Genomic DNA, 56,917 nt, shown 5'->3' on the forward strand with positions numbered 1-56,917 from the left:
CGCCCAGGTCACCACCGCCGTCGCCCGCGGCGACCTGACGCAGAAGATCGACGTCGACGCGCGCGGCGAGATCCTCGAACTCAAGAACACCCTCAACACCATGGTCGACCAGCTCTCCGCCTTCGCCGACGAGGTGACGCGGGTGGCGCGCGAGGTCGGCACCGAGGGCATCCTCGGTGGTCAGGCCCGCGTTCCCGGCGTGGCGGGCACGTGGCGCGATCTCACCGACTCGGTGAACTTCATGGCGGGCAACCTGACCAGCCAGGTCCGCAACATCGCCTCCGTGGCGACCGCGGTGGCCAAGGGCGACCTCAGCCAGAAGATCGACGTTGACGCGCGCGGCGAGATCCTCGAACTCAAGAACACCCTCAACACCATGGTCGATCAGCTGTCGGCGTTCGCGGACGAGGTCACCCGCGTCGCCCGCGAGGTCGGCTCGGACGGCAGGCTGGGCGGCCAGGCGACGGTGCCGGGCGTCGCGGGCACGTGGCGCGACCTCACCGACTCGGTGAACTTCATGGCGGGCAACCTGACCAGCCAGGTCCGCAACATCGCCCAGGTCACCACCGCCGTGGCCCGCGGCGACCTGACGCAGAAGATCAACGTCGACGCGCGCGGCGAGATCCTGGAGCTGAAGAACACCATCAACACGATGGTCGACCAGCTCTCCGCCTTCGCCGACGAGGTCACCCGCGTCGCGCGCGAGGTCGGCACCGACGGCAAGCTCGGCGGCCAGGCGCAGGTCCGCGGCGTGGCGGGCACCTGGAAGGACCTCACCGACAACGTCAACGTGATGGCGGAGAACCTGACCAACCAGGTCCGCGGCATCGCGACGGTGGCCGGGTCGGTGGCCGGTGGCGACCTCAGCAAGAAGATCGTGGTCGACGCCAGCGGCGAGGTCGCGGCGCTGGCCGAGACGCTCAACGGCATGGTGGACACGCTGCGCGCCTTCGCCAACGAGGTCACCCGCGTGGCCCGCGAGGTCGGTACCGAGGGCCAGCTCGGCGGCCAGGCGAGGGTGCCGGGCGTCGCGGGCACCTGGAAGGACCTCACCGACAACGTCAACTTCATGGCGCAGAACCTGACCAGCCAGGTGCGCAACATCGCCCTGGTCACCACGGCGGTGGCCCAGGGCGACCTGAGCAAGAAGATCGACGTCGACGCGCAGGGCGAGATCCTGGAGCTGAAGACGACGATCAACACGATGGTCGACCAGCTCTCCGCCTTCGCCTCCGAGGTCACCCGCGTCGCCCGCGAGGTCGGCACCGAGGGCATCCTCGGCGGTCAGGCCGAGGTCATCGGCGTCTCCGGCACGTGGCAGCGGCTGACCGAGAACGTCAACAACCTGGCGGGCAACCTGACCACCCAGATCCGGGCGATCGCGGCGGTGGCGACCGCGGTCACCGCGGGCGATCTGACCAGGCAGATCGACGTCGCGGCCTCCGGCGAGGTGGCCGAGCTGAACGAGAACATCAACCTGATGATCGCCAACCTGGAGGAGACCACCAAGGCCAACCAGGAGCAGGACTGGCTCAAGACGAACCTGGCCCGCATCTCCGGGCTGATGCAGGGCCACCGCGACCTGGGCGCCGTCGCCTCGCTGATCATGAGCGAGCTGACCCCGCTGGTCTCGGCGCAGCGCGGCGCGTTCTTCCTGGCCCGCACCTCCAGCGGCGGGCGGACCACCCTGGAGCTGACCGCCAGCTACGGCGGGCGCAGCGCCGAGGACGTGATCACCTCGGTGGCGCTCGGCGAGACGCTGATCGGCCAGGCCGCCCAGGACAAGAAGACGATCCTGGTCACCGACGTGCCCGCGGGCTACGCGCGGATCTCCTCCGGGCTGGGCTCGGCGACGCCGACCAACGTGATCGTGCTGCCGCTGCTGTTCGAGAGCCAGACGCTGGGCGTGCTGGAGCTGGCCGCGCTCGGCGAGTTCACCACCGTGCACCTGGACCTGCTGGAGCAGTTGAAGGAGACCATCGCGGTCAACGTCAACACGATCCTGGCGAACTCCCGCACCGAGGAGGCGCGGCAGGAGCTGGAGGACCGGGCCCGGCAGCTGGCCACGGCGTCGAAGTACAAGTCGGAGTTCATGGCGAACATGTCGCACGAGCTGCGGACGCCGCTGAACAGCGCGCTGATCCTGGCCAAGCTGCTCGCCGACAACCTGGAGGGCAACCTCACCCCCAAGCAGACCGAGTTCGCCAAGACGATCTACTCGGCGGGCAGCGACCTGCTCCAGCTGATCGACGACATCCTCGACCTGTCCAAGGTGGAGGCGGGCAAGATGGAGGCCGAGCGGACCACGGTGCAGCTGCGCGAGCTGCTGGGCTACGTGGAGTCGCTGTGCCGCCCGCTGACCGTGGAGAAGGGGCTGGAGTTCTCCGTCGTCGTCGCGCCCTCGGTACCGGAGACCCTGCTCAGCGACGAGCACCGGCTCCAGCAGATCCTGCGCAACCTGCTCTCCAACGCGGTGAAGTTCACCCACAGCGGCGGGGTCGAGCTGCGCATCCGGCACGCCGAGTCCGCCGAGGTCAGCGCCCCGGAGCTGCGCACGGCGCCCGGCCTGCTCGCGTTCGTGGTCTCCGACACCGGCATCGGCATCCCGCCGGAGAAGCTCGCGGTGATCTTCGAGGCGTTCCGCCAGGCCGACGGCACCACCAGCCGCAAGTACGGCGGCACCGGGCTCGGCCTGTCGATCACCCGGGAGCTGACCCAGCTGCTCGGCGGCGAGCTCCAGGTGCACAGCGAACCCGGCCGGGGCAGCTCGTTCACCCTCTACCTGCCGCTGGACTCGGCGGTGCCCGACCCCAACGGGGTGCCGACGCTCGCCCCGGCTTCTGCTGCTGAGGCGCGCGCCGAACTGCCGCCCGCGCCCCGGCCGCAGCCGATGGTGATCGAGCCGAGCGCGCTCGCGTCGATGCAGACCTCCGCCCGCTTCCACGGGGAGAAGGTGCTCATCGTCGACGACGACCTGCGCAACGTCTTCGCGCTGAGCGCGGTGCTGGAGATGCACGGGCTGCACGTGGTGTTCGCCGACAACGGCGTCGCCGGGGTGCGCGCGCTGGAGCAGTACGACGACATCGCGCTCGTGCTGATGGACGTGATGATGCCGGAGCTGGACGGCAACGCCACGATCGGCGCGATCCGGGAGATGGCCTCCCACGAGGACCTGCCGATCATCGCGGTGACCGCCAAGGCGATGCCCGACGACCGCAAGCGGACCCTGGCCGCGGGCGCGACCGACTACGTGACCAAGCCCGTGGACACCGAACTGCTGCTCCAGCTCATCGCGACCCACCTCGAACCGGAGAACGCGCAGAGCCCCTGAACGTGCTGTGGTTCGGGGGTCAGGAGGCGGCGAGGGTGGCGACCTGGTCCAGGCCGGTGATCGACAGGACCCGGTGCGGCAGCGAGCCCTCCAGCGTGAGCACCGTGAGCTTGCCGCCCGCGGCCGTCGCCTGAAGGGCCAGCTCGAAGAGCACGCGCACCCCCGTGCTGTCCACCAGGCGTACCCCGGACAGGTCCACGGTCAGCGGGGCGGACCCCGCGCGGCTGAGTTGTTGCAGCCTGCGGTGCACCTCCTCGGCGTCCACCGCGTCGAGGATTCCGCCCAGCCGCACCAGGATCGCGTCGTGGCTGGTGTGCACCTCGAAGGTCACGGTGTCGGCGTCGGCCTCCTCGGCGGTGGGCGGGTCCACCGGGCCGGGCTCCTCGGCGAGGCGGGCGCGGCCGAGGTGCCGGGACATCCGGACGACCGTCCCGGCGTTGCCGCGCCGCACGTCCAGCTCGTCCATCGAGCTGCGGATGAGGTGCATCCCCCGGCCCCGGTGCTGGTTCTCGCCCGGGTCGGTGGTGCGCCACTCCCCCTCGTCGGCGATCTCCACCACCAGGTCGCCGTCCCCGCGCACCTCGGCGGTGAGGCGCACCGGGCCCGGCTCCCGGTCGCGGTAGGCGTGCTCTATCGCGTTGGTGGCCGCCTCGCCGACCGCCAGCTGGAGGCCGAGCACCTCCTCGGCGTCCAGGCCGATCCGCGCGGTCCACTCGCGCAGCGCCCGGCGGATCGTGGCCAGCTGCTCGGGCGCCGCGGTCACCGAGACCGACAGCGGCGGCGTGCGGGCGGGGTCCGTGCGCACCACGAGCAGTGCCGCGTCGTCCAGCGACGGACCGCCGTTGAGCACCGAGCCGATCAGGTGCGAGCACACGCGGTCCACGTCGCGGGGCACGTCGCCGAGCGAGTCGGCCAGCGCTCCCGCGTTGAGCAAACCGTTGGAGTACAAGACGAAGACGTCGCCCGCGGTGATGCTGACGGTGTGCGCGGGCGGGCGCTCGCTTGCCAGCGCGAGCGGTGGGCCGATCCGCCACGTCAGCTCGCCCGCGTCGTGTTCGGTCAGCAGCAGGGGCCTGGGGTGGCCCGCGCTGCCGACGCTCAGCTCACCGCGCGCGGGGTCGATCACCGCGATGCACACCGTGCTGCCCGCCGCCCCGGGGATGTGCGCGGCGAGCCGGTCCAGGCGGGCGATCACCGCGTCCACGTCGTCGCCGTCCAGCAGCGCGGAGATCGCGGCGCCCCGCAGCTGCGCGGTGACCGCGGTGGCGGCCAGCCCGGCTCCGACCACGTCACCGAGCAGCACCGCGAGCCTGCCGCCGCCCGTCGCGAGCGCGTCGTAGAAGTCCCCGCCCGCCCGGCCGGGCTGCGCCGCGGCGACGTAGTGGGCCGCCAGGTGGTAGCCGGGCACCACGGGCAACATCGCGGGAAGCAGCCGGTTCTGCGCGGCGGCGACCGCCCAGCGCGCCGCGACCTCGTCCACGTCGACGACCTGGACCAGGCAGCCCGTGACCGCTCCGGCGGCGTCGCGGTGCGGGCCGACCAGCGCGACGCGGGTCGGGGCGCCGGTGAGGCCGACCCGGGTGGGGCGCCCCGTCTCCAGCACCGCGGCCAGCGCGGCCAGCAGCTCGGGATCGGTCAGCGGCGCCGGGTGCGCGGCCGCCCTGGAGTTCGCCGCGATCACCTCGGTGCCCGGCCCCGCCAGCAGCCACACCGCGCCCGGGAGGTCCTCGATCGGGAACGGCGTGGCGAGACCGGGACGGTCGGGCACGGTGCCTCCATGATCACGCTCGGCGATGAGCCTGGACGGGCGCGGGATCGGGTGCGGTGACCGCGCCACGGGCATGGTCCGCTATGGCACCCCAGGTGGGAAAGCGCCGTGGGGAGGTGGACCGCCCAAGCAGGTTCGGACCAGCCTATAGACTCTGGCGACGTTGGTTTCACGCGGCACGCGGCTGGTTCGTGCCGCGGGTCCGCGCGGCGACGAGGAGCGCAGATGACCTGGCACGCGGATCGGCAGGCCCGGGGCGAGGGTGGGGACAGCCCCGACGCCGGCGATCTGATCCAGCTCTCGGTGCGACGGCTGCCGGGCGGCGCGGTGGTGCACGTCCGCGGCGAGATCGACATGCTCAGCGCGGCACCGCTGCGCCAGGAGTGCGCGGGCAGGCTGGACGGCGCCGAGGCGCTGCTCGTACTGGACCTGTCCGAGGTGACCTTCCTCGGCTCCTCCGGCCTTTCGGTGCTCGCCGAAACCGCGGAACTGGCCAGGGCGCGCAACAAGCGGCTCCGCCTCGTCTACCAGGGCCCCATCGTCGGCAACCCGCTCGCGGTCACCGGCATGGACACCGAGTTCGACTCCTACGAGACCCTCGACCGAGCCCTCGCCGACCAGTCCTAGCCGCACTCCGCCTCCCAGAGACCTGCCCGTTTCGTACTCTTAGCGGGAAAGAGAGCGCTCCCATTCGCGGCTAAGAGTACGAAACGGGCAAAAGCGGCGGCTGGGGTCAGTCGGTTTCGAGGTCGGGGAGGACTTGGCCGGTCTCGGCGTCGACGTCGAGGTCGCGGCGTTCGTTGCGGTCGTTGACCAGGTCCACGTCCCAGGTGCGGCGGCCTTCGTCGGTGTCGAGGTCGATGGCGGTGACCCGGAAGCCCGGGGCGGCCTGCTCGGCGAGGCGGCGCGCCTGCTCGCGGTCGATCTTCGGCGCTGCGGGGGCGGGTGGCGGCGCCTGGGTGGCGGGCAGGGGGACGGTCGGCGCGGTGTCCGGCGGCGGCGCGGGCACGCAACCGGCCAGGACGGCGAGCGCGGCCAGGGCGCATACTCCCCTGAAGATCATCTTTCATCACACTTTCGGGTAGAGCGCGGAGGGACCCGTCGCCGCTGAACTACCCGGCAACACGCCGGTTCACCGCGTTTTCCACCTGATCAGGGCACACCTGGCCGTTCCGGCAGGCCCGGCGAGGGCTGCTCCGGGTGACCGCTACGGTACCCGGCGTGATCAGCACGAAGACTCGCCGGCGGCAAGGCTCCGCCGGGCAGCGACCGGTGGCGTCCTCGGTCTGGATCCGTCCCGCCCGCGTGGGCGAGGGCAGGCAGGTCGCGGCCCTGCTGCCGAACGACCCGTCGACCGCGGAGCTGCTGCGCTCCTCGATCGAGGCCGACCGCGCCGACGGCACCAACGGCACCGAGCTGCTCGTGCTGGTCGCCATCGACCGCAAGTCCGAGCGCATGGTGGGCATGGGCGCCGCCGGTGTGCCGAGGCAGTGGATCGCCGCGCTGAAGCTGCCGCAGCAGGCCGCGCGCCTGGTCGCCAGGACCATGGTCGCGGTCGGCGCGCTGTCGGTGGTGCCGGAGGCCCTGCCGCAGAAGCTGATCCCCCGCGTCCTGAACCGGCTGGCCGACCACTACCGCGACGCGGGCTTCCAGTGGATGGCCGGGCACTGCGCCACGGGCGCGCCCGGCTGGCTGGATCACCTGGTCGAGTCCGGGTTCACCGTGGGCGACAAGGGCGTCGGCATGCGGTTGCAGTCCGCGCTCTGGCCGATCCCGGCGAACCTGGCCACGCAGCAGACGCAGCACGCGTTCTTCCGGCAGCTGGCCGAGGAGCCGACCGTGCTGATGACGCTGCAGGGCGTTCCGCTGCAGCTGCGCGACGGCGCCGCCCCGACCGTTCCCGCCCCCGCCGCACCCGCGCCGGTCGAGCAGCCCCCCGCCGCCGCACCCGAGGCGACCCCCGAGCCCGCCGCCAAGGCAGCACCGAAGGCCGCGCCGAAACCCGCGGCAAAGTCCGCGGCGAAGCCGAAGGCCGCCCCCGCGGAGCAGACCGAGGAGCAGGCGGACACGATCCGCACGGTCCGCCGCCGCGTCTCCGCCGCCAAGGGGCGGTTGACCCGCGCGCTCGACAGCGGTGACGAGGACCGCATCGCCGCCGCGCGCGCCCACCTGGCCACCTTGGAGAAGCAGGCCGCTTCCCTGGGCATCACCAACTAGCGCCTCAGCCGGGTTCGGGCGTCTTCAAGTCCCCCCAACCCCCACCCCAGAGGTCTCAAACGGCCCCCAACCCCTCGCCCGGGTTGGGGGCCGTTCGCACTGAACGGATCGTTAGGGGCGTTGGATTCCCTGAACGGGTCGTTCGGGGCGTTGAGTTCCCTGAACGACCCGTTCAGGGAACTGAGCGCCCCAAACGCGGCATTGGCGATGGCGCGCGAGTGCCGCTGAGCGGAGAGGCGGTGGGTGGGGTGTGGCGGGAAGTGGGTGCGGGAGGGGGTTGGGGGTGGTTTGAGGTGGTGGGGAGGGGGGTTGGGGGGTCTTGAAGACGGCCCTACTCGCGGGCTGTGTCCAATGTGGACTGAGGGGTGGTGGGGGGCGGGTGGAGGTGGGGGGCTGACGCTTTCGGCGGTTGCGGTGGTGATCTCCGGCGCTACGGTCTTTGGTGATCATGACGAGGGGGTTCCATGTCGACGAGTTCGATCGGTGCCGTCGCGGCGCGCCTTGACGACGTCCGCAGCACGCTCGGCGCGAGCCTGACGACGTTAGGCCAGGTCGAAGAGCAGCTGGAGGAGTACGCGGGCACGCTGGCGGCACTGGGCGAGGGCAGCACCGCCGACGACCTGCGCGAGGCCACCGCGCTGGCGGTGATCGCGCGGGAGGACCTGCTGCGGGTCTTCCAGCTGGGCAGCAACGCGGACAAGTCCTTGGAGCGCTACAGAACACGCTTGGTCGGCGCCGGAAGCGGCACGACGGCAACGCCGAGAACGACGGCCAAGACAACACCGGCCAAGGACCAGGAGGTCGCGGCGGCAGTGGAGCGGGCGCGCAGGGGCGACCAGACCCCGGTCCTCCCCGCCACCGCCAAGCCCGAGGACCAGCGCCGCTACGTGCAGATCGACGTGGACCACGAACGCAGGATCGGCGCGCTGCGCTACGTCGGGCCCCTCGACGACAAGGGCACCGACGACGAAGGCACAGGTGACAAGGGCACCGAGGTCGGCACGTGGGTGACCAAGGGTGCGACACGCGCGAAGGACGAACCGCCGCTGTACGTGGACCGCGCGACCAAGCGCGAGTTCCCGCGCGACGCGGCGGTGCCCTTGGACAAGCTGCGCGAGGCGCTGGCGGAGTTCCGCGCCACCGGTCGCCGCCCCCGCTGCGTGTCGTGGCAGGACGGCTGACCCACCGGCCGAACCGCTGCACGGGCCGGACATGAAGACCTCTAAAGTTGTTCGACTTCACGAAACTTTGGGGAGCGGTGCGTGCAGGGAGTCTCGACCAGGCAGGCGGAGATCGCGGCGGAACAGCAGTACGTCGACAAGGTCTACGCGCGCCTGCTGGTGATGCGCGAAGAGGCGAAGGCGATGATCGCCGCCGCGCACGAACGCGGGCTGGAGCGGCTGCCCGCCGCGCTGGTCGAGCGGGACGCGATGGTCCACCACGCCACACGCCAGCTGAAGTCGCTGGAAGCGGAGTACGAGGGCCTGGTCTTCGGCAGGCTGGACCAGGCCAGCGGGGAGATCTTCTACATCGGCAGGCTCGGCGTGCGCGACGCCGACTTCGACACGATGGTGATCGACTGGCGCGCCCCGGTGGCTGGCGCGTTCTACCAGGCGACCGCCGAGCAGCCGATGGACGTGGTGCGCAGGCGGGTGATCCGCTGCTCCGGCGGCAAGGTGCTGCACGTCGACGACGAGCTGCTGACCCCGGAGGCGGTGCCGGAGGGGCTGACCGTGGTCGGCGACGGCGCGCTGATGGCGACGCTGGCCAGGGCGCGCGGGCCGGTGATGCGCGACATCGTCGGCACGATCCAGCGCGAGCAGGACGACGCGATCCGCGCCCCCGCCGAGGGAATCACGGAGATCACCGGCGGTCCCGGCACCGGCAAGACCGCGGTCGCGCTGCACCGCGCCGCGTACCTGATGTACCGCAACCGCCGCAGGTTCAACAGCGGTGTGCTCGTGGTCGGCCCGTCGCCGGTGTTCATGAACTACATCTCCCGCGTGCTGCCGTCGCTCGGCGAGGACACGGTGGAGCTGCGCGCGCTCGGCGAGGTGCTGGACGGGGTCAAGGCCACGCGCACCGACTCCGCCGACGTCGCGGTGGCGAAGGGTTCGCTGCGGATGCGCAGGGTGCTGGTCAACATCATGAAGGAGGCACCGCCCGGGGCTCCCACCGAGCTGCGGATCGTCTACTCCGGACAGGTGCTGAAGCTGGAGGCGCACGAGCTGGTCAAGGTCCGAAAGTCCGTGCACAGCCGCAGGGTGCAGCCCAACCAGGCGCGCAAGGTGGCGGCGGACGCGCTGCTGGAAGCCTTGTGGCAGAAGGCTTCCTCATATTCGGACAACCGGTTCAACCGCAAGAACTTCGTGGTGGACATCGCCGACCGCAACGAGTTCGTGGACTTCGTCGCGGCGTGGTGGCCGCCCGTGCTGCCCACGCAGGTGCTGGGCTGGCTCGGCGACCGGGAGCGGCTGCGCAGGGCGGCCAAGCGCAACCTCTCCCCCGCGGAGGTCGAGGGCGTCGCGGCGTCGTGGGCCGAGCCGGACGCGGGCTGGTCGGTCGCGGACGTGGCCGTGCTCGACGAGCTGCGGGTGCTGCTCGGTGACCCGCCGAGGCAGCGCAGGGCGGCCGACGAGCTGGACGAGTTCGACATGATCGCGCACGAGGTGACCAGCTGGCACCAGCGCGAGCACGGGCAGCAGCAGCTGGGCCGCGCCGACCACTACGACCACTACTCGCACGTGATCGTCGACGAGGCGCAGGACCTCTCGCCGATGCAGTGGCGGATGCTGGGCCGCCGAGGCAAGTACGCGAGCTGGACCATCGTCGGCGACCCGGTGCAGAGCTCGTGGCCGGACGCGGCGGAGGCGGCCGACGCCAAGGAACGCGCGCTGGGCAAGGTGAAGCGGCGGCGCCGGTTCCTGTTGCGCACCAACTACCGCAACAGCTCGGAGATCTTCGAGCTGGCCGCGGACGTGGTGCGCGACGTGGTCGACCCGGACGACCTGCCGACCGCCGTGCGGTCCACCGGGCTGGAGCCGGACCTGCGGACCGTGTCCGATGTGCCCAACCAGACGGTGGCGGCGGCGAAGGAGCTGCTGGACCAGGTGGACGGCACGGTCGGGGTGATCGGCACGATGGCGAGGCGCGCGGAGCTGGCGTCCTGGGTGGCCGAGCTCGGGGACCGGGTGCAGGCGGTGGGCAGCCTGGAGGCCAAGGGCATGGAGTACGACGCGGTCGTGCTCGTCGAGCCGACCGAGTTGATCACCGAGTCGCTGACCGGGTTGCGCGCGCTGTACGTGGCGCTGACCCGGGCGACGCAGCGATTGACAGTGGTGGCCTCGGACACGTCCTGGCGCGAGTAGTCCTTCATCTCTTTCGGGCGTCCGCGCACGCGTGGACGCGGCGACTCCTTCGGAGTTGTGTCGGTTCGAAGCTCCACACTTCGGTTCTCCCCGCACAACTCGACAGGGTGCGTCAGTGTCTTGTCCGACGTGAGCACGCTTGAAGGACTTCTCCGACGACCGTTCGTCGCGGTGGCGGGCACCGGGATCGCACTCGCCCTCGCGCTGTGGCAGGTCTCGTTCGCGCCCACCGTCGACCTCGACGTCTACCGCGCGGGCGGGGAGGCGTGGCTGGCCGGGAGCGGCCTGTTCGACGCCGAGTTCCCGCCGCGGCCGCTCGCCTTCCCGCTGCCCTTCATCTACCCGCCGATCTCGGCGGTGCTGTTCAGCGGTTTGACCGTGCTGCCGCTGAAGGCACTGGGTTACCTGATGGCCACGGTGACGGTGCTCGCGCTCCTGGCGGCCTGTGTCGTCACGGCGCGCCGCTGCGGCCTGGACCGCGCGGCCGGGCTGGGCCTCGGCGCCGTCGGGTGCGCGGTGATGATCTACGCCGAGCCGGTGCGCGGCACGCTCGACCTCGGGCAGGTCAACGTGCTGCTGATGACGCTGGTGGTGCTGGACTGCCTGCTGCCGCGCACGCCGTGGCCGCGGGGCCTGCTGATCGGCATCGCCGCCGGGATCAAGCTCACCCCGCTGATCTTCGTGCTGTACTTCGTCGCCTCCGGCCGCGCGCGGGTCGCGGTCACCGTGGTCACCACGTTCGTGGGCAGCGTGGTGCTCGGCTTCCTGCTCGACGTGGAGAACTCCTTGCGGTACTGGAGTTCCACGGTCTTCAAGCTCGACGCCATGGTCGGCACGGGGTTCGTGACCAACCAGTCCCTCCGCGGCGTGCTGGCGCGGTTCGGGCTCGACAAGGCGGCGAGCTTCCCGTTCTGGGCGATCGGGGTCGCGCTCGTGCTCGCGGTGACTTGGTCCGTGGTGCGGCGCCTGCTTTCGGATGGGGCCGAACTCCAGGCGATGCTCGTGATCGCCGCCGCGGGCCTGTTGTGCTCGCCGATCTCGTGGAGCAACCACTGGGTGTGGGTGGCCGTCGCGGGGACCGGTCTCGCGACCGCGTCGGTGCGCGCGCCGAGGTGGTCCCTGCTCGCTCCGGCCCTGGTGGTGGCCGTGTTCTTCGTGGGTCCGCACGCGTTCGTCCCCGGTGGTGGCGGAATTGACGAGAGGTGGACGATCGGCGAGTGGTTCCTCGGCAACGCGTTCTTCCTGACGGCGGTCGTCACGCTCGGCGTACTGGCCGCGCGGAGACGGACGACAGAGGTGGTCCCGGACGCTCCCCGGTACGCTGAGCTGTCCAGTTGACCGGGGCAGTGGGGTGGATCGGGACTTCGTGAGTGCTAGCCCGTTGGGGGCCGTCGCGCCGAGCCGCAGGACCCTGATCTCCATCGCCGCGCTGGCCACGCTCACCTTCGCGCTGGCCCTCCTGGTCACCTCGTGGGTGTCCTTCATCGACCTCCGGGTGTACCGCGAGGGCGGGGACGCCATGCTGCGCGGGCTGAACCTCTACTCCGGCGACTTCCCCTACTCCGACACGAAGTTCCGGCTCCCGTTCACCTACCCGCCGTTCGCCGCGGTGCTGTTCGGGCCGCTGGCCACGCTGTCCTGGTCGGCCGCGGTGGTGGCGACGCTGCTGATCGGCAGCGCGGCGCTGATCGCGACGGCCTCGATCACCGCGCGCGGCTTCCACTCGAACTGGGCGCGCGCCGTGCAGGTGGGCGCCGGGTTCGCCACGATCTGCGTGCTGGCGGAGCCGATCCGCGCCACCCTCGGCTACGGCCAGATCAACCTGGTGCTGATGCTGCTCGTGGTCGCCGACTGCCTGCTCCCCCGCACGCCGTGGCCGCGCGGCCTGCTGATCGGCATCGCCGCGGCGATCAAGCTGACCCCGGCTTCGTTCCTGCTGTTCTTCCTGGTGCGCCTGGAGTGGAAGCCGATCCTGGCGGCGCTGGGCGGATTCGCCGCGGCGGGCGGGATCGGTTGGCTGGTCGCGCCCGAGGACTCGCTGAAGTACTGGACGACGTTGCTGCTGGAGCCCGGCCGGATCGGCAGCGCGGCCTTCGCCGACAACCAGTCGCTGCGCGGCGCGCTGACGCGGTTCGGGCTGACCGAGGCGGACGCGTCGCGGTGGTGGGTGGTGATCGTCCCCGCCGTGGTGGTCGCCGCGGGCTTCGCGTGCTGGCGACTGCGCGCGGCCGGGCGCGACCTGCCCGCGCTGCTCGTGGTCGCGGCGGCCGGGTTGATCTGCTCGCCGGTGTCGTGGACCCACCACTGGGTGTGGATCGCCCCCGCCGCGATGGGGACGGTGATCGCGATCCGGCGCTCGGCGCGGCCCGGCCCGTTGACCGCGCTGGCCGCGGTGCCGCTGACGCTGTTCTTCGTCGGCGCTCATCTGTTGTTGCGGCGCGGCGGCAGCCTGGAACTCCAGTGGACCTGGCCGGAGCACCTGCTCGGCAACACGTATTTGATCACCGCGTTCGCCGTGGTGATCGCGGGCGTGGTCTTCGGGACCCGCCGCCGCTCCCCGCGACCGGACCCCCACCGTGCCTGACGCTCCCCGCGCCGGTGATTCCCTGAACGACCCGTTCAGGGAATCTAACGCCCCCAACGACCCGTTCAGGGAATCCAACGCCCCAAATGCGGCGTTGGCGTGTGCGGGCGCGGCGGGGGTGCGGACGAAGGCCGTGGTGTGGGCGGGGGTGGGGGTCGGGCTCGCGGTGCTCGCGGCGTTGGTGGTGATGGCGGGGGACGGGCTGGTCGATCTTCAGGTGTACCGCGCGGGCGGCGACGCGGTGTTGCGCGGGCTCCCCCTGTACGGCCCGGATTTTCCTTACACCACACCGGCGCTGGCCGATCTGCCGTTCACCTACCCGCCGTTCGCGGCGCTGCTGTTCGCCCCGTTCGGCCTGCTGTCGTGGCCGGTCTCGATGGTGGTGATGACCGTCATCGGCGCGCTCGCGCTGTGCGCGGCGTGCGTGATCACGGCGAGGGTGTACCTGCCGCTCGCGTCGGCGTTGCCCGTGGGCGCGGGGCTCGCGGTGGTGTGCGTGTTCCTGGAACCGATGCGCGCCAACATCACCTTCGGCCAGATCAACCTCGTGCTGATGCTGCTCGTGGTGGCCGACTGCCTGCTCCCGCGCACCCCGTGGCCGCGGGGGCTGCTCATCGGCATCGCGGCGGCGATCAAGCTCACCCCGGCGGCTTTCGTGCTGTTCTTCTTGGTGCGCAAGCAATGGAAGCCGATCCTGATGGCGCTGGGCGGCTTCTTCGGCGCGACGGCGGCGGCGTTCCTGGTGTTGCCCAGCACGTCGGTGCAGTATTGGACCTTCACCGTGTTCAGCACCGAACGGATCGGGTCGGTGATCTACGGGGACAACCAGTCGCTGCGCGGACTGCACGCGCGCATGCAGCTGGACTGGTACTGGTTGCCGATCGCCGCGGTCCTCGTCATCGCCGCGACGTGGTTCGTCGCTTACAAGCTGCGAGATCGCGCCTTGCCGTCGTTGTTGATCGTCGCGACGGGCGCGCTGCTGGCGTCTCCGGTGTCGTGGGAGCACCACTGGTCCTGGGTCGCGCCCGCGCTGGTCGGTGTGGCGATCGTCGGGTGGCAGCGCCGGAACTGGTGGGGAGCCTTGGTGCTGCTGCCGTTCGCGCTCGGCCTGTACCGCTTCGCCAGGCGGGGCGGCGGGGTCGAGGTGCACTGGACCATCACCGAGCGAGTGATCGGTGAGGCGTACGTCTACACCGGGCTGGCCGTGCTGATCGCGTTCGTGGTGTCGAGGAGACTGCGTGCTTAGGTGGATCGGCCTCACGGCGTTGGTGGCGATCGCGGTGACCTGGGGCCGGACCGCCATCGATCTGGAGGTCTACCGCGCCGCCGGAGTCGTGCCGGTGCTGATGACCGTGATCAGCGCGTCCGCTCTGGTCACGACGTGCGTGATCGTGGCGCGGCGCTACCAGGTTCCCGAGGTCGTGGGCGGCGCGGTCGCGGCGGCCAGCGTGCTGCTCGAACCGCTGATGACGAACTTCCTGTTCGGCCAGATCAACCTGGTGCTGATGCTGCTCGTGGTCGCGGACTGCTTGCTGCCCAAGACGTTCTGGCCGCGCGGGCTGCTCATCGGGATCGCGGCGGCGATCAAGCCCACCCCGGCCGCGTTCCTGCTGTTCTTCCTGGTGCGCAAGCAGTGGAAGCCGATCCTGGTGGCACTGGGCGGTTTCGTGGCGGCGGGCCTGGTGACGTTGGCGGTGACATCCGGCAACTCCACCGGTTACTGGACCGACGTGCTGTTCCGGCCGGATCGGACCACCGTGCCGTCGTGGGGCGACAACCAGTCCCTCCGCGGCATGCTTGCCCGCCTCGGCGCCCCCGACTGGTCGTGGCTGCTCATGGTGGCGCCCGTGCTCGCGGTGGCGTGGCTGAGCGTGCACCGTCTGCGCGCCCAGGGCGAAGACGTCTCGGCGGTGCTGGTGATCGCGGTGGCGGGCCTGCTCGTCTCACCGGTGTCGTGGGGGCACCACTGGTCGTGGATCGCCTCAGCCCTGGTCGCCGCGGTGATCACCTTGTGGCGCTTGCGAAATCGTTGGCTGTGGGCGTTGTTCGGGATCGCGCTCGTCCCGTTCGCGATCGGGCCGCACCGCTTCCTGCCCCGCGCCGCGGCCGAACAGCTCGGCTGGACGCCGTTGGACCACCTCGTCGGCAACTGCTACGTGGTGATCGGCCTCGTGTTACGCCGCCGAGCGCTCATGCGGCGGCGCGGCGGCTGGTCTCGCCGAGGACGGTGACCACGAACAGCGCGATGGTCAGGATGTGCACGACGGTGCACCACTCGCAGATCACGTGCAGCACCAACAGTTCCACCGCGACCAGGTACGCGACGAACACGATGCCGATCCCGACGCTGGCGAAGCGCGCCAGGCGGATCCGCTGGTCCGGGGAGCGCCACAGGGCGGGCAGGTTCAGCACGCACATCGCCACGAAGAAGGCCACGCCGAGCACGGCGACGGGGATGCCGAAGACCATTGACTGCGGGCTGGAGGTGACGCGCGCGCAGTCGATCAGCGCGTTCGCCGAGCACACGAGGACCTTCTGGTCGGTGTAGTGCGACAGCGTCATGTACGCCGACACCACCAGGCCGAGCACGGAGAGCACCAGCGCGGTCACCGGGACCCAGCGCCGCCCCAGCCCGCCCGGCGCCGTCGTCTCGATCTCTCCGGTCATGTCGTTCCCCTCTCGTTACCTTGGCGACAAAGATACCGTCCCCCTTCGAGGGCGACCGAAAAGCATTGACCGAAACTGAACGGGCCGTTCGGAGGAATTACTTTCCCGTATTCGGTCTGTTCACCCACGTGGAACAGGAAGTTGCGGCGGCAATCAGTTCCCCATTGGTTGCCAACCTGGTTCGGCCAACCGCAGCACACGGCGGGCTACATCGTCGAGCCTGTCACTCTCCTGGACTATTTTCCCCGCACAGTCGGCACTTGTACCGTTCCCCTCGCTTCGCCCTGCGGGTGTACGCGCCAGTCAAGCTGCTCATCGCCGAGCGAACTCGCGCTGCCGGATATCGGGGGATGTTCGTCCGCAGCTCACACGGATTGCCTATGTCGGCGATCCGCCACCACGGACACACATCCAATTCAGTCGTGCCCGAAAAAGGACGCATCCGCGAAATGGGGAGATTCGTGACCGCACGCCGATCGATTCGGCACGCCGTGGGCGCCGCCCTCGGTGCCGCCATGGTGCTGGCCGCCGTTCCGGGCAGCGCCGTCGCCACCACCGCTCCCCGGGTGGACCTGCGGGTCCTGGTCGTCACCGACGGGCAGGGGCCGGTCGCCGCGATCAAGGACCGGCTGGACCGCGAGGGGCTGCCCGCCACCGTGCTGAACCTCGCCGACCCGGCCCGGCCGGTGATCACCCCGCAGTTCCTCGCCGACCCGAACGGCCAGCACGCGCGGTTCCAGGGCGTCGTGCTGCCCAACGAGGCGCCGCGCGGGCTCGCCGCCGCCGAGCTGACCGCGCTGGCCGACTACGAGCGGCGCTACTCCGTTCGCCAGCTCAACGCCTTCGTCTACCCGACCGCGGCGACCGGGTTCGCCGCCCCGGGCTACGCGGGCCCGCTCGACGGCACGGTGGCGCAGCTGACGCAGCCCGCGCTGTCCGACGCGTTCAAGCAGCTGCGCGGTCCCGTGGCCTTCGACAACAACAGCCCGGTCGTCGACGAGTCCTACGGCTACCTGGCCGCGCCGCTCCCCGGCGTCTCGGTCACGCCGATCCTGACCGGCAAGTCCCCGAACGGGGCCGCACAAGGCGTGCTCGCGGCGGTGTTGGAGGACAACAAGCGCGAGCAGCTGAGCCTCAACTTCGCTTACTACGCCGAGCAAATCCAGTTCCGGCTGCTGGCGCACGGGCTGGTGACGTGGCTGACGAAGGGCGTGCACCTCGGCCTGCACCGCAACTACCTGAGCATGCACGTGGACGACGTGTTCCTGCCGGACGAGCGGTGGAACAGCACCGCGAACTGCACTTCCGGCGAGCTGAACTGCCCGGTGCTGCCCAGCATCCGGATGACGCAGGCCGACGCGGAGCAGGCGAAGCGGTGGCAGGGCACGAACGGCTTCGAGTTCGACATGTACTACAACGGCGCAGGCGCGGACCGGGCGGTCGCCGAGCATGGGTCCGACCCGTTGAGCGCGTGGATGGTGCGCAACCGCAACGACTTCCGGTGGGCGAACCACACGTACTCGCACGAGTACTTCGGTTGCGTCAGGGACTTCTCGGTGTCGCCGTGGCGGTGCAAGACCGACCAGAACGGGCAGATCCAGTGGGTCGCCGAGCAGGTGATCCACGACGAGATCGTCCGCAACCGCGACTGGGGCACGACGCGCGGGCTCAAGAGCAACCGTGCTGAGCTGGTCTCCGGCGAACACGGTGGAACCCGTGCCCTGCCACAGATCCCTTCGGACAACCCGAACTTCGTCGCCGCGCTGCGCCGCGCCGGGATGGAATGGGTGGGGCTGGACGCCTCGCGGGACCGCGACATCCGCGCGGTCGGGCAGGCGCGCGGTGTGCCGAGGTACCCGATGCACCTGTTCTTCAACACCGGCACCAAAACCGAAGCGGCCGACGAGTACAACTGGATCTACACATCGCGCGCCGACGGTGGCAGCGGTGCCTGTGAGGCGGCGAGCACGTGCGTCCCGCCGGTGCACCCGGTGACCGGCTTCCAGGACCGGATCATCCCCGCACAGGTCGCTTTCAGCATGCGGACGCTGACCGGCAACGACCCGCGTCCGTACTACCTCCACCAGTCGAACCTGGCCGAGGAACGGATCGTCTACCCGATGATGGACGCGATCCTCGGCGCGTACCGGTCGGCGTTCTCGCCCAACACACCGCTGGTCAACCCCCGGATGTCCGAGGCGGGCCAGGTCCTGGCCGACCAGGCGGCGTGGCGCTCCGCCTCCGTCACCGCGTATGTGCGGGGTTCCGAGCTGGTCATCCAGTCCCCCAAGGGAACTCCGGTTCCGATCACCGCTCCTGAGGGCACCGACCACGCGGGCCTGCTGGCCCCGGAGTTCGGAGTGCGGTACTCGGGTGAGCGGTCGGCAGTCCACCGCGCCGGAGGGACGCTGCGCCTGGACCTGCCGCGGTCCTGGGTTTCCCCCTGAGCGCCATGGACATCTCACTGATGACCGAGGGCACCTACCCGCACGGCTACGGCGGCGTGAGCGTCTGGTGCGACCAACTCGTCCGCGGCCTCTCCCGGCACCGCTTCCACGTCGTCGCACTGGTCGCGTCCGGCACTGAGCCGCTGGCCTGGGAGTTACCGGACAACGTCGCGTCGCTGACCCTGGTGCCGCTGTGGGGAACCGGCCGTCCCGGTCGACGTGTCGGCAGGACAGCGCGGCGGCGCTTCACGGTGCTCTTCGCGGAACTGGTGGAAACCCTTCTGGGCGAGGGACATCAGCAGCGCTTCGCCGAGGTGATGCGGGAGCTCCACGACTTCGGCGAGCTGACTTCTGTGATGCGCCGGGAAAGCACCGTCAGGACGTTGACCTCGCTCTGGTCCCGCCGCCCCGCCGCCGTCCGGCCTACCATCGCTGACGCCGTCACAGCCGTTGAGCTGCTTGAACATTCACTGCGGCCGTTAAGTTCCCCGATTCCGCACTCGGCGGTGTCGCACTCGGTGGCCAACGGGCTGGCCGTGTTACCCGCACTCGCCGCGAAGTGGCGCTACGGCACGCCGTTGTTGTTGACAGAACACGGGATCTACTTGCGCGAGCGCTATCTCGGCTACCGCGGTTCGCCGTACCGGTGGCCGGTGAAGGCGCTGCACCTGGCTTTCCTGCGGCGGTTGTGCTCGTTGGCGTACACCGGCGCGGGCCTCATCGCTCCGGGCAACGTGTACAACAAGCGGTGGGAGGAACGGCTCGGCGCCGATCCCGCTCTGATCCGCACTGTCTACAACGGCGTTGACCCCGCGGATTTCCCCGCGGCTTCGAGTGAACCGGAGATCCCTACGATCTCGTGGGCCGGGCGTCTCGATCCGATCAAGGACCTTGAGACTCTGATCAGGTCTTTCGCGTTGGTGCACAAGGAGATCCCTGCGGCAGTGCTGCGAATCTTCGGCGGAGTGCCGAAGGGTGGTGAGTCCTATGTGGACAGATGCAAGGCGCTCGTCGCCGAACTCGGGCTGTCGCAGGTCGTGCACTTCGAAGGACGGGTCGAGTTCATCCGGGACGCCTACCTCGCGGGCAGCGTGGTCGTGCTGTCGAGCATCTCCGAGGGCTTCCCGTACACGTTGATCGAGGCCATGACCTGTGCTCGCCCATGCGTGGGGACGGACGTCGGCGGAGTGCCGGAAGCCTTGGGAGACACCGGTCTCGTCGTCCCGCCGCGCGATCCTTCCGCGATGGCCGCGGCATGCGTGGAGTTGCTGCGCTCTCCCTCGCGGCGCGCCCTCCTAGGTACGACCGCCCGCCAACGAGCTTTGGAGCTGTTCACCGTCGACCAGGCCATCGGCACGTTCGACACCCTCTACTCCGAGCTCACCGCGCCCGCCCCGGCTCGCCCGCGCGTCCCCCGGCTGGCCGCACGATGAGCGCCGACGCAATCCCACCCAGGTTCGTACCCAATGTGGCATTTGTTTCGCCAGACGTAACCAATGCCACATTGGGTACTTCAGTCCGCGCTGAGGGGGTTGAGGAGGAGTTTGACGAGCTGGCGCGGAGGATGGCGCCGGAGATCGCGGACGCGGTGGACCACTTGGAGGTCGCGGCGGCGTTGGAGGCGGGCGGGCTGAGCGATCAGGCTGCCGCGAGATACGGCTATCCGGACGTGTTCCTGCTCGCCGAAGCGTTGTGCGAGGTTATTCCGAAGCAGCCGCGGGAGCCGGAGCCGTTGCCGGTGATCTGGTCGGCGAAGCCGGGAACGCACCTGCTGCGGGGAGTCCTTTTTGGACTGCCAGGCGTTTGCTACACCGCGGCGGCGGGGGTGCTCACGGATCGGGCGGCGCTCGGCGTCGTGGTGATCTCGTTGTTCACCTCGTGGTCGCTCGGCCAATCCCTGTCGTACCTCGGGTATCTCCAGCTCGGGCGGGCGGACACCGACGCGGCGGCGCGGGTGTTGCGGCGCGGAATGCTGGTCGGCTGCTCGATCGTCTTGGCCGTGAGCGCGATTGCCGCGCTGCTCCTGGGAAGCGGGACACCGGCACTGACCCTGGCGGTCGGGCAAGGGTGGTATCTGCTCTCCGCGACCGTTCTCCTGGTACTGAACAACGAGTACACGCTGCTCGCCACACTCGCTCCCGGAGTGCTCGCGGGGCTCACGCTCAGCGGCGGTCCACTGTGGATCGCCCTGGCCGCATCGGTTCTCGGCACGGGAGTGCTCGCTCTGCGGAGAACCAGGACCACACGCCCGCGAACGCTCAGCAAACACGACCTGATCGCTTCACTGCCGTACGGCGCGTTCGGCTTCATCGCGGCGGGTTTGCTTGTTCTGCCGCTGTTCTGGCCGAGCGGGCAGGGCCACAGCCTCGCCGCGCTGCCCATTTCGATCAGCATGGGCGTCGCGGAGTGGAGCCTCGTGGTCTACCGCCGCCGAGCCACCACCGCGTTGCGCGGAACCCATCTCTTCACCGAGTTCGCGAGGGACACGCGGCTCGGGTTGCTCAGAGCGGTCGCGGTGTTCCTCACCGTGGCCGCGGCACTGTCCATTGTGGTCCTCCTCGCGACGGGGACGATCACCGATCCAACCGCCCTGCTGCGCTACGGCGCGTACCTGGCGCTCGGCGGGGCGTTGTTCGTCGCACTCGTGCTCCAGGCGTGTGGCAGCACCGGTATCGCCGTCGCGGCGTGCGCCGGTGCCCTGGTGGCACAGCTGTGGACCGGTGACGCCGTCATCGGCCAGCTCGTCGTCAACAGCGCACTGCTCGTGGTCCTCGGGGGATGTGCCGCGGTGGTGCTCAGCGAATCCGTACGACACGGTTGAGAGGGACAGTCATGGCAGGCGTCGTCGCGGTCACTGGTGCGGAGGGCTTCATCGGCTCGCACCTGGTCGAACTGCTCGTCGAAAAGGGCCATCGCGTGCGGGCGATGGTGCTGTACAACTCGTTCGGCTCCTGGGGCTGGCTGGACTCCCTCCCGCGCGAGGTGCTGGACAACGTCGACGTCGTCATGGGCGACGTCCGCGACCAGGCCAGCGCGCGCGAACTGGTGGAGGGCGCCGAAGTCGTCTACCACCTCGCCGCACTGATCGCGATCCCCTACTCCTACCGCGCTCCACGGTCCTATGTGGACACCAACGTGATCGGCACGCTGAACGTGCTCGACGCGGTGCGCTCCTGCGGGACACCGAGGCTCGTGCACACCTCCACCAGTGAGACCTACGGCACCGCGCTGACCGTCCCGATCAGCGAGGAGCACCCGCTCCAGGCGCAGTCTCCTTATGCGGCAAGCAAAGCGGGCGCGGACAAGCTCGTCGAGAGCTACCACCTGAGCTTCGAGGTCCCCGCGGTGACCTTGCGCCCGTTCAACACCTTCGGGCCGCGCCAGTCCGCGCGCGCGGTCATCCCCACGGTGATCAGCCAGCTCGCCGCGGGCGAGAAGAAGCTCAAGCTCGGCGCGCTCGACCCGACGCGGGACTTCCTCTACGTCAAGGACACCGCAGCCGCCTTCCACACCGTGGGCACGGCGCCCGCGTCCGCTGTGGTCGGTGAGCTGTTCAACGCGGGCACGGGTGAGGAGGTCTCGATCGGCGCGCTCGCGGCCGACCTGGTGCGCCTGATGGGCAGCGACGCGGAGATCGTCGCCGACGAGCAGCGCCTGCGCCCCAAGGGGTCCGAGGTCATGCGGCTGGTCTGCGACGCGTCGAGGCTGACCGCGCGGACCGGCTGGAAGCCTTCGCACACAAGGGACTCCGGTTTGAGCGAGACCATCGAGTGGTTCATGAACCCCGAAAACCTGGCCCACTACAAGCCCGGACTCTACCTCCAGTGACAAGGGAGCGACCCATGCACGCGATCATCCTCGCTGGGGGCAAGGGCGTTCGACTGCGCCCGTACACCACCCGGCTGCCGAAGCCGCTGGTGCCGATCGGCGACGAGTTCTCCATCCTCGACATAGTGCTGACCCAGTTGGCCAACAGGGGTTTCTCCGGTGCGACGCTGGCCATCGGCTACCTGGGCGAGCTGATCCGCTCCTACGTCGGCGACGGCTCGAAGTGGGGCATGAAGATCGACTACGCCGTGGAGGAGCAGCCGCTCGGCACGATCGGCCCGGTGCTGCACCTGCTGGACGACCTGCCGGAGCACTTCCTGGTGATGAACGGCGACATCCTGACCGACCTGGACTACGCGGAGCTCCTTGGCACGCACGAGAAGAGCGGCGCTCCGCTGACCGTGGCCACCTACCAGCGCTCCGTCAAGATCGACTTCGGCGTGCTGGTCACCGAGTCCGGCCGGATCGTGGAGTTCGCCGAGAAGCCGACGCACCACTACCGCGTCAGCATGGGCGTCTACGGCATGAGCCGGGACACCCTCGCGGGGTACCTCCCCGGCGGACCGCTCGGCTTCGACGAACTGGTGCTCGACCTGCTGCGCGCGCAGACGCCGCCGAACTCCTACGACTTCGACGGCTACTGGCTCGACATCGGGCGGCCGGACGACTACGACCGCGCGAACGCGGAGTTCGACGACATTCGCGCGACCCTGCTGAAGGGATCGCCGTGACCCGCGTCCTGTTGCTCGGCGCGACCGGTTTCCTCGGCAGTCACGTGCACAACGTGCTCTTCCGCGAGCCGGGGATCGACGTCGTCACCGTCGCGCGCTCCGCCCTGTCGGAATCGCCCGGCCACGTCCCCTTCGACCTGGGTCTCGCCGACGTGGGCGCGCTGCGCGGGCTGATCACCGCCGCCGCGCCCGACGTGGTGATCAACTGCGTCGGCGCGGTCGGCGGTTCCATGACGACGCTCGCGGAGTCCAATGTGGAGCTTCCGGCGCGGATCGTCCGCGCGCTGCTGGAATGCCCGACGCCACCGCGGCTGGTGCACCTCGGTTCCGCCGCGGAGTACGGCCGGGTCGAGATCGGCGTCCCGGTCACCGAGGACACCCCGCCCGCCCCGGTCGGCGCGTACGGGCTGAGCAAGCTCGCGGGCACGCGCGCGGTCGGCCTCGGCCGGGCGGCGGGGCTGAACACCGTGGTGCTGCGGGTGTTCAACCCGATCGGCCCCGGGTCACCCGCGTCCGGGCTGGCCGGGCGGGCGGCCGCGGAGATCGTGCGCGCCCGCCGCGAGTACGACGAGATCCGGCTCGGTCCCCTGGACGTGATCCGCGACTTCGTCGACGCCAGGGACGTGGCGAGCGCGGTGTTCGCGGCGGCGACCACGCCGTCGGAGGCGGAGATCCTCAACGTGGGCAGCGGGATCGGCACCCCGGCGGAGGGGCTGGTCGCCGAGCTGACCCGGATCGCCGGGCACTCCGGACCGGTCAGCCAGGAGGGCCGGGGTTCGGAGCGGTCGGCCGACGTGCCGTGGCAGCGCGCCGACGTCTCCGAGATCCGCCGGACCCTCGGCTGGCTGCCGGAGCACGACCTGACCGACTCGCTTTCCGCGCTGTGGCAGGAGGTGGCGTGTCACGCCTGAGCCGCCAGCGGCGCGTGGTGCCCGCCTACTTCCACCCGGCCGTCGCGCCGGAGCAGTGGCGGGCCCTCGCGGCGCTTCCGGCGCTGCGCTTCGTGGTGCTCAACGTCGCGGACGGGCCAGGCGCCCGCGCCGATCAGTCCTTTGTGGACGCTTCGGCCGGGCTGCCGGTCGTCGGCTACGTGGACACCGCCTACGGGGCGCGGCCCGTCGCTGAGGTGCTGGCCGACGTTGAGCGACACCTGGCCTGGTACGGGGCACGCGGTGTCTTCTTCGACCAGGCTGGGACGGATGTGCGGCACTACGAGGCTCTGGCAGCCGGAGCACGTTCGCTCGGCGCGGACTCCGTGATCTTCAACCACGGGACGCATCCGCCGGAGGAGTTCGCCGCGCTGGCGGATCTCCTGGTGACCTTCGAGGGCCCGCTGCGGGCGTATCGGGACCTGTGGGTGCCGCGGTGGGTCTACCGGTATCCCCCGGAGTTGTTCTGCCACCTGGTGTACGACGCTCCCACCACCGACACCACGTCCGTGCTTCGGCAGGCGTGGCGGTCCAACGCCGCCGCGGTCCACGTGACCGACCACTGCGGTGAGAACCCGTGGAGCCGCCTACCCGCATAGGAATGCCGCTACTGTCACCCGCGATTCAGGGAGGCAGGCGTGCTCGAAGGCGCGTTCTCGTTGCTCGACGAAATCGTGGACACCGAGGAATGCGGGCTCAGCGAGCTCGCCGCCCGAACCGGCCTGCCCAAGAACGGCTTGTTCTGCTCGACGCGCGCCGCATGCCCACCGTGATCCCCGCGGTGCGGCATGCGGCGCGGCTGGTCAGCGCCAACCTGGCCCGGGTCAGGAGAACAGCTGGGCGAACCTGAGCTTGTTGCCGAAGGGGTCGCGCAGGCCGCAGTCGATGCCGTACGGGCGCTCCGCCGGGGTGTCGGTGAACTCCACGCCCCTGGCCAGCAGGGTCTCGTAGGTCTTGTGGCAGTCGTCGGTGCTGAGGAAGAGCGTGCCGCCCATGGCGCCCTTGGCGAGCAGTTCGCGGACCTGCTCGGCGGTGGCCTCGTCCAGCGACGGCGGGCCCGGCCGCTCCAGGAGGATCTCGCGGCTCTTGTCACCGGGGACGTTCACGGTGAGCCAGCGCATGAAACCGAGGTCCTGGTCGGTGTGCACCTCGAATTCGAGCTTGCCGACGTAGAAGTCCAGTGCCTGGTCCTGGTCGGCGACGTAGATCTGCGAGTGCGTGATGGCGTTGAACATGGCGGCAACGCTAGTTCGGCTCAGCGCCGCGGGCTTCTCCAAAACTGCTCGGTCTCATCCAGGCCATCGCGAAGCAGTTCGGCACCACCGGGACCGGCCCCCGCGCGCGGTAGGCCGACGGGGACTCGCCGACGATGTCGCGGAAGGTCCTGCTGAACGTGCCGAGGCTGCCGAAGCCGACCTGGAAGCAGATCTCGGTGACGCTCAGCTCGGTGGAGCGCAGCAGGAACATCGACCGCTCAACCCGGCGTCGTTGCAGGTAGCGGTGGGGTGTCTCGCCGAAGGTGGCGCGGAAGGTGCGGATGAAGTGCGCCTCGGAGACGTGCGCGATCGCCGCCAGCGCCGGGATGTCCAGCGGTTCGGCGTAGGCGCGGTCCATGGCGTCCCTGGCGCGCAGCATCCTCCGGTTGGACTCCTCGACCGCGCGACTCACCGCGTAAGCACACCACGCAGCAGGTCAGCGAGGTCACCGAGGTGCTCGATCGGCACGTCGCTGGGCACCCCGCGAAGCCCGGCGACGCGCATCCCGGCCGCGCGCCCGGACTCCACCCCGGCGACGGCGTCCTCCACGGCGAGGCAGTGCCCGGGGGCCACGCCGAGCAGCCGCGCGGCGCGCAGGAAACCCTCCGGGTGCGGCTTGCCGTGCGCGACGTCCTCGCGGGTGACCACCAGGGGCGCGCTGATCCCCGCGGCGGCGAGCCTGATCCCGGCGAGCTTGCGGTCCGCGCTCGTGACCACCGCCCAGGGCAGGCCCAGCTCGGCGACGGCGGCCAGCACCTCGGGCGTTCCGCGCGCGGGCAGGACACCGGTGAGGTCGGCGTACTCCAGCTCCAGCTGACCGCGCGCGTCGGTGACGATCCGCTCCTCTGTCCACTGTGGACGGAAGTGGCGGATGACCTCGGCAGCGGGCAGGCCGGGGCAGATCCGCAGCAGTTCGGCGTAGTCCACGTCGTTGCGGTCGGCCCACACCTTCCAGGAGCGCGCGACCGCGCCCTCGGAGTCCACCAGCGTGCCGTCCATGTCGAACAGCACCGCGCGCACGTCCTCCACGTGACAACCTCCCATTTTGTTCGTACGGCGAGCATAATGGTCGGCATGGGCTGCGACAATCCCCGCGTGCACACTTCGGCCCGGCCGGGGCGGGCGACGGCCCAGCGGATGGAAGGCCGGCTGCACGTGCTGCGCGAGCTGCACGACGGGCGGATCTCCACCAGGGCGGAGCTGACCACCCGCCTCGGCCTGTCCCGCGCGTCGGCGCTGGAGATCACCGCCCGGCTGCGCGAGGCCGCGCTCGTGCACGAGGAGGCCGCCCCGCCGGACGGCAGGCGCGGGCGCCCCACGACCCGGCTGCTCCCCCACCCCGAGGGCCCGCTGGTCTGCGCGGTGGACATCGCGCACGAGACGTGGACGGTCGCCGTGGTCGAACTGGGCGGCGCGGTCCTGGCCAGGACGACCGGGCAGATCACCAACCGCGACGCGGACTCCGTGCTCGGCGTGGTGCGGGGCGCGGTAGCCGGGCAGCTCGACGCGTGGGGGGCGCGGGTGCGGGCGGTGCCGGTGTCGGTGCCCGGCACGGTCCGCGGGACCAGAGTCGCGCAGGCCAGCAACCTGCGGTGGCGCGACGTCGACCTCAGCGTGCTCGCCGATCTGCCCGTGCTCGGCGGCAACGACGCCACCCTCTCCGGCCTCGCCGAGTCCCGCCGGGGTGCCGCGGTGGACGCCGACGTCGCGCTGCACCTCAAGATCGACGTGGGGGTCGGCGGCATCCTCGTGGTCAACGGCACCCCGATGACCGGCGCGACCGGCGGTGGCGGGGAGTTCGGCCACCTGCCCTTCGGCGATCCGCGGCGGAGGTGCCTGTGCGGCGCCTACGGCTGCTGGGACACCGAGGTCGACGGCCGGGCCCTCGCGCGGCTGGCCTGGCGGGAGGACGCCGCCGAACCGCGTGCCGCCGCCGAACGCGTGCTCGGCGCGGCCCGGGACGGCGATGCGGCCGCGGCGCGTGCGGTGGACGAGGTGGCGCGCGCGTTCGGGCGCGGGATCGGTGGACTGGTGAACGCGCTCGACCCACGGCTGGTCACGGTTTCCGGAGTGGCAACCGATCTGCTGGCGGCCGCTCCGGAGGCGTTCGGCACCGCTTACCGCGCGGGGCTGATCGCCCACCAGCGCACCACGGTCCCGCCCGTGCGCGCCTCCGCCCTCGGCGCGGACGGCAGCCTCATCGGCGCCGCCGAGACCGGCTTCGACCACGTGCTGACCGAGTCCGGCATCACCGCCTGGCGCGCCCGTTAATGCGGCACGGACCTCGCTGGAGTCGGGCACACTGCGCCGATGGGCTGGTTCTGTCTCGACCTGACGTGGGATCACGTAGATCCCCACCGGCATCAGTTCGACAGCTCCTCCGCGCTCGCGGTGATCTCTCAGCTCGAACCCGCCGGGTACCAGCCCCCTCGCCCCACGGGCAGTCCCGCCGACTGGGCGGACCTCGACTGGGGTGAGGATCGCGACCGCTGGTGCTCCGCGATGCACGAGGCCATCCGGACGCGGTTCGGGATCTGGGCCATCGGCTGGAGCTGGGGCGAGATCGACGGCGGACCAGTAGCTGCTTGGAGCGGCTTGAGCCGCTCCGTGACCACCACTGCCGAGACGCTGCCCCGGATCGCCGAGGCCCTGTGCGAGTGGCGGGCGTGGCTGGAGCACTTGGCCGAGCTCTTCGACAGCTTCGCCTTGGACGAGCTGCCCGAGGAGGAGCGCGAGGGCACCTGGGCGCGCGCCTTCGTCCACCTGATCAACCTCGTCTCGGATCGCGTGCCCGACGACTACTCCTCGGACCCGCACGCGCACTGCGAGCAGGTGCTCAGGTGGTTCCTGACCCGCTGGGGCGTGCCACCGGAGCGCGCGTGGACCCTCGTCACCGACGCGGTCGACATGTGGTGGGCGAAGCGGGGCACGTCGTTCCGCGAACTCGTTCAGGACATCGCCGAGAACCTGGCCATCGCGGTCGAGATCGACCGGATGTGACCGCCCCGCCTGGCGTGCCCGCTAACCGGCGTCACGCGCGGCGGCGAGCACCACCGGGTCGGCGCACCCCGTGGCGTAACCGGCGATCCGGCGCCGAAGGTCTCGAAGAACCACGGCGCGCACGAGCCCGTGCCGCGAGCGCGTGAACGTGCGCCGCCCTTGCCCGGCCGTTGGGCACGCGCCCATTATCGAGTTACAGCTCGATCATCAGGCCGCCGGTGGCCACCCGGACCTCCCCCGAAAAGCCGCCACGGGCCACCGCGACCGCCTCCCCGGGCTCCACTCCGGGCCACAGGTGCGTCAGCAGCAACCGCCGCGCCCCGCCCAGGGCCGCGTAGGAGGCGGCCTGCCGAGCGCTCGACAGGTACTGCGCCGACTCGGGCGGCACCCGGTCCGGGTAGCTGGCCTCGGCGAGGAAGGCGTCCGCTCCCCCGGCCAGGTCGACGAGCGCGTCCGTCGGGCCGGTGTCGCCGGTGTAGGCGAGGGTCCGCCCGCCCGCCGTCAGGCGCAGGCCCGCGTTGGGCACCCAGTGCGGCAGCAGCGTGCTGTCCACTTGGAACGGTCCGATGTCGAAGCTGTCGCCCGCTTCGAAGTCCTTGGAAGTAAAGGACTTTGCCATTCGCGGCCCGGCGTCCAGGGCGAGCACGTGGTCCACCGAGCCGGGCAGCGCGTACAGCGGCAGCGGCGCGACGGGCGAGTCGGCGAAGATCCTGGCGCGCAGCAACGGGTTCAGGTCCGCGCAGTGGTCCGGGTGGCCGTGGCTGACCAGGACCGCGTCCACCTGGGACGCCTCCACCAGCTCCAGCAGGCGCGGCAGGACGGCGTAACCGGGGTCGACCAGCAGGCGGAAACCCTCGTGCTCCAAGAGATACCCGCTGCACGCCTGACCGGCGGCGGGCCAAGCGCCGCATCCTCCGAGCACCGTCAGTCGCACGAGGTCAGCCTAGGTTCCCGAGGTCCCGCGTGGGTTGCGAGTGGACAACGGCACACCATTCGCCCACAACGGAAAGGTCGCGTGTCTTTGCCTGAAGCCCTGGGCGAAAGGGCCCCGGTTTCCCTAGCGTCCCCCGGACAGCACCGGCGCATGGGTGGGACGTACGTGACGGATCAGCTCCGATTCGGCGTGCTCGGGCCGCTGACCGTCTGGGCACGCGGCCGGCCGCACACCCCCGGGGGCGCCGGACAGGCGAACCTGCTGGGGGCGTTGCTGCTCGCCAACGGCACGCCGGTGAGCGGGAGCAGGCTGGCCGAGTGGCTGTGGGACGGCGACCCGCCGGAGCAGGAACGCAAGACCCTCCAGGTCGCGGTCTCCCGCCTGCGCGGCTGGCTGCGCGGGATCGGCGCCGACGTCGCGGTCGACCTGGCCGAGGGCGGTTACGTGCTCCGCCTGCCGCCGAGGGGCAGCGATATCGCCGAGTTCTCCGCGCTGGTGGAGGCCAATCCGCCCGGGGAGTCCTACCTCGACCAGCTCGACCGCCTCGAACGCGCGTTGCGGCTCTGGCGGGGGCCGCTGCTGGCCGGGCTGACCGCGCCGATGCACGCGGCCCCGGCGGCCCTCGCGGTGGAGCGGGCGCGGGTGGAGGCGGCGACGACGCTGGCCAGGATCGCCATCCGGTGCGGGGAGCCCAAGCGCGCGGTGCCGCTGCTGGAGACCCTGGCCGACGAGCGGGTCTACGACGAGCACGTGCACGCGTGCCTGGCGCTGACCTACTCCGCGGACGACGACCAGGTCAGCGCGCTGCGCACGATCGACCGAGCGCGGACCAGGCTCGTCGAGGACCTCGGGGTCTCGCCCGGCCAGGCGTTGCGGGACGCGCACGCGCAGATCCTCAGCTCGCAGCAGGGGCCGATGCGCGAGCGGCAGCGCTGGTGGGGGCCGCGCCCGCGCTCCGGCCAGCTCATCGGGCGCGCGACGGAACAGGAGGCGCTCGCGCTGGAGCTGGAGGAGCACCGGCTCGTCACCGTGACCGGGCCCGGTGGCTGCGGCAAGACGAGCCTGGCGATGAACGTGGCCGAGCACGCCGACTGGCCGGACGGGACGGCGATCGCCGAACTGGCGCCGTTGCAGGACGGCAACGCGATCATCCTGGCCCTGGGTTCGCTGCTCGGCGTGACCGGCGACGGTGTGCACGGGGTCTTCGCCGGGCTGGTGTCGTGGGTCGGCGACCGCAGGCTGTTGCTGCTGCTGGACAACTGCGAGCACCTGGCCGAACCGTCCGCCGCGCTGGTGGAGCGGCTGCTGGCGTGGTGCCCGCGGCTGACCGTGCTCGCCACCGCGCGCCAGCCGCTCGGCCTGCCCGCCGAGCGCGTGTTCGCGCTCGGCCCGCTCGCCGCGCCCGCCTCCGGCCGCTTCGACGCGGACAACCCGGCGATCGTGCTCTTCCGCGCCAGGGCCGGGACCGCGCTGCCGTCCGGTCCCGAGGCCGAGGCCGACGTGGCCACCGTCTGCCACCACCTCGACGGCCTCCCTCTCGCGCTGGAGCTGGCCGCGGCGCGGGTGCCGTCGCTGGGCCTGCGGCAGTTGCGGGAACGGCTCGAAGGCGGTCTCGACCTGCTGACCAGGGCGGCGGGCGAGCCGCGGCACCGGACCATGGAGCACGCGGTCGGCTGGTCGTTCCGGTTGCTCACCGAGCAGAAGCAGCGGCTGCTGGCGAGGTTGTCGGTCTTCCGCGGCGAGTTCGGGCTCATCGACGTGGAATCGGTGTGCGGCGGCGCTCCGCTGGACGGGTTGGACTTCGCGGCGCGGTTGGCCGATCTCGTGGAGCGGTCGCTGGTGCAGGCGTTGCCGGGGCAGCGCTACCGGCTGCTGACCGTGGTCCGCGAGTTCGCCGAGGCGCGACTGGCCGAGTACGACGAGACGGTCCTCGTCCGGGACCGGCACGCGCAGCGGTGGACGCTGCGGGCGCGGGAGCTGGACGCACTGCCCTCCTACCGGGACCGGCTGGCGGGCGTCCGGGCGATGGGGCGCGAGGTCGCCGATCTCGACTCCGCCCTGGCGCACCTGCAGAAGCGCGGCCGCAACGCCCAGTCCAACGAGCTGGTGGCGAAGCTGTTCGAGTTCTGGCACGTGCACGGCTCCTACATCGCCAACGGGCAGGCGCAGCTGGACCGGGCGCTGCGCACGGTCTGGGACAGCGATCCCGAGGTGCGGACGCTGCTGCGGTTCCAGGAGGCGCAGCTGGCCCGGCTGCGGGAGGACTACGTCTCGGCGGTGTCGATCATGGCGTCGGCGCGGCGGGAGCTGGCCGCGCACCGGCCGCGCGAGCACCGGGTCGCGTTGATCTTCGAGATGAGCTGCCTGCGGTTCCTGCTCGATCCCGCGGCCGTGCACGGGACGCCGCGCATGCTGGAGCAGATCGCGTCGCTGGACAGCGGTTCCGGCGACGACGTGGCGACGTCGCTGACCGCGGGCGGCGGCGTGTACGCGACGTGGGGCCGCTACCCGGAGGCGGCCGAGCTGTGCAGGCGGTACGAGGTGCACCGGGTGCAGCGCGGCCTGCGGATCTCCACCGCGCAGCTGGCGTTGCGGACCGAGGTTTCCTTGGGGCACAAGGACATCCAGACTGCCGAGGGTTGGTGCGAGCAGCTGGCCGAACGGCTCGGGCCGACCGGCGGGCCATTGGAGCAGGAGCCCGCGCGCCGGGCGATCGGCACCACGCTGCTGGCCAAGGACCCCGCGGGCGCGGTGGAGTTCCTCGACGACAGCGTGCGCCAGCTGCGCCGGTTGTTCCCGAGGTCGCTGTCCAGGGTGGTGCGCCTGCAATCGTTGTCCGCCGAGGCCCTGCGGCGCACCGGGCAGCCGCTGCGGGCGCGCGAGGTGCTCTCGGACGCGCTGGCGTCGGCGATCGGGCGCTCGCACTTCCGCTTCGGCATGGCAGCGGCGCTGGAGGCGGCCCTGGTGGCGGCGGAGCTGGCCGATCCGGCGGCGAAGACCCTGGCCGCGGCGTGGGACGGGGTGCGCACGCGGCTCGGACTGCCCGCGCCGATCGGGGTGGCCGACGTGGTCCGCGACGTGCTCGGCATCGACCCGGCGCCCTCGACGCCGCAGTTCCTGCCGTGGCCGGAGCCCGAGCTACGGGAGGTCGTCCACCAGGCGTACCTCTGGACCGTCGGGCTCGGGCCGTAGTTCGCGGGGAACGGGCACGCCGGTGACGTAGCAGGACGCGGAGCCGAAGTCGCTGCGAGAATCGCTCATCCCCCGAGGATCACCGCGACCACCTACAAATCACTTACCCAGCAGTGGTTCGCCGGTCTTCAAGTACAGCGGACCCCCTCCCCCACGGTCTCTAACCACAGCGAACCCCGGCGTGGGTTGGGGGCGGTTTGAGACGTTGTGGAGGGGGGTGCGGGGTACTTGAAGACGCCCCAACCACGCTGGGCAGCGAGACCTGCGGGTTGGTGACGGACGACGGCGCGGCGTTCGTGCCGCACCGCGTCCGCGAGGGCTGAGCCGCCTCAGCCGCGCTCACCGTCGAGGTACTTCCACTGCCCGTAACTGTTGAACGTGCGGAGGACGACCGCGCGGAACTCGAACGACACGCCCTCGGCGTACTCCGTCTTCCACGTGCGGGTCGAGTTGTCGCCCTTGGTGTTCGTCACGGTCTCGGTCCCGCTCGGGTTTCCCGGGTTCCAGCTGTAGTGCAGGCGGTACTGCACGGCCGTGGTGTGGTCGTCGTTCTTGGTGTCGCGGATCTTGCAGGTGATCTTGCTCTGCTCCCAGCCCTTGCCGGTGAGCGTGCAGGTCACGTCACCACCGACGGCGTCGGAGGTCTTGGTGGCGGCCAGCGCGCTGGGAGCGGCGAACAGGACCGCGCTCAGGGTGGCTGTTGCGATGACGGCGATTCGGCCTGCGCGCATCGGGTGTGGCTCCTTCAGTGTGCGGAAACCCTTGGCGCGCACAGGAGAACATGAAAGACGCCTCGATCAGGCGTCCGGTTCGGTCTGCTTCGAAAGCATGTCCACCAAGCCTGTGAAGCCACCTTCGGCCAGTGCCGAACGCTGCCGGGCCGCCCCGGAGCCGACGCGCCCGAGGTGGCCCAGCATCGAGTCCACGTACGCCAGGTCGCCGTACTGCTCCAGCACCGGCACGGTCCACTCCACCAGCCGCTCCACCAACGCCCACATCGGCGCGAGGCGACCGGTGTGCACGTCGTAGCCCTGCCCGGAGATCCCGTCGCGCGCCGCCCGCCACAACGCCGCGCGCAACGCGTGGTGCGAGAGCAACGGCGCCGGGCCGTCGGAGTTCACCGCTCTGGTCACCAGGGCCCGCGCCAGGACGGCGAGCAGGGTCGCCTCCTCGGCGGTCGGCGCGACGTCGCAGACCCGCAGCTCCACGGTCGGCCACTCGTCGGAGAGCCGCACGTCCCAGTAGATCATTCCGCGGTCCAGCGCGGCACCGCTGGCCAGCAGCTCGCGCACGGACTCCTCGTACGCGGCGTGCGAGGCGGAGTACGGGGGCGGACCGGAGCTCGGCCACTGCGACCACGACAGCGAACGCCAGCTGTGGTAGCCGGTGTCGTCCCCGTCCGAGAACGGCGAGTTCACGCTGAGCGCGAGCAGCACGGGCAGCCACGGCCGCAGGTGGTTGATCACCTGCACCCCGACCTCGGGACTCGGGACACCGACGTGGATGTGGCAGCCGCAGCACGGTGAGGACAGCGCCAGCGCGCCCGCGTGCTCGGAGATCCTGCGGTAGCGCGGGTTGGCGGTGAGCTGCGGCGGAGCGGACTCGTGCAGCGGCGCGGTACCACTGGCGATCAGCCGCAGGCCCCGGCTCCTGGCCTGGTCGGCGAGCGTGCCGCGCAGCGTCCGCAGGTTCTCCAGGACCTCCGTCGCCGTGGTGCAGACGGGGGTCGCCGACTCCACCTGGCACCGGGTCAGCTCGGTCTGCAGGTCACCCTCGGTGTCCGGGGCGGCGCGCAACAGCGCGGGCCCCTGCCAGGACAGCTGCCTCGTCTCGGCGTCGACGAGCAGGAATTCCTCTTCGACACCCACCGTCAACGGTTCCACGTCTCGATCGTTCCCATTGCGAGAACATCCCAATCCCGCCGCTGTGGACCTCTGCGCGGTCCGCCGCGGGCGCGTCACGACCTAAAGTCGTGTTCGCCCGTTGCCGCCGCGAGATGGAGCCCGGATGTACCCGACGGTCGAGGACGTCCTCGCCCTGCCCGAGCTCCGCCGCGGACGGCCGGTCGTCGTCGCCGGGGCGGCCGGGCTGGACCACCGGGTGCGCTGGGTGCACGTGGCCGAGGTGGCCGATATCGCCGGGCTGCTGCACGGCGGGGAGCTGGTGCTGACCACCGGGATCGCGCTGCCCGCCGACGACGCGGGGCTGACCCGCTACATCGGGGAGCTGGCCGGGGTCGGGGTCGCCGGGCTGGTGGTGGAGCTGGTCCGGCGCTGGCCCGCCGAGCTGCCGCCCGCCCTGGTCGCCGCGGCCCAGCGGCACGGGTTGCCGCTGGTCGCGCTGAACGAGGAGACCCGGTTCGTCTCCGTGACCGAGGCGGTGGTCTCGGTGATCACCAGCGCCCAGGTGCGCGAGCTGCGCGCCACCGAGCAGGTGCACGAGATCTTCACCGCGCTCACCCTCTCCGGCGCGGGGCCCGCCGAGATCCTGCGCGAGGTGGCCCGGCTCTCCGGGCTGCCGGTCGTGCTGGAGTCGCTGGACCACCACCTGCTGGCCTACGACGTGGCGGGCGGTGATCCCGCGGAGCTGCTCGCGGTGTGGGAGAACGGGCCCATCCCGCAGACCGGCTACGACGCGGCGGCGGGCTGGTTGATCACGATGGTCGGCGCGCGCGGCGACAACTGGGGCAGGCTCCTGCTCCGCACGGCGTCGTTGTCGGAGCAGCCCTCGCACCAGCACACCGTCGTCGCGGAGCGGGCCGCGTCCGCGCTGGCGCTCAATCGCCTGCTGGCCAAGGACGACGAGAGCCTGGAGCGGCAGAGCCACCGCGCGCTGCTGATCGACCTGCTCGCTCCCGGAACCCCCGTCGCGGACGCGGCGACCCGCGCGACGGCGCTCGGGGTGCGGCTCGGCGATCGGCGGCTGGTCGGCATCTCGGTCCGGCCGCGCACCACGATCTCGGCGACCCCGGCGCCCGCGCTGGCCACCCAGGAGGTGCTGCGCGAGCTGTCCGAGGTGACCGCCTCCGCCGCGCGCCGGGCCGGAATCCCAGCTCTGGTAGGAGTTGTGGACGATACGAGCGTGCGCGCTCTGCTGACCCTGCCCACGGTCGGCGAGATCGACCCGACGCTGCACCGCTTCGCCAGCGATCTACATAGGACGGTCGCGTCGACTCCGTGGGCCCTGCCCGTGGTGGTCGCGCTCGGCACCACCGTGATCGCGGTTCCGGAAGCCGCGCGCAGCCTCGCCGAAGCCGCTCACGTCGCGGAGGCCGCGCTGCGCTCCGGTGGCGCGCGCGTGTTCCACCGGCTCGCGGATGTGCGGTTGCGCGGCCTCATGCACCTGATGCACGCCGATCAGCGGGTGCGGGCTTTCGTGGAGCGCGAACTCTCCGCTTTGCTCGCGCACGACCGATTCCACAACACGCGGTTGGTCGACACGCTGCGCGACTACTGCCAGCACGGCGGCAACAAGTCGGCAGCGGCCGGGGCCGCGCACCTGTCCAGAACCGCCTTCTACCAACAGCTCGCGCGGATCGAACAGATCCTGGGTATCTCCCTGGACGACGCCGAGTCCATGCTCTCGCTACACGTCGCCCTGCTCGCTCATGACGCGTCGATCTGAGCTGAGAGTGCGGATCTCCCTGCTGCACAACGCTCCGAGCGTGGCGAGCACGAGCAGCACGGCTCCGCCGACCAGGGTCGCGCGCATCCCGAAGTGCTGGGCGAGCGGACCGGCGGCCATCTCCCCCACCGGGATCGCGACGAACGAACCGAGCGCGTCGTAGGAGTAGACCCTGGCGAGCTTGTCCTGCGGCACGTTCTGCTGGAGCGCGACGTCCCACGCGACCACGAACTGCTCGATCACCATGCCCACCAGGAACATCGTCGGCACCAGGAAGAGCACTTCCGGCGCTTCGGCGAGCACCACCAGCGGGATCGCCTCGACCAGCGTGAGCGCGACGCCGGCGAACAGCGCGCGGCGGGGCTGCCACCGCGCGGCGACGATCCCGCCGACGAGCGCGCCCGCCATCTCCGCCGCGAGCACCAGGCCCCACGCCGCCCTGCCGAACGTCGCGTCGGCGATCACCGGGCCGAGCACCACCGTCGTGCCGACGATCACCGCGTTGACCACCATGAACTGCAGCACCACCGCCCACACCCAGGTGCGCGAGGTGAACTCCCGCCATCCTTCGCGCAGCTCGGCGAGCGGGCGTTGACGCTCCTCTGCCGGAACAGACACAGCCGATACAGCGACGAGGCGCATCCTGCCGAACAGCACCGAGGCCGCGAGGAACGTGACCGCGTTGAAGGCGATGCCCCAGCCGGGGCCGACCGCCGCGACGAGCAGCCCGCCCGCCGAGGTGCCGACGATCGTCGCGGTGGTGACGCCCATCCTGGCGAGCGCGTTCGCCGGGCGCAGCAGCTCGACCGGAACCGTCTGCGGCACGAAGGAAGCGGTGGCGGGCATCGATGCCGCCGCCGCTGCTCCGTTGAGCACGCTCAGCCCGGCCAGCAGCGGAACGGACGCGAACCCGCCGAGCACGCTCGCCGCGACGAGACCCTGCGTCAGCCCGGCGAGCGTCGTGGAACCCTGGAGCACCAACGCCCTCGGCAGCCGATCGGCGAGCACGCCGCCGAAGAGCAGCAGCACCACGTTGGCGAGGGACCGCGCGGCGACCACGATGCCGAGGTCGATCACGGACCCGGTCAGGTCGAGCACGGCGAAGGCCAGCGCGATCGGCGCGACGGCGTTGCCGAGGTGGACGACCGTCCTTCCCGTCATCAGGAAGCGGAAGGGCTTGTGCCGCAACGGCTCCCACATCAGTCGTCGTCCATCTGGAACAGCGCGATGGTGGCGTTGACGTGCACGGTGCCTTCGGTGCGCGGCGGGCGGGCGGCCTCGTGCAGCTGCCCGGCCAGGTCGATCACGGCTTGGCGGACCCGGTGCCACACCTCGGGATCGACCCACAGCTCGGCGTCCGTGGTCGCCCCGGGGACCCCGAGCGCGCGGCTGCCCGCGCGGCGGCGCAGCTCGGCGCCCATGGTCGCGGCGAGCAGCACGTGGTCCTCCCGCCCGCGCGCCTTCACCCTGCCGCCGCTGTCGTGGTTGTGCCGGAACCGCTTGGCCCGGCCGCCGCGGATCTCGACCTCCTCGGCGACCTCCAGCAGGCCCGCGTCGTGCAGCCTGCGCATGTGGTAGCTGACGTTGGCCTGGCTCTCGCCGAGTTCCCGCGCCGCCTCGGCCGCGCTCATCGCCGCCCCGGTGACCAGGGACAGGATGCGCAGGCGCAGCGGGTGGGCGAGCACCCGCAGGCCCTCCAGCTCGGTTTCCATGCCCCGAGTCTGGCGCGCCGGGAGCCAACCGTCAAACGGTTCTTTGCCGGTTGACTCTCGGTGATCCAGCTCACTAGCATCGGTCACACTGTTAGGAAACTAACTTAACTATTTAGCTCCCCGTATTTAGCTTCCCAGTGCAACCGCCGCCGCACGCCATCCGGAAGTCCCCTCGGTGATCCCTGCACCGAACTTCCGTTTCCGTGAGGAGAAGTGATGGGTCGGCACACGCTTCGCACGCTCGTCTCCGCATCCGCTGTCCTGGCCAGCACCCTGCTAGTACCAAGCGCCACAGCGGCCTCAGCGCTCCCGGCAGGCTCTCTGGCCGCGGTTAACGGCCAACTCCGGGTCTGTGGAACGAAACTCTGCAACTCCAGCGGCCAGCAGGTCCAACTGCGCGGGATGAGCACGCACGGCATCCAGTGGTTCAGCCAGTGCGTCAAGCCCGCGTCGCTGGACGCGCTCGCCAACGACTGGGGCTCGGACGTCCTGCGGATCTCGATGTACATCCAGGATGGCGGCTACGAGACCAACCCGCGCAAGTTCACCGACATGGTGCACAACTACATCGAGGAGGCCACCAAGCGCGGGATGTACGCGCTGGTCGACTGGCACATGCTGACGCCGGGCGACCCGAACCACAACCTGTCCCGCGCCAAGACGTTCTTCACCGAGATCGCCGAGCGGCACAAGGACAAGACGAACATCCTCTACGAGATCGCCAACGAGCCCAACGGGAACAGCGTCACCTGGTCCCGCATCAAGAGCTACGCGGAGCAGCTGATCCCGGTGATCCGCGCCAAGGACAGCGACGCGGTCGTCCTGGTCGGCACCCCCGCGTGGTCCTCGTTCGGCGTCTCCTACGGCAAGAACGAGTCCGAGGTCGCGAACAACCCGCTGACGCTCGGGAACCTCATGTACACCTTCCACTTCTACGCGGCGTCCCACGACGACACCTACCTCAACACGCTGTCCAGGGCGGCCGACAAGCTGCCGGTGTTCGTGACGGAGTTCGGCACCCAGAACTCCGCGGGCGAGGGCGCGAACGACTTCGGCCGTTCGCAGCGCTACCTCGACCTGATGGCGCAGAAGAAGGTCAGCTGGATCAACTGGAACTTCTCCGACGACCACCGCTCCGGGGCGGTGTTCAAGCAGGGCACCTGCGCGGGCAACTCGTTCGCGGGCACCGGGGTCCTGAAGGAGGCGGGCCGCTGGATCCGCGACCGCGTCCGCGGCTGATCGGCGGCACCTCGCTGCCCGAGTGGGCACCGTCGGCGGGGCGCGAGTGGACAGAGTGTGTGGTCAACTTGGCAAAGCTGTGACACTCTGCCTCTCCCGCACTCGGCCCTCGCCCCCGACGATGTGTGCCCACCAGCAGAAACGAGGAGCGATCCATGGCGCTGCCCTCCTCTCCACCGAGTGACCCCGCCCAGACGGCGCAAGCCGACGGACGGGTGGAACTGACCGATCCGGCCTCCATCGAGCACAGCCCGTACTACAACGACGAGCTGGCCCCGGTGCCGATCGCCAGGCGCACGTGGACCACCTACAACTTCGCCGCGCTGTGGATCGGCATGGCGCACAACATCCCCAGCTACCTGCTGGCCTCCGGGCTGATCGCGCTGGGCATGAGCTGGGTGCAGGCGTTCGTCACGATCACCCTCGGCAACCTGCTGGTGCTGATCCCGATGCTGCTCAACAGCCACGCGGGCACCAAGTACGGCGTGCCGTTCCCGGTGTTCGCCCGCGCCTTCTACGGGGTGCGCGGGGCGAACTTCGCCGGGCTGCTGCGCGCGTTCATCGCCTGCGGCTGGTTCGGCATCCAGACCTGGATCGGCGGCGAGGCGATCTACGCGCTGGCCGGGAAGCTGCTCGGCTCCTGGTGGCGCGACGCCGACCGGGTCTTCGGCCAGCCGTGGACGCTGTGGGCGGCGTTCCTGTTCTTCTGGGCGATCCAGATGGTGATCATCTGGCGGGGCATGGACACGTTGCGGCGCTTCGAGAACTGGGCCGCGCCGTTCGTGATAGTGGCCGCCCTCGCGCTGCTGGTGTGGGTGCTCATCGAGGCGGGCGGGGTCGGCCCGATCCTGGAGCAGCCGTCCAAGCTCGGCTGGGGCATCGAGTTCTGGGGCGTGTTCGCGCCCTCGCTGATGGGCATGATCGCCTTCTGGTCCACCCTGTCGCTGAACATGCCGGACTTCACCCGCTTCGGCGGCAGCCAGCGGCAGCAGGCGCTGGGCCAGGTGCTCGGCCTGCCGACCACGATGTCGTTCTTCGCGCTGCTGTCGATCTTCATCACCTCCGGAACCGCGGTGATCTACGGCGAGGCGATCTGGGACCCGATCAAGCTCACCGAGAAGTTCGACAACCCGCTGGTGGTGGCGCTGAGCCTGTTCACGGTCATGGTGGCGACGCTGTCGGTGAACGTGGCGGCCAACGTGGTCAGCCCCTCCTACGACTTCTCCAACGCCGCGCCCCGGCTGATCAGCTTCCGGGTCGGCGGGCTGATCACCGGCGTGCTCGGCATCGCCATCCAGCCGTGGCACCTGGTGGCCGACCCGAACATCTACATCTACGTGTGGCTGGGCTTCTACGGCGGCCTGCTCGGCTCGATCGCGGGCGTGCTCGCCGCCGGGTACTGGGTGCTGGGCAAGAAGGAGCTGCACCTGCCCGACCTCTACACCCGCGGCGGGCGGTACTGGTTCACCGGCGGCTGGAACCTCAACGCGGTGGCGGCCACGGTCATCGGCAGCGTCGCGGCCGTCGGCGGCGCGTACTCCGAACCCGGCAAGGGGCCCTTCCCCGAGGACGGGCTGATCCCGCTGCTGAAGCCGCTCTACGACTACAGCTGGGCGGTCGGGCTCGTGGTGGCGCTGCTGGTGTACGTGCTGCTCAGCTTGCCGCAGCGGCGCCGGGAGACTGCCCGCGTCGTGGACTGAGCCGCTGGCCGCGGTGGATGTGCCTGCGGCGCAGCAACATCGCCGCGCCGATCAGCACGGTGCCGAACAGCAGCAGGGAGAACGACATCGCCAGGACGGCGGTGACGATGGCGAGCGCGGCGAGCGCGAGCACCGTCACCGCCCACCAGCACGTGTCACCCGCCGGACGTCGGGGGCGGCCCTCGCCTAGCGCTCGCGCGAAGCGCGGGTCCTCCTGGGCGAGTTGGCGTTCGATTTCCCGGAAGCGGGCCTGGTCGTCCTGGCTCAGCATGGCGTCTCCCGTGGCTGCGCGAGGCTTGGGGTTCCCCGGGTGCCCGAAGGCGCGACGGGTCAAACTCAGCGGGCCTTCCAGAACCAGTCCGAGGATCGGGCGAGGCGGAACGCTTCCTTGCGCTGCGCGGGATCGAGCCGGTCGAGGTAGAGCAGCCCGTCGAGGTGGTCGGTCTCGTGCTGCAGGCACCGGGCCAGCTCGCCGCGACCGCTCACCACGACCGGCTCGTTGTTCACGTCCACGCCGCGCACGGTGGCGGACTTCGCCCTGCGGGTGGGGAAGTTCATCCCCGGCACGGACAGGCAGCCCTCCACGCCGTCCTGGATCTTCTCCGAGAGCTCGACCAGCTCCGGGTTGATCACGTAGCCGTGCTGCCCGTCGACGAGGTAGCTGAAGGCGCGCTGGCCCACGCCGATCTGCGGTGCGGCGAGCCCGGCGCGGCCCGGCAGGGTGACCGACTCCATCAGATCGTCCACAAGGGACTTCAGCTTGGCGTCGAACACCGTCACCGGCTCCGAAGGTGACTTCAGCACCGGGTCACCGAAGTAGCGCAGCGGCCGGATCGCCATCTTTTCCCTCCCCGTAAGCGTTTCCGGGGAGCTTAGCTCAGGCGATCGTGTGGCTGACCGGGATGTTGCCCCTGGTGGCGTTGGAGTACGGGCACACCTGGTCGGCGGCCTCGACGAGCCGCTCGGCGACCGCGCGGTCCAGGCCCGGCAGCGAGACGACGAGGTGCACGTTGAGGCCGTAGCCCACGCCCTCGGTCAGCGGCCCGATGCCGACCTCGGCGGCCACGGTCGAGGCGCTGACGTCCTGCTTCTCCTTGCGCGCGACCAACTTCAGCGCACTGTGGAAGCACGCCGCGAACCCGGCAGCGAACAGCTGCTCCGGATTGGTGCCGTTACCCGAACCGCCGAGCTCGGCGGGCGGGGCGAGCGCCACGTCCAGCCGCCCGTCGCCGCTGACCGACTTGCCGTCACGCCCGCCGTCCACGGTGGCACGCGCGGTGTACAAGACCTTGCTGATACTCATGGGAATTCCTCCTGGATGTCGTGCGCCACGGTGGTCCTAGCGAGCGGGGTCGAGGACGAGCTTGCCGACGGTGCGGCGGGAACGGATGTCGTTGTGCGCCTTGGCGACCTCGGACAGCGGGTAGTCACCGCCGACGATCGCGGTGAGCTGCCCCTTCTCGGCGAGGGCGAACAGCTCGGCCAGCGGCTCGGCGATCATGCCCGGCGTGCCGAAGCAGTCGGCCAGCCAGAAACCAACGACGGACTTCGAGCCCCGCATGAGCGCGGCCGGGATGACCGGCGTGGCCGCCTCTCGCGAGGCCGACCCGTAGGTGACCAGCCTGCCGAAGCGACCGAGCGCGGCAAGGGAAGCGTCGAAGGTGGGACCGCCGACCATCTCCAGCACGATGTCCACGCGCTTGCCGCCGTTGGCCTCGACGAGGCGTTCCTTCAGCCCTTCGGGAGCGCCGTCCACCGCGACGTCCGCGCCGAGTTCGAGTGCCTTGGCGCGCTTGTCCTCCGTGGACGCGGTGGCGATGACGCGGCCCGCACCCCACTGCTTGGCCAGCTGCACCGCGAGGGAGCCGACGCCCCCGGCCGCGGCGTGCACGACGACGGTCTCACCCTCGGTCATCCGCGCGGAGGTCCGCAGCAGGTGCCACGCGGTAGTGCCCTGGAGGACCAGCGCCAGCGCGGCGCCGTCGCTGACGCCATCCGGCACGTCGAAGGCGGTCTGCTCGGCCGCGACGGCCCGCTCCGCGTAGCCGCCGCCGTTGAGCAGCGCGACGACGCGCCGCCCGTCCGCGGTGCGGCCGACCACCTCACCGCCCGGGACCAGCGGCAACGACGCCGGGGCCAGGTAGGAGTTCTCGACCTGGTGGGTGTCGGCGTAGTTGACGCCCGCCCGGTCCACCGCGATCAGCACCTGTCCCGGCCCGGCGACGGGCTCCGGCAGGTCGGTCAGGGTCAGCACCTCGGGACCGCCGAACTCGGTGATCTGCACTGCACGCATCTGAGTTGCCCCTCATTGTTCTGTACGGCGTACAGTACACCGTACAGTAGCGGCACCGACCGGGAGAAGTGATGTCCGACAAGCGCACCAGGGCCCCGCGCAACACCCTCAACCCGGAGCTGATCGTCACCACGGCACTGCGGCTGATGGCGGCCGACGGCGTCGAGGCGTTCAGCCTGCGCGCGCTCGCCAAGGAGCTGGGCGTCGGCCCCATGGCGCTCTACACGTACTTCCGCGGCAAGGACGAGCTGTTCGACGCCGTCCGCGACCACCTGCTCGGCACACGACGGCTCGCCACGGCGAAAGGCCCGTGGCAGCAACAGATCCGCTCCGTCGCGACGGGCCTGCGGGAGCTGCTGCTGGAGTACCCGTGCCTACTGCGCATTCTGGCCAGCCGACCGTTGAAGGGGCCAGAAACCGCCGCGGTGACGGAAACGCTCGTGCGCGCGCTGCGGGAAGCGGGCTTCAGCAAGGAGAACGCCGCGCGGGCGTACACGATGCTGTTCACCTTCGTGCTCGGCGCCGCGCTCTGGGAGTCGCAGATGAACGCGGAGAAGCAGGACCCGGAAGGACGGCGGCGGCTGCGCGCCACGATGGCCTCACTGTCCGAAGTGGACTATCCGACCGTGGTGGACCTGGCGGGCGAGCTGGCCGCGACCAGCGGCGGCGACGCCCAGTTCGAGTTCGGCCTCCGCGCCCTCGTCGCCGGACTGGAGCCCCTGCTCGACTAGTGGGCAAACTTGACGAGTCGTTGGGTTTTTGCAACAGTTCGTTCATGAGTCCGGTACGGCGCGGCAAGGAACTGCCCATCTACAACCGGCTGCCCGTCCTGCGCGCCGAGCGGGGGATGAGCCGCGCCGCGCTCGCGGAGGCCGTCGAGGTCAACCCGCAGACGATCGGCGCGCTGGAACGGGGCGACCACTACCCCAGCCTCGACCTGGCGTTCCGGATCTGCGCCGTGTTCGGCCTGCCCGTGGAGGCCGTCTTCGGCCGCGAACCGTTCACGCCCCTGTCCACCCAGCTCTACCGGGAGTAGTCATGTCCAGCCACACCCGCGCCCGCCGCCGCAACGTCGCACTGGTGGTCCTCATCGGCTTCGCCTGCATGATCGCCGGAGCCGCCCTGTTCCGTGACCCGACCCTGGTCGTCTCCGCCGTGCTGATGGCGGTGGGACTGCTACTGGGAGTCGGTGGCACGTTCGTCCTCCGCTCCCGCACGGGACGCGCCGCGGGCCACGGCGAAGACCTCGACGAGCGCGACACCGAGCTGCGCGACGCCGCGCACTACCGCAGCTACCAGGCGTTCGGCGCGCTGATGCTGGCCGACCTGGCATACGGCCTGGTGGTCGCAGGCCATCCCGAGGCGGGCTCGCTGACCGCGGCCATGACCGCGACGCTGTTCCTGCTCGGCACCGCCATGCCCGCACTGAACCTCGCGTGGACGCTGCCCGACGACGACCCGGAGGACTTCGCTACGACTCCTCCGCGAGCCGCTTGATCGCCGCGAGCCTGCGGTCCCACTCCGCCGCGACGTGGTCCATCCACCGCGCGGTCGTGCCCAGCGCCTCCGGGCGCACGGTGTAGAGCACCTCGCGACCGTGCCGCCGCCCCGCCACCAAGGCCGCTTTCTCCAGCACCGCAAGGTGTTTGACCACGGCCTGCCTGGTCACCGGGAGCTCGGCGGCGAGCACGGTCGCCGAGCACTCCCCCCGCGCGGCGATGAGGTCCAGCACCCGCCTGCGCATCGGATCGGCGAGCGCGGCCAGAACCTCGTCAACGGTCATGCCGCCTCCGCTGAGACAATCGCGTCGCCGGAAGTCACGCTTCCACGTACTCCTTCAACTCATCCAGCTCGGCCTGCCAGCCGCCGACGTTGTCCTTGTGCTTGGCGGCCCGGACCTCCGGCTCGAAGGCGAGAGCGTCGAACCCGGTCTCCACCAAGCGAAGCCGGGTACCCGCCTCCTCCGAGGCCAGGGTGTACTCAACCCGGGTGGAGTTGCCGTCGGTCACCTCGGCCCCCGACTCGGTGGTCCACCGGTAGACCAGCCGCGACGTCGGCTCGACCACGTCGATCACGGCGTTGAACCGGCCGTGCTCGGCCCAGCCGAAGACCATCCGGCCGCCGGGCCGCAGGTCGATCTCGGCGGAGTCGCCCAGCCACTTCATGATCTGGTCGGACTCGGTGATCGCGGCCCACACCCTGGCGACCGGCGCGTTGATCACAAGTTCCCGCTCGATGCGGTCAGTGCTGTTCATGGCGCACGTCCTCTCGTTTGGCGCAACCCAAGAGTTGCACATCCTCCCGCGAGGCGCAACCGGTGAGTTGCACAAGAACGAGAGCGGCGATGATCAGGTAGGCGTTGCCGACCAGGTGCTGCCACCACAGGAAGTGCCCCTGCGGCGACATCAGCCGGTGCGGCTCGGCGAAGAACACCGCCACCACCGCCAGCCACACCCAGTTCCGCGCGAGCACCAACCCGATCAGCGCGGGCACCACCCAGACCCAGTGCGTCGTCCACGACACCGGCGAGGCCAGCAGTCCCGCCACCGCGACCACCGTCAGCGCCAACAGGTCCTCGCCCCGCCGCCGCAGCCGGGCCGCGACGAACCACGCCACCGCGACGACCGCCACCACGCCCACCGCCCACAACGCGATGACGGCCGAGTCCGGCAGCCCGCTCCGCACGAGCAACCCGCGCAGCGACTGGTTGTCCCGCGACCAGGACGCGCCGATCCGATCGGTCTTGGCCAGGACACCGAACCAATAGGCCATGGAATCCTTGGGCGCCAAGAGAAATCCCAGCGCGGTGGCACCGAGGAAGCCCAGGACCACGGTGCCCGCGGGCCGCCACTGCCGCGCCACCACGAAGTACAGCCCGAACGCCGCCGGGGTCAGCTTGATCGCCGCCACCACGCCGATCAGCAACCCACGCGGCCAGGGCGTCTTCGTCAGCAGGCAGTCCGCGACGACGGCGACCATCAGCAGCACGTTGATCTGCCCGAGCCACAGCGTCGACCGCACCGGCTCCACCAGCACGCACAGCAGCGTGAAACCCAGTCCCAGCAACCAGTTCCGGCCGAGGTGGCGCACGACGAGCACGCAGGTCCCGGCCAGCGCGAGCACGGTCAGCAGCGTCAGCACCATCACCGCGCCGGTCATCGGCAGCAGCGCGAGCGGGGCGAAGAACACCGCGGCGATCGGCGGATACGTGAACGGCAGCCCGGTATCGCTGGGCAGGTAGGGGAATCCGTCGCCGTACAGCGGCAGTCCGTTGAGCCAGGCGTGCCCACCCGCGCGGTAGACCTGGAGGTCGATCAGCGTCGAGCCCCAGGTGAACAGCGCCGCTAGCACGACGGCCGCCGCGAGGGCAAGCAGGTTGTTCCGAGTGCGCACCACGAGTGCCTTCTTACAGCGGCCCGGCGCTAGCGTTTCCCTCGACCACTCTTTACGGGGGAGATCCAGCCATGCATGTGCTACTCGCGACCGCCGGTTCCAGGGGAGACGTCGCCCCGTACACGGGCCTCGGCGTGCGCTTAGCAGCGGAGGGACACAAGGTCACCATCGCCACGCACGAGCCCTTCGAGGAGTTCGTGCGCGCGTGCGGGCTCGGTTTCCGCGCGCTGCCCGGCGACCCGCGCCAGGCCATGGAGTCCGAGCAGGGCCAGCGTTGGTCGCAGGCCAAGTCCTCCGCAGTCGGCATGTTCAGGCAGCTGAAGGTGATGAAAAGCGAGATCCGCAGCGGCGCGCTCGCCCTCGCCGACGTCGTCGAGGAGGAGGGCCCGGACGTCCTGCTGGCGGCTCCGCTGGTCTCCTCGGTCAGTTTCGTGACCGGCAAGGGACTGCGCATCCCCAGCGCGGGGGTGTTCCTCGCCCCCGGCTACCCCACCCGCGAGTTCGCGCCCGTGCTGAGCAAGAGCGCCTCGTTCGGCCCGGCGGGCAACCTGCTCGCGGGACACGCGATCACGCGCATGGTCGCCATGGCCTTCGGCTCGGCCGCCGCCGTGGTGCGCGAGCGCTACGGGCTGCCGAAGGTCTCCCTCGGGCAGGCGCTGCGCCAGCAGAACGCCGAGAAGTGGCCGGTGTTCAACGGCTACAGCAGGCACGTGATCCCACGCCCGGCCGACTGGCGCGAAGGAATTGAGGTCTGCGGCTACTGGTGGCCGCACGTCGCGCCCGGCTACGAGCCGCCCGCCGAGCTGGTGGAGTTCCTCGACGCGGGCCCGCCGCCGGTGTTCATCGGCTTCGGCAGCATGGTGCCGGGCGACGGGGAACGGCTCGGGCGCCTCGCCGCGGCCGCGCTGAAGCAGGCCGGGGTGCGCGGGGTGATCCAGGCGGGCTGGGCCGAGCTGAACACGGTGGAGGACGAGAACCTGATCTCCATCGGCGACGTGCCGCACGAGTGGCTGTTCCCGAGGATGGCCGCGGTCGTGCACCACGCGGGCGCGGGCACCTCAGCGGCGGCGCTGCGGGCGGGCGCGCCCGCGGTCCCCGTCCCGGTGCTGGCCGACCAGCCGTTCTGGTCCGGCAGGCTGGCCAGGCTCGGCGTCGCCACCGCCCCGGTGCCGATGCAGTCGCTCACCGCTGACCGGCTCGGCGCCGCGATCCACGCCGCGGTGACCGAACCCGGGTACCGCGAGCGGGCCGAGGGGCTGGCCAAGCTGATCAACGCCGAGGACGGGGCGGCTCCGGTGGTGGAGTTCGTGAACGGGTTGTAGTGCCCGGTATGGCCGGGGTATCCGCTCGGTATTTAGCACGCGTTCAGCGTGGGGCGGCATCCTGGTGTCCGGGCAGGGGGGTGCCAGATGGAGTTCCGGGTCCTGGGGGATTTGGAGGTCAGGGGCGCGCGGGGCCGGATCCCGGTCAACGGGAAGCGGCAGCGCGCGCTCCTGGCCGTCCTGTTGTTGCGCGCCGGGCGCGTGGTCGGGGTGGAGGAGCTGGTCGCGTCGGCGTGGCCGGACCGCCCACCCGCCGCCGCGCGCAAGCAGGTGAAGATCGCGGTTTCCGCGCTGCGCAAGGCTTTCGGCGATCCCGGGGTGATCGTCACCCGCTCCCCCGGCTACCTCATCGAGCCGGAGGAGCACCGCCTGGACCTGCGCTGGTTCGAGGCGCTGGTCCGCGCGGGCCGGGCCGCGACGACCCCGGAGGACCGGGCGCGCTACCTGCGCGAGGCGCTGGAGGAGTTCCGCGGTCCGGTGCTCCCCGGGATCGGCCTGGACACCGAGGTCCTCGAACAACGGCGCGCCGAGGTCACCGAGGAGTACGCCGAACTGGAGCTGGAGCTCGGCCGCGGTGGCGACCTGGTCCCCGAGCTGTCCCGGTTGGCAGAGCGATACCCGCTGCGCGAACGGTTGCACGGCCTGCTCGTCACGGCCCTGCACCGTTCGGGACGGCAAACCGAGGCGCTGCGAGCACTCCAGGAAGCCCGCGCCGCGCTGGCTGAACCCGGCGCGTACCTGCTCCGGGTCGAGCAGCAGATCGCCCCGGCGCCCCTGGAGGTCCGTCCCGCCCAGCTGCCCGCTGACATCGGCGACCTCACCGGCCGGATCGCCGAGGCCGACCAGCTGTGCGCCACCCTGGAGGGCCCGCCTTCCGGTTACGCGCCACCGCTCGCCGTGCTCACCGGAGCGGCCGGGACCGGCAAGTCCGCGCTCGCCGTGCGCGTCGGCCACCGGCTGCGCACCGCCTTCCCTGACGGCCAGCTCTACGTGGACCTGCGCTCGGACAAGGACAATCCGGTGTCCACAATGGACGCGCTGGCCGGGTTCCTGCGCGCGTTCGGCTCTCCGGTGCCCGACGAGCTCGCCGAACGCGCCGCGCTCTACCGCAGCGTCCTCGCGGAGCGCCGCGTCCTGGTCGTGCTGGACAACGTCACCGACGAGGACCAGGTGGCCCCGCTGCTGCCGGGGGCGGGTGACTGCGCCGTGTTGGTCACCTCCCGCAGGCGGCTGACCGGTGTGGCGGGCGCGCACCGCGTCGAGCTGACCGGTTTGGGTTCGCGGGAATCGCTCGCGTTGCTCGGCGCGCTCGCGGGTGAGGGCCGGGTGGCCGCGGAACAGCTCGCGGCGCGGCGCATCGCGTTCCTGTGCGAGGGATTGCCGCTCGCCGTCCGCATCGTGGGAGCCAAGCTCGCCGATCATCCACAGTGGACGTTGCAGCGGATGGCCGACCGGTTGGCCGATGACGCGTACCGGCTGGCGGAGCTGCGGCACGGCGGCCTGGACCTGCGGGCGGCGCTGGAGGACAGCGTGCGCGCCCTGGGTTCGCAGGCGGGCCGGTTGTTCCGGCGACTGGGACTGCTGGGGTTCTCCGAGATCACTCCGGCGGTAGCTGGGGCGCTCGCCGGAGTGAGCTCGGAGAAGGCGGCTCGGCTACTGGAAAGCCTCGCCGCGTCTCGGGTGCTGCTCGCGGGCGGCGAGGACCGGTACCGGATGCCGGATCTGTTCCGGCTCCTCGCCAGGGAGCACTGCGCACCCGAGGGTGAGGGCAGGCCGGCCCAAGTCGGGCTGGGGGTCCTGACTTGAGCCGACCGCCCCGCAGGCCGGTGATCAGGGCGCACAGATCACCGGCGGGAATGAAGTTTTCGTGATTTCGATTTCGTGGGTGTGTTACCCGGAATCGATCGAGTGCAAAGCTAGCAGACGCCCGATGACGCCATTATCCGACTGTGACCTGCGTCACCGCATGCTTAACGCACATTTAGGGTCCTGCCCGGGAAAGTGAAGTCAAGCTGACAATCCTTCAGTATTCGGCCAACTCTGAACCGGGAAAAGATCCTGGTCCAGGGCGCGCGCCGACGTAAAATCTTCCTCAAGCAAACGAAGGGCACGGAGATTAAACGTGCGTCTCCACATAATTACTTACCAGTAAGGGTGCGCCACGGGACGTGGACGACCACCCGTTCCCGGAGCTGCTCGTTCATGAACCACAACTCGCCGGTAGCCGGCCAGTAGGACAGGTTCTGGTTGTTGACGGGCGCCTCGGTCAACTGCGAAATGGTCTGCCCGGCCATCCCGCCGTGGAGGCAACTGGGCAGGTCCACGGGCTTGCCCGCGTGCTGGGCACAGGTACCGGAGACCACGATGTAGCCGTTGTGCGCGACGGCGCCCTGCATAGCCCACACCGGCGAGCGGAATGCCTCGACCGCGCGCACCGAGCCATTCGGCTCAGCCCGAAGCAATCCGGTTCCGGGATCGAGCGGCCACCGCACCACCCGCCCGCCCCCGCCCTTGGCGACGTGCTCAGAAATGATCATGGAACTGGTTCCCCGGTCCAACGACAGGCTCGCCGAACAGGGCTTGTCCCCATTGATCCGGGTACAGCCGCCGCCCTCGTACCAGTAAGCACCGATCTGCGGCAGCGCCCAGGCGTGGTAACGCGCGGAGAAGCGCCCGTTGGCATTGCGCCCCACGTGCGCGGGCCCCGTGTCCATGGCCCAGAAGTGCCGAAGGTCGAACACCCGCAGAACGGTCCCCTGCACCAGGTAGAGGTAGTTCCCGTACCACGACAACCCGTCGCCGTGACTGGAGATCGCCTTGAAGTCGCCCGTCGCGTGCGGCTCCACCAGCAGCACGTGCCGGTAGGCCAGCGTCTTCTCGTCGAGGAAGGACACCCGGGTGAACGTGTCCCCCTCGGTGTGCCAGCTGGCCGCGATGATCCGCTTCCCCCCGACTGTCCCACCGGCCTGCGCGTCGCCCGATCCCGTTACGCCCTGCGGAATCCACGCGTTGGCGTCGTCGTCTTCCCCGTCCTGCCAGCAGAAGCCTTTGGGCCCCAGCCCCGGTTTGAGGTGCGTCCCGTGGCACAGCGCCCGCCCTTTGCGGTTCGCGCTGGCGAGAACGTCGTTGAGCCCCTTGGGTTTCAGCTGCGCGGCCCGTTCTAGTGCGTCCATGTTGGACTTGTACACCGCGAACGTCTGCCCTTGGACGTAGACGAACCGGCTCGCGTCGATGCGCGGGAACGGCACCGCCGCGCTCGCGGGCGCCGCGAGTCCGGCCATGGTGAGCACGAGGACGACAAGCAACCGGATCGCTCGCATAGCAGTGATTCTCCCACCCCTGGTCAGGCCGGTCATCCGCCATTGAGCGCAGCCTCGTTCAGCTGGCGAGGCGGTGGTCCAGCCGAATGTTCCTGCGCGGCGCGCGGTCCGTGTCCACCCACGCGGGCGGTATGAACACCGGGAGTCCCCGGTCGAAGCGGATCTCCCAGTCGCCTTGGTGCAGAACGTGGTGGTGGTGCGAGCAGAGCAGGACCATGTTGCTCAAGCTCGTCTCCCCGCCGTTGATCCAATGCACGACGTGATGCGCTTCCGTCCACGCCGGAGGCAGATCGCAGCCGGGGAACGCGCACCCCTTGTCCCGTACTGCCAAGGCTTTCCGCAGCCCCGGTGGCGCGGTGCGCTCGGTCCGCCCGAGGTGGAGGGGCACCCCGTTCCCGTCGAGGACGATCGGGGTGATCCTCGCGTCGCAGCCGATCTTGCGGATCAGCTGGGCGGTCATCGGCCCGCCCCAGTTCGCCCACCCCGTACCCATGCCGTCGCGGAACGCCTCGTAGGAGATCGTCACGATCACCTGCGCCCGTTCACCACCGCTGGACGGCAGCTTCCCGCACGCCATCGCCATCCGGACCATGTCGGTCAGCGCGTCGGCATATCGCTGTCCGGTCCTGCGCTCGTCCTTGACACCGTCGACCGTGCGCGGCTTGGCGAGAGCGTGCATCGCGGCGAGGAACGCCTCGGCCGCTTCCGGATCGAGAACGCCCCGGAGTCCGATCGACCCGTTGGGCTTGCGGAAGATCGTCAGATCGCGCTTCGCGATCGCCTCCTGCTCCTCCCGGAACACCCCGTCCGGATCCACCAGCGCGCGCAGGTGTCTCCCGGCCTTCTCCAACTCCTTGTGATTCAGGCTGCGAGCGTGCCCGGCCAACGCAGCTTCGGCTTCCGTGCGAACCTCGGCCGGGATGGCGCGGAGGGTGTCGGAGATGACGAACACGTGCTCCGCCTGAATCTCCCCTTCCTGCAACGCCTTCCGCGTCTCCGGCAGCGACGGCAGGTCGTGGACGAGGCGGGCTCTGTGCCGGGCCTCGTACGGCGAGAGCACCATCGCGTCCCGCAACAACACCGCCAACGTCCGGCACCCGTGCTTCAGGTGCAGGCTCCGCGTCTCCGCCTCGGCCGCGAGTTCGGCGGACGCGGCGGTGACCAATCGTTGGACCAGTTCCAGCTTCCGCAACGCGGGCAGGATGTCGTCTTCCGCGATCCGATAGCTGTCCTGCCGCGACAGCAGCTCCCGCAGATGATCTACAAACCCGTTGATCTCCATAGGTTCCCCTCCCCACACAACTGGATCAGAGGAAGGAAGAAGAGCCGAAGTACCAACGGGTGATTCCCCTGCGCCCCAACGGTTCCAGGGCGTAACAACCCCAGAAACTCAACCAGGGCATTCGAGCACCGTCCAAAGTGGACTAACATCAAGTCACAAAAACCCAGGCGCACCAACAAAAACAAGAACAAGAACGCAAGCCGCAGCTGGAACGGTCGACTTTACCTGGGGTGCGCGTGCCATACGCTCATCGCGAGGGCCGGGGTTCCATCCCGTGCCCCTGAAAGGCCCAAGGGCACGCGCAAGGGACCCCAGGTCAAGTCGACCCCCGCTGGTACCGGCGCAAGCTGGAAGCCCAGCGCAAACTAGCAGCCACGCACAAGATCAGCGCACTTCTCCCCGATCATCATCGTCGTGATGCACGGATTCACCGCGATGAGAAACGGCATCACGGACCCGTCAGCCACCCGCAGCCCCGAAACCCCCTTCACCCGCAGCTCCGGGTCCAACGGCGATCCCGCGTCCACCCCCATCCGCACGGTCGACGAAGGGTGGTACACCGTGTTGTGCGTCTTGCGGATGTAGTCCAGCAGCTCGTCATCCGACCGCACGTCCGGCCCGGGCGCCAGTTCCGTCCCGGCCCAGGGCGCCATCGGCTCCTGCGAAACGATCTCACGCGCCAGCCGAAGCCCGTGAGTCATCACGCGGATGTCGTGCTCGTGCGTGAAGTAGCGGGGATCGACCAGCGGGCGATCGCGATAATCGGTGCTCTGCAAGCGAACGGTGCCCAGCGACCGGCTGCGGGTCACGTTCGGAGTGAGGCAGAAGCCGTTCTCCGTCGTGGGATAGCCGTGCCGCGCGGTGTTGAGGTCGAAGGGCACGGAGCCGTAGTGGAACATCAGGTCGGGCCGATCGAGGCCGTCCTGAGTCGTGGTGAAGATGCCGATCTCCCACCACTGCGTGGATTCCGTGGGCATGGGGCGCTTGGCTTCCCACTGGATCACGCCCTCGGGATGGTCCTGGAAGTTCTCGCCGACGCCGGGTGAGTCGACAACGACATCGATGCCAAACGAGCGGAGGTGCTCGGCGGGGCCGATTCCGGAGAGCATCAACAGTTTCGGGCTCTCGATCGCGCCGCAGCTGACGATGACCTCGCGGCGCGCGGAAGCGGTCAACGTGTGCAGCAGGTCGGGCGCCAGGTACTCGACACCGGTGCAGCGGCCGGAGGAGATCACGAGCTTCTTGGCGCGGACCCCGGTGCGCACTTCGAGGTTGCGCCGCGTGCCCACGATCGGGTGCAGGTACGCTGCCGAGGCGGAGGAGCGGTTGTTGGCCGCGTCGGCGTTGATCTGGAACCAGTTCGCCCCGTTGGTCACCGTCGTGCCGGAGTTGAACTCGGCGCGCGGAATGCCCGCCGCCGAGCACGCCTCCAGCAGCGCGGCGCCGCACGGGTCGGCGGACTTGATGCCGCGGATCTGCACGGGACCGGAGCGACCGTGGTGCTCGCCCGGCCCGTCGTTGGTCTCCAAGCGTTGGTACAGCGGAAAAACTTCCGCCGCGCTCCACCCGGTGCAGCCGTTCGCCGCCCACTCGTCCAGGTCCTCGGCCGGAGCCCAGAACGCGATGCACGAGTTGTGCGATGAGCACCCGCCGAGCACCTTGGCCCGCGCGTGCCGCATGAACGAGTTGCCGTTGTCCTGCTCCTGCACCGGGTAGTCCCAGTCGTAGCCGGACTCCAGCAGTGCCATCCAGCGGTCCAGCCGCAGGATCGCGTCATCGTCCACATCGGACGGTCCGGCCTCCAGGAGGCAGACCGTGACGTCCGGGTCCTCCGAGAGCCGCGCCGCCAGCACCGATCCCGCGGTGCCACCGCCGACGATGACGTAGTCGAACTCGCTCACGACGGCTCCTCCGCTGCTGTGTACGCGTTCTCCGGGCGCACACCGGTCTTGTGCCGCAACGCGAACCAGTAGTAGGCGAAGCCGAGCACGGCCACGCCGCCGACGAACAGGAACGCGCCCCACCGCAGGTACCAGTGGAACGGCTCGGTCGGGTTGTAGATGGCCTGGCGGGGCAGCAGCAGGTTGACCGTCATCCCGGCGCCCCACAAGATCGCCAGGACGTTGACCGGGATTCCCCAGCGCCCCAACGAGAAGCCCGCGGGTTGCCACCGGCCGCGGATGCGCGCGACCAGCATCGGCACGGTCACCATCAGGTACGCGATGTAGATCATGATGATCGCGATGCTGGTGATCACCGCGAAGATCTGCGGCTGGCCGACGTTGACCACCAGGACGCCGACCGCGAGCAGGCCGGTGATCACCGCGGGGGCGACCGGGGTGCCGAAGCGCGGGCTCACCCTGGCCAGCAGCCCGGCGGCGGGCAGGTTGTTGTCCCTGGCCATGGCGAAGGCCATCCGGATGCTCGCGGTCTGCACGGCGAGCACGCACACGGTGATCGCGACGACCACCGCCCACAGGAAGATCGTGCCGAGCGTCGAACCGAGCACGTCGAGCAGGATGAACTGCAACCCGGTCGTCGTCAGCTCGGGCGCGTTGATGTCCTTGGCCGCCATCAACGCGAACAGCAGGATCAACCCGCCGAGCACGAACGAGGCGATCAGCGCGCGCAGGATCGCCTTCGGCGCGTTCTTGCGCGGGTTGAGCGACTCCTCCCCCAGGGACGCCGCGGTGTCGTAGCCGTACATGACGTACGCGGAGGCCAGCGACGCGGTCAGGAACGCGCCGAGGTACCCGAGCGGTTGCCCGGCGCCCGCGCCCTGGGTCTCGGTGACCACCTCCGGGCCCCGGGTGATGTTGGCCGCCAGCACGATGATCAGCAGCACGGCGGCGATCAGCTCGATGAGCACGCCCGCGCTGTTGATCCGCGCCATCAGCTTCACCCCGAAGGCGTTGACCAGGGTGGTGAACAGGATCAGCAGCGCGCCGAGCAGCACCGCGTTGGTGGCGGCGTCGGTCGGGTTGCTCCCGGAGCCGACGAGCTGGAACGCCGAGGAGATCTGCGGCAGCGTCTGCTGGTAGGCCAGCGCGACCGCGGCGATGGTGGTGATCGAGGCGATCAGCATCATCCACCCGGCCAGCCACGCCACGTGCGGGTTGCTCAGCCGTTTCGTCCAGTTGTAGACCGAACCCGCGACCGGGTAGGTGCCCGCCAGCTCCGCGAAGCACAGCGCCACCATCAGCTGGCCGACGAAGACCATCGGCCACGACCACCAGTACGCCGGGCCGCCGTGCGCCATGCCCAGGTAGAACAGCTGGAACGTGCCGGTGAGGATGGAGATGTAGCTGATCCCCGCCGCGAAGGTGTGGAAGATGCCCAGTGTGCGTTTGAGCTCCTGCTTGTAGCCGAACTGCGCGAGCCCCGTGTCCTCTGCCTGTGCCATGTGGTCCCTCCCGGTCAGGGTCAGTTCCCGGCGAACCAGTTCTGCGGTTCCGGGCGGAGGTTCTGCCAGATGTGCTTGGTCTCCCGGTACTCGTCGAGCCCGCTGGGGCCCAGTTCCCTGCCGACACCGGAACGCTTGAAACCGCCCCATTCCGCCTGTGGCACATAGGGGTGGTAGTCGTTGATCCACACGGTCCCGTGCCGCAGCCGCGCCGCGACCCGTTGGGCCCGGCCCGCGTCGCTGGTCCACACCGCCCCGGCGAGGCCGTAGTCAGTGTCGTTGCCGATCCGCACCGCGTCGTCCTCGTCGGTGAACCGCTCGACGGTCAGCACCGGACCGAAGGACTCATCCCGCAGCGCCGACATGCCGGATCGGCATTCGTCCAGAATCGTTGGCGGGTAATAGAAACCCGGCCCTTCCGGCACGACTCCGCCGCAGCGCAGCACGGCGCCCTCCGCGATGCCGTTGGCCACATAGGCTTCGACCTTGGCGCGGTGCGCCTCAGAGATCAGCGGACCCGTCTCGGCCTTCTCGTCGAACGGACCGCCGAGCCGGATCGTCGAGGCCCGGCGGACCAGTTCGTCCACGAAGCGGTCGTGCAGCTCGTCCTGGACGATCAGCCGCGCGCCCGCGGAGCAGACCTGGCCGGAGTGCAGGAAGATCGCGGTCAGCGCGTAGTCGACGGCCGTCTCGAAGTCCGCGTCGGCGAAGACGATGTTGGGGTTCTTCCCGCCCAGCTCCAGCGCGACCTTCTTCACCGTCGCCGCAGCGGCGGCCATGATCCGCTGTCCGGTCGCCAGGCCGCCGGTGAACGACACTAGGTCGACGTCGGGATGCTCGGACAGCGGCGCGCCCGCCTCGGGTCCCGCTCCCAGCACCAGGTTCGCCACCCCGGGTGGCAGCCCCGCCTCCTCCAGCAGGCGCATCAGCAGGATCGCGGTCGAGGGCGTCAGCTCACTGGGCTTGAGCACGAACGTGCAGCCCGCCGCGAGCGCGGGCGCGACCTTCCACGAGGTCTGCAACAGCGGGTAGTTCCACGGCGTGATGAGCCCGCACACCCCGATGGGCTCGTGCACGACCCGGCTCAGCACATCGGGGTTGCCCGCGTCGACCACGCGCCCCGACTCCGCCCCGACCCGCGTCGCGAAGTAGCGGAAGCAGGCGGTGACGTCGTCGATGTCGTACTCGCTCTCCACCAGGCGTTTGCCGGTGTCCAGCGATTCCGCGCGGGCGAGCTCCGCCTTGTCGCGCTGGAGCAGGTCCGCGACCTTCAGCAGCAGCGCGGCGCGCTCGGACGCGGGCGTCCGCGGCCAGGGCCCGGTGTCGAAAGCCGTTCTGGCCGCGGCGATCGCGGCCTCGGTGTCCGCGCGCGTCGCT

Annotated in this window: 51 protein-coding genes (1 of these 51 only partly in view); 28 read left to right on the top strand and 23 right to left on the bottom strand. The window is 70.4% G+C overall.

Going from position 1 to position 56,917, the window contains the following annotated elements:
• The coding region (locus NLX83_RS19445; RefSeq protein ID WP_254236493.1) for a HAMP domain-containing protein at positions 1-3,331 on the top strand (3,331 nt) is incomplete at its 5' end.
• Positions 3,332-3,350: 19 nt separating this feature from the next.
• Here NLX83_RS19445 and NLX83_RS19450 read toward each other — a convergent pair.
• Positions 3,351-5,099 (bottom strand): ATP-binding protein, encoded by a 1,749-nt coding sequence (locus NLX83_RS19450; RefSeq protein WP_254236494.1) that lies wholly within the window; start codon positions 5,097-5,099, stop codon positions 3,351-3,353.
• 225 nt (positions 5,100-5,324) lie between these two features.
• Here NLX83_RS19450 and NLX83_RS19455 point away from each other — a divergent pair, with 225 nt between their 5' ends.
• Positions 5,325-5,726, top strand: a complete 402-nt coding sequence (locus NLX83_RS19455) for an STAS domain-containing protein (RefSeq protein WP_254236495.1) — start codon at positions 5,325-5,327, stop codon at positions 5,724-5,726.
• Positions 5,727-5,832: 106 nt separating this feature from the next.
• Here the strand turns inward: NLX83_RS19455 and NLX83_RS19460 are convergent, their stop codons facing one another.
• Entirely contained in the window at positions 5,833-6,162 is a 330-nt protein-coding gene (locus NLX83_RS19460) for a PepSY domain-containing protein (protein ID WP_254236496.1), read from the bottom strand.
• Between the two features lie 158 nt (positions 6,163-6,320).
• On the opposite strand from NLX83_RS19460, the gene NLX83_RS19465 reads away from it, so the two are divergent.
• The 7 genes from NLX83_RS19465 (at position 6,321) to NLX83_RS19495 (ending at position 15,499) form a co-directional block, all read left to right on the top strand.
• Positions 6,321-7,316 carry a hypothetical protein gene (locus tag NLX83_RS19465; protein WP_254236497.1) on the top strand — a complete coding sequence of 332 codons (996 nt, stop codon included), beginning with the start codon at positions 6,321-6,323 and terminating at the stop codon, positions 7,314-7,316.
• Positions 7,317-7,780: 464 nt separating this feature from the next.
• Complete coding sequence (locus tag NLX83_RS19470) at positions 7,781-8,497, top strand: Imm1 family immunity protein (RefSeq protein ID WP_254236498.1); 717 nt, start codon at positions 7,781-7,783, stop codon at positions 8,495-8,497.
• A gap of 81 nt (positions 8,498-8,578) precedes the next feature.
• Positions 8,579-10,684 carry a HelD family protein gene (locus tag NLX83_RS19475; RefSeq protein WP_254236499.1) on the top strand — a complete coding sequence of 702 codons (2,106 nt, stop codon included), beginning with the start codon at positions 8,579-8,581 and terminating at the stop codon, positions 10,682-10,684.
• 129 nt (positions 10,685-10,813) lie between these two features.
• Positions 10,814-12,022 (top strand): glycosyltransferase 87 family protein, encoded by a 1,209-nt coding sequence (locus tag NLX83_RS19480; protein WP_254236500.1) that lies wholly within the window; start codon positions 10,814-10,816, stop codon positions 12,020-12,022.
• A 28-nt stretch (positions 12,023-12,050) separates the two neighbouring features.
• Positions 12,051-13,268, top strand: a complete 1,218-nt coding sequence (locus NLX83_RS19485) for a glycosyltransferase 87 family protein (protein ID WP_254236501.1) — start codon at positions 12,051-12,053, stop codon at positions 13,266-13,268.
• Positions 13,261-14,514: a glycosyltransferase 87 family protein gene (locus NLX83_RS19490; protein ID WP_254236502.1), complete on the top strand. Its 1,254-nt coding sequence runs from the start codon at positions 13,261-13,263 to the stop codon at positions 14,512-14,514. Before NLX83_RS19485 ends, NLX83_RS19490 begins: the two co-directional genes overlap by 8 nt.
• Complete coding sequence (locus NLX83_RS19495; RefSeq protein WP_254236503.1) at positions 14,507-15,499, top strand: glycosyltransferase 87 family protein; 993 nt, start codon at positions 14,507-14,509, stop codon at positions 15,497-15,499. The genes NLX83_RS19490 and NLX83_RS19495 overlap by 8 nt, the downstream gene beginning before the upstream one ends.
• On the opposite strand, the gene NLX83_RS19500 is transcribed toward NLX83_RS19495, so the two are convergent.
• Positions 15,459-15,935, bottom strand: a complete 477-nt coding sequence (locus tag NLX83_RS19500) for a vitamin K epoxide reductase family protein (RefSeq protein WP_254236504.1) — start codon at positions 15,933-15,935, stop codon at positions 15,459-15,461. The two genes, NLX83_RS19495 and NLX83_RS19500, sit on opposite strands and share 41 nt — an antisense overlap.
• A gap of 461 nt (positions 15,936-16,396) precedes the next feature.
• Between NLX83_RS19500 and NLX83_RS19505 the strand changes: the two genes are divergently transcribed.
• The 8 genes from NLX83_RS19505 to NLX83_RS41060 all read left to right on the top strand — a co-directional run bounded on the left by NLX83_RS19505 (position 16,397) and on the right by NLX83_RS41060 (position 24,643).
• Positions 16,397-18,382, top strand: a complete 1,986-nt coding sequence (locus NLX83_RS19505) for a hypothetical protein (protein ID WP_254236505.1) — start codon at positions 16,397-16,399, stop codon at positions 18,380-18,382.
• A 5-nt stretch (positions 18,383-18,387) separates the two neighbouring features.
• Positions 18,388-19,815 (top strand): GT4 family glycosyltransferase PelF, encoded by a 1,428-nt coding sequence (gene pelF, locus NLX83_RS19510; RefSeq protein ID WP_254236506.1) that lies wholly within the window; start codon positions 18,388-18,390, stop codon positions 19,813-19,815.
• A gap of 131 nt (positions 19,816-19,946) precedes the next feature.
• On the top strand, positions 19,947-21,203 hold the full coding sequence (locus NLX83_RS19515) for a hypothetical protein (RefSeq protein WP_254236507.1): 1,257 nt from the start codon (positions 19,947-19,949) through the stop codon (positions 21,201-21,203).
• Between the two features lie 11 nt (positions 21,204-21,214).
• Positions 21,215-22,210 carry an SDR family NAD(P)-dependent oxidoreductase gene (locus NLX83_RS19520; protein WP_254236508.1) on the top strand — a complete coding sequence of 332 codons (996 nt, stop codon included), beginning with the start codon at positions 21,215-21,217 and terminating at the stop codon, positions 22,208-22,210.
• Between the two features lie 14 nt (positions 22,211-22,224).
• Complete coding sequence (locus NLX83_RS19525; protein ID WP_254236509.1) at positions 22,225-22,941, top strand: nucleotidyltransferase family protein; 717 nt, start codon at positions 22,225-22,227, stop codon at positions 22,939-22,941.
• Positions 22,938-23,852 carry an NAD-dependent epimerase/dehydratase family protein gene (locus NLX83_RS19530; protein WP_254236510.1) on the top strand — a complete coding sequence of 305 codons (915 nt, stop codon included), beginning with the start codon at positions 22,938-22,940 and terminating at the stop codon, positions 23,850-23,852. The genes NLX83_RS19525 and NLX83_RS19530 overlap by 4 nt, the downstream gene beginning before the upstream one ends.
• Complete coding sequence (locus NLX83_RS19535; RefSeq protein WP_254236511.1) at positions 23,840-24,469, top strand: spherulation-specific family 4 protein; 630 nt, start codon at positions 23,840-23,842, stop codon at positions 24,467-24,469. The genes NLX83_RS19530 and NLX83_RS19535 overlap by 13 nt, the downstream gene beginning before the upstream one ends.
• Positions 24,470-24,508: 39 nt before the next feature.
• Positions 24,509-24,643, top strand: a complete 135-nt coding sequence (locus tag NLX83_RS41060) for a hypothetical protein (RefSeq protein WP_256564020.1) — start codon at positions 24,509-24,511, stop codon at positions 24,641-24,643.
• Between the two features lie 51 nt (positions 24,644-24,694).
• Here NLX83_RS41060 and NLX83_RS19540 read toward each other — a convergent pair whose 3' ends face one another.
• From NLX83_RS19540 to NLX83_RS19550, 3 genes are read right to left on the bottom strand one after another with little or no spacing between them, the layout of a single operon-like run.
• A complete protein-coding gene (locus NLX83_RS19540; RefSeq protein WP_254236512.1) occupies positions 24,695-25,105 on the bottom strand; it encodes a VOC family protein in 411 nt (136 codons plus the stop codon).
• Between the two features lie 10 nt (positions 25,106-25,115).
• Complete coding sequence (locus NLX83_RS19545) at positions 25,116-25,505, bottom strand: helix-turn-helix domain-containing protein (protein WP_254236940.1); 390 nt, start codon at positions 25,503-25,505, stop codon at positions 25,116-25,118.
• Positions 25,506-25,534: 29 nt separating this feature from the next.
• Entirely contained in the window at positions 25,535-26,155 is a 621-nt protein-coding gene (locus NLX83_RS19550) for an HAD family hydrolase (RefSeq protein ID WP_254236513.1), read from the bottom strand.
• A 66-nt stretch (positions 26,156-26,221) separates the two neighbouring features.
• On the opposite strand from NLX83_RS19550, the gene NLX83_RS19555 reads away from it, so the two are divergent.
• Together NLX83_RS19555 and NLX83_RS19560 are read left to right on the top strand one after the other, a co-directional pair.
• Positions 26,222-27,397, top strand: coding sequence for an ROK family transcriptional regulator (locus tag NLX83_RS19555; RefSeq protein WP_254236514.1), 1,176 nt, complete (start codon positions 26,222-26,224; stop codon positions 27,395-27,397).
• A 39-nt stretch (positions 27,398-27,436) separates the two neighbouring features.
• Positions 27,437-28,126, top strand: a complete 690-nt coding sequence (locus tag NLX83_RS19560) for a hypothetical protein (protein ID WP_254236515.1) — start codon at positions 27,437-27,439, stop codon at positions 28,124-28,126.
• 193 nt (positions 28,127-28,319) lie between these two features.
• Here NLX83_RS19560 and NLX83_RS19565 read toward each other — a convergent pair whose 3' ends face one another.
• Positions 28,320-29,060 carry an MBL fold metallo-hydrolase gene (locus NLX83_RS19565; protein ID WP_254236516.1) on the bottom strand — a complete coding sequence of 247 codons (741 nt, stop codon included), beginning with the start codon at positions 29,058-29,060 and terminating at the stop codon, positions 28,320-28,322.
• A gap of 165 nt (positions 29,061-29,225) precedes the next feature.
• Between NLX83_RS19565 and NLX83_RS19570 the strand changes: the two genes are divergently transcribed.
• Positions 29,226-32,252 carry an ATP-binding protein gene (locus tag NLX83_RS19570; RefSeq protein WP_254236517.1) on the top strand — a complete coding sequence of 1,009 codons (3,027 nt, stop codon included), beginning with the start codon at positions 29,226-29,228 and terminating at the stop codon, positions 32,250-32,252.
• Between the two features lie 329 nt (positions 32,253-32,581).
• On the opposite strand, the gene NLX83_RS19575 is transcribed toward NLX83_RS19570, so the two are convergent.
• Positions 32,582-32,983, bottom strand: coding sequence for a hypothetical protein (locus NLX83_RS19575; RefSeq protein WP_254236518.1), 402 nt, complete (start codon positions 32,981-32,983; stop codon positions 32,582-32,584).
• Positions 32,984-33,049: 66 nt separating this feature from the next.
• Complete coding sequence (locus tag NLX83_RS19580) at positions 33,050-34,135, bottom strand: carboxylate-amine ligase (protein WP_254236519.1); 1,086 nt, start codon at positions 34,133-34,135, stop codon at positions 33,050-33,052.
• 124 nt (positions 34,136-34,259) lie between these two features.
• Here NLX83_RS19580 and NLX83_RS19585 point away from each other — a divergent pair, with 124 nt between their 5' ends.
• Positions 34,260-35,876 (top strand): PucR family transcriptional regulator, encoded by a 1,617-nt coding sequence (locus tag NLX83_RS19585; protein ID WP_254236520.1) that lies wholly within the window; start codon positions 34,260-34,262, stop codon positions 35,874-35,876.
• Here the strand turns inward: NLX83_RS19585 and NLX83_RS19590 are convergent.
• Both NLX83_RS19590 and NLX83_RS19595 read right to left on the bottom strand, forming a co-directional pair.
• Positions 35,838-37,076 carry an MFS transporter gene (locus NLX83_RS19590; protein WP_254236521.1) on the bottom strand — a complete coding sequence of 413 codons (1,239 nt, stop codon included), beginning with the start codon at positions 37,074-37,076 and terminating at the stop codon, positions 35,838-35,840. The two genes, NLX83_RS19585 and NLX83_RS19590, sit on opposite strands and share 39 nt — an antisense overlap.
• Entirely contained in the window at positions 37,076-37,588 is a 513-nt protein-coding gene (locus NLX83_RS19595) for a winged helix-turn-helix domain-containing protein (protein ID WP_254236522.1), read from the bottom strand. The genes NLX83_RS19590 and NLX83_RS19595 overlap by 1 nt, the downstream gene beginning before the upstream one ends.
• A 216-nt stretch (positions 37,589-37,804) precedes the next feature.
• On the opposite strand from NLX83_RS19595, the gene NLX83_RS19600 reads away from it, so the two are divergent.
• Positions 37,805-38,827, top strand: a complete 1,023-nt coding sequence (locus tag NLX83_RS19600) for a glycoside hydrolase family 5 protein (RefSeq protein WP_256564022.1) — start codon at positions 37,805-37,807, stop codon at positions 38,825-38,827.
• A 155-nt stretch (positions 38,828-38,982) separates the two neighbouring features.
• Positions 38,983-40,527 (top strand): NCS1 family nucleobase:cation symporter-1, encoded by a 1,545-nt coding sequence (locus NLX83_RS19605; protein ID WP_254236524.1) that lies wholly within the window; start codon positions 38,983-38,985, stop codon positions 40,525-40,527.
• On the opposite strand, the gene NLX83_RS19610 is transcribed toward NLX83_RS19605, so the two are convergent.
• The 4 genes from NLX83_RS19610 to NLX83_RS19625 all read right to left on the bottom strand — a co-directional run bounded on the left by NLX83_RS19610 (position 40,481) and on the right by NLX83_RS19625 (position 42,820).
• Entirely contained in the window at positions 40,481-40,798 is a 318-nt protein-coding gene (locus NLX83_RS19610) for a DUF3040 domain-containing protein (protein WP_254236525.1), read from the bottom strand. The genes NLX83_RS19605 and NLX83_RS19610 overlap by 47 nt on opposite strands.
• 65 nt (positions 40,799-40,863) lie before the next feature.
• On the bottom strand, positions 40,864-41,367 hold the full coding sequence (gene def, locus NLX83_RS19615; RefSeq protein WP_254236526.1) for a peptide deformylase: 504 nt from the start codon (positions 41,365-41,367) through the stop codon (positions 40,864-40,866).
• A gap of 37 nt (positions 41,368-41,404) precedes the next feature.
• A complete protein-coding gene (locus NLX83_RS19620) occupies positions 41,405-41,824 on the bottom strand; it encodes an organic hydroperoxide resistance protein (protein ID WP_374118785.1) in 420 nt (139 codons plus the stop codon).
• A 42-nt stretch (positions 41,825-41,866) separates the two neighbouring features.
• The gene (locus NLX83_RS19625) at positions 41,867-42,820 is read right to left on the bottom strand and encodes a quinone oxidoreductase family protein (RefSeq protein ID WP_254236528.1); all 954 of its coding nucleotides are present in this window, start codon (positions 42,818-42,820) and stop codon (positions 41,867-41,869) included.
• 71 nt (positions 42,821-42,891) lie between these two features.
• Between NLX83_RS19625 and NLX83_RS19630 the strand changes: the two genes are divergently transcribed.
• From NLX83_RS19630 to NLX83_RS19640, 3 genes are read left to right on the top strand one after another with little or no spacing between them, the layout of a single operon-like run.
• Positions 42,892-43,551 (top strand): TetR/AcrR family transcriptional regulator, encoded by a 660-nt coding sequence (locus NLX83_RS19630; RefSeq protein WP_254236529.1) that lies wholly within the window; start codon positions 42,892-42,894, stop codon positions 43,549-43,551.
• 44 nt (positions 43,552-43,595) lie between these two features.
• Positions 43,596-43,856, top strand: a complete 261-nt coding sequence (locus tag NLX83_RS19635; protein WP_254236530.1) for a helix-turn-helix transcriptional regulator — start codon at positions 43,596-43,598, stop codon at positions 43,854-43,856.
• A 2-nt stretch (positions 43,857-43,858) separates the two neighbouring features.
• On the top strand, positions 43,859-44,317 hold the full coding sequence (locus tag NLX83_RS19640) for a hypothetical protein (RefSeq protein ID WP_254236531.1): 459 nt from the start codon (positions 43,859-43,861) through the stop codon (positions 44,315-44,317).
• On the opposite strand, the gene NLX83_RS19645 is transcribed toward NLX83_RS19640, so the two are convergent.
• Genes NLX83_RS19645 through NLX83_RS19655 form a run of 3 tightly spaced genes read right to left on the bottom strand, consistent with a single transcriptional unit; the run spans position 44,292 to position 46,216 of the window.
• Complete coding sequence (locus NLX83_RS19645; RefSeq protein ID WP_254236532.1) at positions 44,292-44,603, bottom strand: ArsR/SmtB family transcription factor; 312 nt, start codon at positions 44,601-44,603, stop codon at positions 44,292-44,294. The two genes, NLX83_RS19640 and NLX83_RS19645, sit on opposite strands and share 26 nt — an antisense overlap.
• A 34-nt stretch (positions 44,604-44,637) precedes the next feature.
• Entirely contained in the window at positions 44,638-45,075 is a 438-nt protein-coding gene (locus NLX83_RS19650; protein ID WP_254236533.1) for an SRPBCC family protein, read from the bottom strand.
• A complete protein-coding gene (locus tag NLX83_RS19655) occupies positions 45,062-46,216 on the bottom strand; it encodes a glycosyltransferase 87 family protein (RefSeq protein ID WP_254236534.1) in 1,155 nt (384 codons plus the stop codon). The genes NLX83_RS19650 and NLX83_RS19655 overlap by 14 nt, the downstream gene beginning before the upstream one ends.
• A 68-nt stretch (positions 46,217-46,284) precedes the next feature.
• Here NLX83_RS19655 and NLX83_RS19660 point away from each other — a divergent pair, with 68 nt between their 5' ends.
• A complete protein-coding gene (locus NLX83_RS19660) occupies positions 46,285-47,535 on the top strand; it encodes a glycosyltransferase (protein ID WP_254236535.1) in 1,251 nt (416 codons plus the stop codon).
• Between the two features lie 87 nt (positions 47,536-47,622).
• Positions 47,623-49,341 (top strand): AfsR/SARP family transcriptional regulator, encoded by a 1,719-nt coding sequence (locus NLX83_RS19665; RefSeq protein ID WP_254236536.1) that lies wholly within the window; start codon positions 47,623-47,625, stop codon positions 49,339-49,341.
• A gap of 332 nt (positions 49,342-49,673) precedes the next feature.
• On the opposite strand, the gene NLX83_RS19670 is transcribed toward NLX83_RS19665, so the two are convergent.
• The 5 genes from NLX83_RS19670 to NLX83_RS19690 form a co-directional block, all read right to left on the bottom strand.
• A complete protein-coding gene (locus NLX83_RS19670; RefSeq protein ID WP_254236537.1) occupies positions 49,674-50,855 on the bottom strand; it encodes a hypothetical protein in 1,182 nt (393 codons plus the stop codon).
• Between the two features lie 58 nt (positions 50,856-50,913).
• Positions 50,914-52,137 carry an HNH endonuclease signature motif containing protein gene (locus tag NLX83_RS19675; RefSeq protein ID WP_254236538.1) on the bottom strand — a complete coding sequence of 408 codons (1,224 nt, stop codon included), beginning with the start codon at positions 52,135-52,137 and terminating at the stop codon, positions 50,914-50,916.
• Between the two features lie 365 nt (positions 52,138-52,502).
• A complete protein-coding gene (locus NLX83_RS19680; protein ID WP_254236539.1) occupies positions 52,503-54,038 on the bottom strand; it encodes a GMC family oxidoreductase in 1,536 nt (511 codons plus the stop codon).
• Entirely contained in the window at positions 54,035-55,540 is a 1,506-nt protein-coding gene (locus NLX83_RS19685) for an APC family permease (RefSeq protein WP_254236540.1), read from the bottom strand. The genes NLX83_RS19680 and NLX83_RS19685 overlap by 4 nt, the downstream gene beginning before the upstream one ends.
• A gap of 20 nt (positions 55,541-55,560) precedes the next feature.
• Positions 55,561-56,917 carry the 3' portion of an aldehyde dehydrogenase family protein gene (locus NLX83_RS19690; RefSeq protein ID WP_254236541.1) on the bottom strand. The gene runs 104 nt beyond the window's last position, so 1,357 of the gene's 1,461 nt are visible here — the last part of the coding sequence; its start codon lies beyond the right edge, outside the window; the stop codon is at positions 55,561-55,563.

This window comes from Allokutzneria sp. A3M-2-11 16 (assembly GCF_024213555.1).
GTDB lineage: Bacteria > Actinomycetota > Actinomycetes > Mycobacteriales > Pseudonocardiaceae > Allokutzneria.

What these genes read in the sequence shown, in the direction of transcription:
- NLX83_RS19455 (WP_254236495.1), top strand. Translation starts at nt 5,325, where the DNA reads ATGACCTGGCACGCGGATCGGCAGGCCCGGGGCGAGGGTGGGGACAGC.
- NLX83_RS19460 (WP_254236496.1), bottom strand. Translation starts at nt 6,162, where the DNA reads ATGATCTTCAGGGGAGTATGCGCCCTGGCCGCGCTCGCCGTCCTGGCC.
- NLX83_RS19470 (WP_254236498.1), top strand. Translation starts at nt 7,781, where the DNA reads ATGTCGACGAGTTCGATCGGTGCCGTCGCGGCGCGCCTTGACGACGTC.
- NLX83_RS19500 (WP_254236504.1), bottom strand. Translation starts at nt 15,935, where the DNA reads ATGACCGGAGAGATCGAGACGACGGCGCCGGGCGGGCTGGGGCGGCGC.
- pelF (WP_254236506.1), top strand. Translation starts at nt 18,388, where the DNA reads ATGGACATCTCACTGATGACCGAGGGCACCTACCCGCACGGCTACGGC.
- NLX83_RS19515 (WP_254236507.1), top strand. Translation starts at nt 19,947, where the DNA reads ATGGCGCCGGAGATCGCGGACGCGGTGGACCACTTGGAGGTCGCGGCG.
- NLX83_RS19520 (WP_254236508.1), top strand. Translation starts at nt 21,215, where the DNA reads ATGGCAGGCGTCGTCGCGGTCACTGGTGCGGAGGGCTTCATCGGCTCG.
- NLX83_RS19525 (WP_254236509.1), top strand. Translation starts at nt 22,225, where the DNA reads ATGCACGCGATCATCCTCGCTGGGGGCAAGGGCGTTCGACTGCGCCCG.
- NLX83_RS19540 (WP_254236512.1), bottom strand. Translation starts at nt 25,105, where the DNA reads ATGTTCAACGCCATCACGCACTCGCAGATCTACGTCGCCGACCAGGAC.
- NLX83_RS19545 (WP_254236940.1), bottom strand. Translation starts at nt 25,505, where the DNA reads ATGCTGCGCGCCAGGGACGCCATGGACCGCGCCTACGCCGAACCGCTG.
- NLX83_RS19560 (WP_254236515.1), top strand. Translation starts at nt 27,437, where the DNA reads ATGGGCTGGTTCTGTCTCGACCTGACGTGGGATCACGTAGATCCCCAC.
- NLX83_RS19575 (WP_254236518.1), bottom strand. Translation starts at nt 32,983, where the DNA reads ATGCGCGCAGGCCGAATCGCCGTCATCGCAACAGCCACCCTGAGCGCG.
- NLX83_RS19585 (WP_254236520.1), top strand. Translation starts at nt 34,260, where the DNA reads ATGTACCCGACGGTCGAGGACGTCCTCGCCCTGCCCGAGCTCCGCCGC.
- NLX83_RS19590 (WP_254236521.1), bottom strand. Translation starts at nt 37,076, where the DNA reads ATGTGGGAGCCGTTGCGGCACAAGCCCTTCCGCTTCCTGATGACGGGA.
- NLX83_RS19595 (WP_254236522.1), bottom strand. Translation starts at nt 37,588, where the DNA reads ATGGAAACCGAGCTGGAGGGCCTGCGGGTGCTCGCCCACCCGCTGCGC.
- NLX83_RS19600 (WP_256564022.1), top strand. Translation starts at nt 37,805, where the DNA reads ATGGGTCGGCACACGCTTCGCACGCTCGTCTCCGCATCCGCTGTCCTG.
- NLX83_RS19605 (WP_254236524.1), top strand. Translation starts at nt 38,983, where the DNA reads ATGGCGCTGCCCTCCTCTCCACCGAGTGACCCCGCCCAGACGGCGCAA.
- NLX83_RS19610 (WP_254236525.1), bottom strand. Translation starts at nt 40,798, where the DNA reads ATGCTGAGCCAGGACGACCAGGCCCGCTTCCGGGAAATCGAACGCCAA.
- def (WP_254236526.1), bottom strand. Translation starts at nt 41,367, where the DNA reads ATGGCGATCCGGCCGCTGCGCTACTTCGGTGACCCGGTGCTGAAGTCA.
- NLX83_RS19625 (WP_254236528.1), bottom strand. Translation starts at nt 42,820, where the DNA reads ATGCGTGCAGTGCAGATCACCGAGTTCGGCGGTCCCGAGGTGCTGACC.
- NLX83_RS19630 (WP_254236529.1), top strand. Translation starts at nt 42,892, where the DNA reads ATGTCCGACAAGCGCACCAGGGCCCCGCGCAACACCCTCAACCCGGAG.
- NLX83_RS19635 (WP_254236530.1), top strand. Translation starts at nt 43,596, where the DNA reads ATGAGTCCGGTACGGCGCGGCAAGGAACTGCCCATCTACAACCGGCTG.
- NLX83_RS19640 (WP_254236531.1), top strand. Translation starts at nt 43,859, where the DNA reads ATGTCCAGCCACACCCGCGCCCGCCGCCGCAACGTCGCACTGGTGGTC.
- NLX83_RS19645 (WP_254236532.1), bottom strand. Translation starts at nt 44,603, where the DNA reads ATGACCGTTGACGAGGTTCTGGCCGCGCTCGCCGATCCGATGCGCAGG.
- NLX83_RS19650 (WP_254236533.1), bottom strand. Translation starts at nt 45,075, where the DNA reads ATGAACAGCACTGACCGCATCGAGCGGGAACTTGTGATCAACGCGCCG.
- NLX83_RS19660 (WP_254236535.1), top strand. Translation starts at nt 46,285, where the DNA reads ATGCATGTGCTACTCGCGACCGCCGGTTCCAGGGGAGACGTCGCCCCG.
- NLX83_RS19665 (WP_254236536.1), top strand. Translation starts at nt 47,623, where the DNA reads ATGGAGTTCCGGGTCCTGGGGGATTTGGAGGTCAGGGGCGCGCGGGGC.
- NLX83_RS19670 (WP_254236537.1), bottom strand. Translation starts at nt 50,855, where the DNA reads ATGCGAGCGATCCGGTTGCTTGTCGTCCTCGTGCTCACCATGGCCGGA.
- NLX83_RS19675 (WP_254236538.1), bottom strand. Translation starts at nt 52,137, where the DNA reads ATGGAGATCAACGGGTTTGTAGATCATCTGCGGGAGCTGCTGTCGCGG.
- NLX83_RS19685 (WP_254236540.1), bottom strand. Translation starts at nt 55,540, where the DNA reads ATGGCACAGGCAGAGGACACGGGGCTCGCGCAGTTCGGCTACAAGCAG.